Here is a 57236-nt window from a genome sequence, read left to right as displayed (position 1 = left end):
GCCCTGATCGCCTATTGGTTGGGCGGAAATATCGGCATGATGGCGGTTCTGGTCCCGCTGCTGATGGATATCTCTGGCACAGCGCCAAGACCGCGGCCGAGGCTTGGCTTCGGCTTCGCCAGCGGCCGGGCGTTTCGCGCCATGTCCCTGGTCGGGGCCGGGCTGCTGCTGGTGTTCTGGCAGGTCTTCCATGGCGGGACCGGTTCGGGCGAGGAAGTCCATATCCATGACATCGGCGCGCTGCTGAGCCTGCATGGGGACGGCGCCAACGGGCTGCGCTATCTGGTCGCGACCGGCCTGCCCGAGGCCCTGAGCGGCATGATGGACCGGCTTCTGCGCATCGACATGTGGATTCCGGGGCTGATCCTCTATTGCTACGGGCTGGTCCGGCTTCTGGTCAGGCTGATGCAGCAGGTCGATCTGGCCGAGCAGGTATAGGCCCAGCCCCCCGCCGCGATTGTGCCGACCGAAGGCCCTGATATGCTTGCCCGGCACATGTCGGGAGGCAATCTTGGAACCGGGCCTGATCATCTTCGATTGCGACGGCGTGATCGCCGACAGCGAGATCCTGTCGGCCGAGGTGCTGATCGATCAGTTGGCGGCTCTGGAGATCGGGCTGACGGCCGAGGATGTGCGGCGCGATTTCCTCGGCCGCAGCTTTCCGACCGTTGCAGCCACGATCCGCGAACGTTTCGGCCGCCCGCTGCCCGATGATTTCGAAGCCGCCTACCGCCGCCGCCTGCTGGATCGCTTTGAGCACGACCTGCGACCGACACCGGGCCTTGCCGCCATGCTGGACCGGCTGCAATGGCCCGCCTGCGTGGCCACCTCGTCCAGTCCCGAACGTGTCGGGCGAACGCTGGACCTGCTGGACCTGGCGCGCCGCTTCGGGCCGCATGTCTTCACCGCCAGCCAGGTGGCACGCGGCAAGCCTGCCCCCGACCTGTTCCTCTTCGCCGCCGCGCGGATGGGCGTGGCGCCCGCGCGCACGGTGGTGGTCGAGGACAGCCCGCCGGGCATCGCCGCGGCCGAGGCTGCCGGGATGGCGGTCCTGCATTACCGCGGCGGCGCCCATCTGAAAGGCACCGCCGCGCCCGCTTCGGTCCGCTCCTTTGACAACTGGGCCGAATTCCCGCAACTGTTGAAGGATATCCAGCAGGGAGCCGCCCTTTCGTGAGCGCAGGACGTTTCAGCCCCGAGACAACGCGGCTCGACGATGCGGCGCGGGCCGGCTGGCTCTATTACGTCGCCGGCAACACCCAGGACGAGATCGCCCGCAAGCTGGGCGTCAGCCGCCAGTCCGCACAGCGGCTGGTGGCGATGGCGGCCAGCGAGGGCCTGATCAAGGTCCGGGTCGATCATCCCATCGCCCGCTGCATGGATCTGGCCGGGGCGATGTCCGACCGCTACGGGCTGAGCATCTGCGAGGTGGTGCCCTCGGATCCGGATGCGCCGGATCTGCTGACGGGCATCGCCATCGCCGCGGCGGCCGAGTTGGAAAAGACCCTGAAAGCGCCCGAACAGCGGATCATCAGCCTCGGCACCGGCCGGGCGCTGAAGGCCACGGTGGAACAGCTGCCGCGGATGTCCTGCCCGCAGCATGTCGTCGTCTCGCGGCTGGGGAACATGATGCAGGACGGCTCGGCCACGCCCTATAACGCGACCATCCGTCTGGCCGAACGGATCAGCGCCCCGCATTACCCCTACCCCCTGCCGGTTCTGGCCCGCGACGCCGCCGAACTGCAGGCGATGCGCAACCAGGAGGCGGTGCGGAACACCATCCGGCTGTGTCAGCAGGCCGATCTGTCGCTGGTCGGTGCGGGCCAGATGGACCGTTCGGCGCCGCTTTATGTCGATGGTTTCGTCTCGGCCGCCGAGATGGACCAGCTGACCGCCGCCGGTGCCGTCGGCGAGATCACCAGTTGGGTCTATGACCGCAAGGGCCATGTGATCGACTGCCCCTTCAATGCGCGCGTCGCCTCGGCGCCACTGCCGCGGGCGGCCGAAAAGCCGGTCATCATGGTCGCCACCGGCGAAGCCAAGGTGCCCGCGATTCGTGCCGCTCTGATCGGCAAGCTGGTGAACGGCCTGGTCACCTCGGAAGCCACGGCAGAGCGCCTGCTGTCGGCATAGCCGCCCGGGCTGCGGAAATATCCATTCAGAACCGATGCTTGTGACAGCAACCCGTTGCCCCGCGAGGCATGGGCGTCGTCGGTGATTGACAGACTCAGTTTAATTTGTGAGTATTTGCCCATCGGCTTGGCAATTGCTCTTGCCGTCAAGGGAGGAAACCATGAACACGACATTCCGCGCCCTGATGGGCGCCACTGCGCTATGCGCATCGGCCGGGCTTGCGGCCGCGCAGGACACCACGCTGACAGTCGCCACCGTGAACAATGGCGACATGATCGTCATGCAGGGCCTGACCGCTGATTTCGAAGCCAATAATCCTGGCATCAAGGTCGACTGGGTGACGCTGGAGGAAAACATCCTGCGCGAACGCGTGACCACCGATATCGCCACCAAGGGCGGCCAGTATGATGTCCTGACCATCGGCACCTACGAGGTTCCGATCTGGGCCAAGCAGCAATGGCTGGTGCCGCTGAACGACCTGCCGGCCGAATACCAGGCCGATGACCTGCTGCCGGCCGTGCGCGAGGCGCTGTCGGTCGATGGCACGCTTTATGCCGCCCCCTTCTACGGGGAATCGGCGATGGTGATGTACCGCACCGATCTGGCCGAGGCCGCGGGCGTGACCATTCCCGACAGCCCGACCTGGACCGATATCATGGCCGCAGCCGAGGCGATGACCGACAGGGATGCCGAGATCTCGGGCATCTGCCTGCGCGGCAAACCCGGCTGGGGCGAGAACATGGCCTTCCTCACCGCCATGGCCAACAGCTATGGCGCGCGCTGGTTCAACCCGGACTGGGCACCGCAATTCGACAGCGAGGAATGGAAGGCCACGCTGACCGACTATCTGACCATGATGAACGAATACGGCCCGCCGGGTGCCTCCTCGAACGGCTTCAACGAGAACCTGTCGCTGTTCCAGCAGGGCAAGTGCGGTATCTGGATCGACGCCACCGTCGCCGCCAGCTTTGTGACCGATCCCGAGAACTCGACCGTCGCCGACAAGGTCGGCTTTGCCCAGTTCCCGAACAAGGAGGGCGTCGACAACCACGGCAACTGGCTGTGGGCATGGAGCCTTGCGATCCCGACTTCGTCGGATGCACCGGAGGCAGCGAAAGCCTTCATCGCCTGGGCCACGGGGCCGGATTACGCGGCGCTGGTCGCGGCCGGCAAGGGCTGGCGCGCGGCCCCTCCGGGCACGCGGACCTCGCTTTACGAGAATGCCGACTATCAGGCAGCGGCGCCCTTCGCGGCGATGACCCTGACCTCGATGAACGCCGCAAATACCCAGAAGGCCTCGGTGCAGGACATTCCCTATACCGGCGGGCAGTTCGTCGGCATTCCGGAATTCCAGGGCATCGGGACCGCCGTGGGGCAGCAGTTCTCGGCGGCCCTCGCCGGGCAGATGTCGGCCGATGATGCGCTGGCCGGCGCCCAGGCCAATACCACGCGCGAGATGACGCGGGCAGGCTACATCAAGTAACTCCTCCCTCCCTGCCGATGCCTGGCCCGGGACACAGGATCCGGACCAGGCCCCGCCCGCACAGCCTTGCGCTGCGCCATCAGGAGGAAACCCGCCATGGCCACCCGCCAGACCGCAAGCCTTGCCCGCCTCATGCGTGCGCCCGCGATCGTCCTGCTGCTGATCTGGATGCTCGTGCCGCTGGGGATGACGCTTTACTATTCGTTCCTGAACTACAACCTGCTGAACCCGACCAACACAAGCTGGGCCGGCTGGTTCAACTACCAGTATTTCTACACCGACCCGGCCTTCTGGGAATCGATCTGGAACACGCTGGTCCTGACGCTGGGCGTGCTGTTCATCACCGTGGCCGGCGGCATCCTGATCGCCATGCTGATCGACAAGCCGATCTTCGGGCAGGGCATCGTGCGGATCCTGGTGATCTCGCCCTTCTTCGTGATGCCTCCGGTGGCGGCGCTGATCTGGAAGAACATGATCATGCATCCCAGCTATGGCGTCTTTGCCGATATCGCCAAGTTCTTCGGCGCGGCGCCGATCGACTGGTTCGCGCAGTTCCCGCTGTTCTCGATCATTGTCATCGTCGCCTGGCAATGGCTGCCCTTCGCGACGCTGATCCTGCTGACCTCGCTGCAATCGCTGGATGGCGAGCAGATGGAGGCCGCGGAAATGGACGGCGCGCCCGCGCTCAGCCGGTTCATCTACCTGACGCTGCCGCATATGGCCCGCGCGATCACCGTGGTGATCCTGATCCAGACCATCTTCCTGCTGGGTGTTTATGCAGAGATCCTGGTGACGACCAATGGCGGGCCGGGCTTTGCCTCGACCAACCTGACCTACCTGATCTACCGCGCCGCACGTCTGAATTTCGACATCGGCGGGGCAGCCGCAGGCGGGATCATCGCCGTGGTGCTGGCCAATATCGTCGCCATCTTCCTGATGCGCGCCGTCGGCAAGAACCTGGACTGAGGAGGAAAACATGGCACGCGCCGTATCCCGCAACCAGAAGATCGGCTGGACCATCGCCGCCTGGATCGTGGCCCTGGTGATCTTCTTCCCGATCCTCTACGCGATCATCACCAGCCTGAAGACCGAGCAGGAGGCCATCGCGGGCTTCAACCTGATCCCGTCCTTCACCTTCGAAAGCTATCAGGCCGTCCAGTCGCAGAATGACTACTTCAAGCCGTTCATGAATTCGGTGATCCTGTCGGTCGGCTCGACCATCCTCGCGCTGATCGTGGCGATCCCGGCGGCCTGGGCGATGGCCTTCTCGCCCACGAAGCGCACCAAGGACATCCTGATGTGGATGCTAAGCACCAAGATGATGCCCGCCGTGGCCGTGCTGGTGCCGATCTACCTGATCTTCCTGCGCACCGGGCTGATGGATACCCGCATCGGGCTGACCATCCTGCTGATGCTGATCAACCTGCCGATCGTGGTCTGGATGCTCTATACCTATTTCCGCGAGATCCCAGGCGAGATCCTCGAGGCCGCGCGGATGGACGGGGCCACGCTGCGCGACGAGATCGTGCATATCCTGACGCCGATGGCCGTGCCGGGCATCGCCTCGACGCTGCTGCTGAACGTCATCCTGGCCTGGAACGAGGCCTTCTGGACGATCCAGCTGACCACCACCAATGCCGCGCCGCTCTCGGCCTTCATCGCCTCGTTTTCCAGCCCGCAGGGCCTGTTCTGGGCCAAGCTGTCGGCGGCCTCGACCATGGCCATCGCGCCGATCCTGATCCTGGGCTGGTTCAGCCAGAAACAACTTGTCCGCGGCCTGACCTTCGGCGCCGTGAAGTAATCGGAGGACATCATGGGACAGATTACCCTTGAAGGCGTGGCCAAGCGTTTCGGCGAGGTCGAAGTCATCCCGCCTCTGGACCTGACCATCGAGGACGGCGAATTCGTCGTCTTCGTGGGCCCGTCGGGCTGCGGTAAATCCACCCTGCTGCGGTTGATTGCGGGATTGGAGGATGTCAGCGACGGGCGCATCCTCATCGACGGAACCGACGCCACCGACGCCTCGCCGGCCAGGCGCGGACTGGCGATGGTGTTCCAGTCCTATGCGCTTTATCCGCACATGTCGGTGCGCAAGAACATCGCCTTTCCGATGAAGATGGCGGGCCTGCCGCAGGATGAGCAGAGCCGCCGCATCGAGGCCGCAGCCAAGGCGCTGAACCTGACCGATTACCTCGACCGCCGCCCCGGCCAGTTGTCGGGCGGCCAGCGTCAGCGGGTGGCCATCGGCCGCGCCATCGTGCGCGAGCCCTCGGCCTTTCTGTTCGACGAACCGCTCTCGAACCTGGACGCGGCACTGCGCGTGGGCATGCGGCTTGAGATCAGCGAGCTGCACAACCGGCTGAAGACGACGATGATCTATGTCACCCACGATCAGGTCGAGGCGATGACCATGGCCGACAAGATCGTGGTCCTGCAGGCCGGCCGGATCGAGCAGGTCGGCTCGCCGCTGGACCTCTATAACCGGCCCCGGAACGCCTTTGTCGCCGGCTTCATCGGCAGCCCGCGGATGAACCTGTTCTCGGGCGCCGTCGCGGCCGAATACGGCGCCGAAACCGTGGGGGTGCGGCCCGAACATATCTCGGTCTCGGCCGAGGGCGGCAAGTGGAAGGGCCGGATCGGCGTCTCGGAACATCTCGGCTCGGACACCTTCCTCTATGTCGAGGAGACTGGCCTCGCCGAGACGATCACCGTGCGCTCGGACGGCGAGGTGAGCCTGCGCCACGGCGATACCGTCTGGCTGACCCCAAATGAGGACAAGATCCACAGGTTCGACAGGAACGGGGACCGGATCGCATGAAACGGCTTGAGGGCAAGCGCGCGCTGATCACCGGCGCGGCGCGCGGGATCGGTCTGGAATTCGCCCGCGCCTATCTGGCAGAGGGCGCGCAGGTGGCGATCTGCGACATCAATCTCGAGGCCGCGCAGGCCGCGGCCGGCGGGCTGGGCAAGGGCGCCGTCGCGGTGCGGCTGGACGTGACCGATCAGTCGTCGATCGACCGCTGCGTGGCCGAGGTCGAGGCGGGTTTCGGCGGCATCGACATCCTGATCAACAATGCCGCCCTGTTCACGGCCGCCCCCATCGCCGAGATCACCCGCGCCGACTACGAACGCATCTTCGCGGTCAATGTCTCGGGCGCACTGTTCATGATGCAGGCGGTCGCGCGCGGCATGATCGCGCGCGGCAGCGGCGGCCGGATCATCAACATGGCCAGTCAGGCCGGCCGGCGCGGAGAGCCGCTGGTGGCGGTCTATTGCGCCTCGAAGGCCGCGGTCATCAGCCTGACGCAATCGGCCGGGCTGAACCTGATCGGCCATGGCATCAACGTGAACGCCATCGCACCGGGCGTGGTCGATGGCGAGCATTGGGACGGGGTCGACGCCTTCTTCGCCAAATACGAGGGCAAGGCACCGGGCCAGAAGAAGCGCGAGGTCGGCGCCGCCGTACCTTACGGTCGCATGGGAACGGCCGCGGACCTGACCGGGATGGCGATTTTCCTGGCCTCGGACGAGGCCGATTACATCGTCGCCCAGACCTACAATGTCGATGGCGGCCAGTGGATGAGCTGACCTCCGGCCTGTCCGTTCCCGCCGACACCACCGCGCGTCATCGCCACGCGCATCGCATCAGCATGACGAAAGGTTCCACCATGGCTATCGCCCTGTCCCTCGCGACCCTGTCCGGCCTGCCCGAACCGGTCAGCCGGCCCGGCTATGACCGCGCCGGGCTGCGTCCCGGCATCCTTCATGTCGGCGTGGGCAATTTTCATCGCGCCCATATGGCCTGGTATCTGGACCGGCTGTTCGAGTCGGGCGAGGGGCAAGACTGGGCGCTGGTCGGCGCCGGGGTCCGGGCCGGTGATGCGGCGATGCGCGACAGGCTGTCGGCGCAGGACTGGCTGACCACGGTGGTCGAACTGGACCCGAAGGGCCTGTCGGCCCGCATCACCGGCGCGATGATCGATTTCGTCGGGGTCGATCCGCAGGCGGTGATTTCCGCCATGGCCGATCCGGCGATCCGGATCGTCTCGCTGACCATCACCGAGGGCGGCTATTACGTCGATGCCAAGACCGACGGGTTCGATGCCGCGCATCCCGACATGCTGCATGACGCCGCCAACCCGGATGCCCCGCAGAGCGTCTTCGGCATGATCCTTGCCGCCCTGCGTCGCCGCCGCGCCACGGGTCAGGCGCCCTTCACCGTGCTGTCCTGCGACAACCTGCCCGAGAATGGCCATGTCTGCGCCCGCACCGTCACCGGACTGGCGCAGCTATCCGACCCGGCCCTGGCCGACTGGCTGCGCGAGAATGTGGCATTCCCGAATTCGATGGTCGACTGCATCACGCCGGCCACCTCGGACCGCGAGCGCGCGCTGATCCGCGACCGCTTCGGGATCGAGGACGCGGCCCCGGTGGTCTGCGAGCCGTTCCGGCAATGGGTGCTTGAGGACAATTTCCCGCAGGGCCGTCCGCCGCTGGAACGGGTCGGCGCGGAATTCGTGGCCGATGTCGGTCGGCACGAGTTGATGAAGCTGCGCATCCTCAATGGCGGCCATGCGGCCATCGCCTATCCCTCAGCGCTGCTGGGTCACCACTTCGTCCACGACGCCATGGCCGATCCGCAGATCGAGGCATGGCTGCGCGCGCTGGAGACGCGCGAGATCATCCCGACCCTGCAACCCATCCCCGGCGTCGATTACGGCGACTATCTGGAACTGATCGTCAGCCGCTTCGCCAATCCCGAAATCGGCGACACGATCCAGCGGCTGTGCCTCGACGGCTCGAACCGGCAGCCGAAATTCATCCTGCCGACGCTGGCCGACGCGCTTGGCGACGACCGCGCCATCGACGGGCTGGCACAAGAGGTCGCCTTCTGGTGCCGCTATTGCGAACGCACCGACGAGGCCGGCCGCGAGATCGCGCCGAATGACGACAACAGCGACGGTTTGCGCGCCTATGCGCTGGCCTCGCGCGACGATCCGCTGGCCTTTCTGGGCAACCGCACCGCCTTCGGCGCGCTGGCCGACAACCCGCGCTTTCAGCAGGCTTTCGCCGGCAAGCTGCGGCTGATCCACGAACAGGGTGTCCGCGCGGCCATCGCGGCCTATCTGTCGGCGCCCGCCGCCTGAGGCGGGGCCTGAAGCGCGCGCATCGCGCCGGCGCCGATCTCGAAGCTGCGCAGGCGCGCCTGATGGTCGTGGATCTGCCCGGTCAGGATCACCTCGTCGGGCCGGTGCGCCGCGATCAGCGCCGCAAGCTGGTCCCGAACCTGACCGGCATCGCCGACCGCGCTGATCCTCAGCGACCGGTCCACCAGGCCCCGCATCTGCGGCCCGATCTCGGCGTCCAGATCGCGGGTCGGCCGGGGCAGCTTGCCGGGCTGGCCGCTGCGCAGTCTTGCAAAGGCCAGCTGCATGGTGGTGCGCAGGTAATGCGCCTCTGCGGCATCATCCGCCGCAAAGACGTTGATCGCCAGCATCACCCGCGGCTCGCTGCCCCGGGGCGAGGGGCGGAACAGGTCGCGATAGACCGCCAGGGCCTGCTCCAGATCGTCCGGCGCGAAGTGACTGGCAAAGGCATAGGGCAGGCCCAGATGCGCGGCCAGTTGCGCCCCGAAAAGACTGCTGCCCAGAATCCAGACGGGAACATGGGTTCCCTCGCCGGGCAGCGCCCGCACCGCGGCACCGTCCCGCCCAGGCCCGAAATAGTTCAGCAACTCGACCACATCCTGCGGGAAACTGTCGGCCATCGGATCGCGCCGCAAGGCGCGGATCACCGCCGCATCGCCACCCGGCGCACGCCCCAGCCCCAGATCGATCCGGTCGGGAAAGACGGTCGCCAGCGTGCCGAAGGCCTCGGCCACGGTCAGCGGCGCGTGGTTCGGCAGCATGATCCCGCCTGCGCCCACCCGCATCCGGTCGGTCGCCTGCGCCACCAGCCCGATCAGCACCGCCGTCGCGGAACTGGCGATGCCGGGCATGTTGTGATGTTCGGCCATCCAGTAACGATGATAGCCCCAGCCCTCGGCCTGCCGCGCGAGGTCCAGCGTGTTGCGGATGGCATCCGCCGCCTCAAAGCCCTCAGGCACCGGCGCCAGATCGAGAAGGGAATATGGAATGCTCATCCCGCTCAGATAGGCTGGCTGTGCAGGAATGCAATCGCCTGCCTTGCAGAATCTGCAACCTGCCCGGTCCCGGTCAAAGAACCCTGCGTCGTCAGGAACCAAAAAGGGGGCGCGAGCGCCCCCCCAACGACCTCGGAAAGCCGCCTCAGTCCATCTTGCGCAGATAGGTCCAGGTCGGCACCCGCGCCCCGCGCGCCACCGACCAGCTTTCCGCATCGCCCAGATAGACGAAGCCGCAATTGGTCAGCACCCGGGCCGAACCGGGATTGTCCTGAAACGCCTCGGCAAACAGCGTTCGCGAGCGATGCGGATTGGCCGCAACCAGCGCCTCGACCGCCTCGGTCGCAAATCCGGTATTCCAGAACCCCGCACCGATCCAGAAGCCCAGCTCGGACTGATCGCCCTCCATCCGGGTCAGCGAGACAACGCCCAGAAGCTCGGCCAGCCGATGGCCCGAGCCGTCGATGGCCCAGACATCCTCGAGCCGTTTCGCCGACAGGGCGCGGGCGACGAAATCCTCGGCCGCGCCGGGCGGCAGCGGATGCGGGATCGCGCGGGTTCCCTCGGCCACGCGGCGATCCGAGGTATAATGCGCGATCATTCCCGCGTCCGACGGGCGCAGAGGGCGCAGCAGGAAACGCTCGGTCTCGATGACGGGCTGGTTCAGGACCGCGTCGGCCAGTTTCAGATCATCCAACCGCGTTCCCTCCCGCATCGGTGCAGACATCACCATTTTCCCTCCCCCTGGAAAACAGATCCTTAAAACGAACCGGGGGACCGGCTTCCGCCGATCCCCCTAACATCGGAATGTTAATATTGGGTTACTCGGCGGCTTCGAGGCTCGCAGGCAGGACCGAAATGAAGGTACGGCCCTTGAGCCCCTTTCGGAAACTCACATGACCGTCAGTCAGCGCGAACAGGGTATGATCCTTGCCCATGCCGACATTGTCGCCCGGCCACCATTTGGTGCCGCGCTGGCGCACGATGATGTTGCCGGCGATCGCTTCCTGACCGCCATAGAGTTTCACGCCAAGACGGCGACCGGCCGAGTCGCGGCCGTTGCGGGACGAACCGCCTGCTTTCTTATGTGCCATGGGTCAGTCTCCTTACGCTTCGGCGTTGGCTTTGCTGCGGGCACCGAGGGCGGCTTTCACGCCGGTCTTGTCCGCGCCGTTTTCCAGAACCTCGGTCACCCGCAGCAGGGTCAGCTGCTGGCGATGGCCACGGGTGCGCTGCGAGCTGTGCTTGCGGCGGCGCTTGACATAGGTCACCACCTTGTCGGCCTTGATCTGGTCGATCACCTCGGCCTGCACGCAGGCCCCATCGACCAGCGGCGCACCAAGGGTCGAGCCGACCATCAGGATATCGTTGAACTGGACTTTCTCGCCAGCGGCGGCGCTCAGTTTCTCGACGCGCAGGACGTCGCCCGCCTGCACCTTGTATTGCTTGCCGCCCGTTTTCAGAACCGCGAACATCGCTTCGTTTCCTTCGTCTTCCGCGCCCTGCGGCCCCGGCATTGCCGGCGTTTCGGGGTTGCCCCGCCTTCGGACTGCGCCCCGTTGTCGGACGGGGTTCGTTGAAAATAACACACCGGCCAAGGGCAATTGCCCGGCCGGTCGCGTGGATATGGCGGATTCGGGCGCACAAGTCAAGGCAAGCGCCTAGGATGCGGCCTTCTCTTCAAGCAGCAGCCACTCTTCCTCGGCCGCAGCAAGCGCGACCTGCCGTTCGGCCAGTGCATCGGTTGCCTTCTGGAACTTTGCCGGCGCGGCCTGGTACAGATCCGGCTGGGCCAGAAACTCGGACAATCTCGCGATCTCGGCCTCCAGCCGCTCGATGATGGCAGGCAGCTCGACCAGACGGTGCTTTTCGGTGAAGCTGAGTCCGGTCTTTGCCGGCTTCGTCTTCTCACCCACCGGTTCCGGGCTTCTGACGGATGGCGCGGGGGGCGTCGCGGCACGCGCCACGGGGGCGTCCTCGCCCCGTTGCGCGCGATAATCGCTCCAGCCGCCGGCATAGACCACGGCACGGCCGTCACCCTCCATCGCCACGGTGGTATCGGCAACCCGGTCGATGAAATCGCGGTCATGGCTGACCAGCAGCACGGTGCCGTCATAGTCGCCGAGGATATCCTGCAGCAGATCCAGCGTTTCCACGTCCAGATCGTTGGTCGGTTCGTCCAGCACCAAGAGGTTCGAGGGCCGCGCCATCAGCCGCGCCAACAGCAGCCGCGCCTTCTCGCCCCCCGACAGGCTGCGCACGGGGGCGCGGGCCTGTGCCTCGTCGAACAGGAAGTCCTTCAGGTAGCCGACGACATGCCGGGGCTGGCCGCGCACCATCACCTGATCGGCCCGGCCCGAGACCCGCATCGCCGGATCGGCGGTCAGCGAATCCCACAGCGACAGATCGGGGTTCAGCGTCGCGCGGGCCTGATCGAAGACCGCCAGTTCAAGGTTCTTGCCCAGCGTGACCTGACCCTGATCGGGCGCGATCTCGCCGGTCAGCAGGCGGATCAGGGTGGTCTTGCCGACGCCGTTCGGGCCGACAAAGGCCACCCGGTCGCCGCGCATGATCCGCAGATCGAAGGGCCTCAGGATGGCGCGGTTGCCGAAGGTCTTGGTGATACCCTTGGCCTCGATCACCTTGCGGCCCGATTGCGGCCCGGTCTCCAGCGCCAGCGCCGCCGTGCCCTGCCGGCGGATCTGGGCGGCGCGTTCGGCCCGCAATGCGGCCAGCGCCCGAACCCGGCCCTGATTGCGCTTGCGCCGCGCGCTGATCCCCTCGACCGCCCACCGCGCCTCGGCCTTGATCTTGCGGTCCAGCTTGTGGCGGGCCTCGTCCTCGGCCGCCCAGGTGGCTTCGCGCCAGTCCTCGAAGCCCGCGAAGCCCCGTTCCTGGCGCCGCACCTCGCCACGGTCGATCCACAGCGTCGCGCGGGTCAGGTTGCGCAGGAAGGCGCGGTCATGGCTGATCAGCACATAGGCGGCGCGGGTCTGCTTCAGGTGATCCTCAAGCCAGCCGATCGCCTCGATATCCAGATGGTTCGTGGGCTCGTCCAGCAGCATCAGTTCGGAGGCCTGCGCCAGCAGCCGGGCCAGTGCCGCGCGCCGCCGCTCGCCGCCCGAAGCGGTGGAAACCGGCCGGTCGGGGTCGAATTTCAACCCCTCGGCCGCCATCTCGACGCGGTAGCCCTGCCCCTCGTCCAGCCCCGCGCGGGCAAATTCGCCCAATGTGACGAAACCGGAAAGATCGGGATCCTGCTCCATATAGCCGACATGGGTGCCGGCGCTGCGCACGACCTCGCCCCGGTCAGGCTCGACCAGCCCGGCCATCACCTTCATCAGCGTGGACTTGCCCGACCCGTTGCGGCCGACCAGCGCCACCCGGTCGCCCGGCTGGAGGTTCAGCGAGAGGTCCTCGAAAACCGGATTGCCGCCGAAGGTCAGCGAGATGCCGGTCAGTTGCAGAAGCGGTGCGCGTGCCATGGCCGCGCCCTAGCGCGGCGCGGCGGGGCGGTCAATCGGCCGTGATCTCCGATTTATTCCCTCTGATATTGACCTGAGGGAACGGCACTGCCAGAAATGGCCGGAATTCTTATCAAAGGAGTCAACCATGCGTGCCCTCATTCTTGCGTCGCTGATGAGCGCGACGGCCCTGCCGGTTCTGGCCCAGGAGGTGAATGTCTATTCGCACCGTCAGCCCGAACTGCTGAAGCCGCTGACCGATGCCTTCACGGCCCAGACCGGCATCACCGTCAACACCGCCTTCGTCGACAAGGGCATGGTCGAGCGGTTGCAGGCCGAAGGCGATCGCAGCCCCGCCGATTTGGTGATGACGGTCGATGTCGCGCGCCTGGGCGAGCTGAAGAATGCCGGCGTCACCCAGACGGTCGAGGCCGAGTCGCTCAACGTCGTGCCCGAGACGCTGCGCGATGCCGACCGCAACTGGTTCGGCCTGACCACCCGCGCGCGGATCGTCTATGCCAGCAAGGAGCGCGTGGCCGATGGCGAGGTGACGACCTATGAGGATCTGGCCGATCCGAAATGGAAGGGCCGCATCTGCACCCGGTCCTTCACCAATGATTACAACGTCGCCCTGACCGCCGCCTATCTGGCCCATCACGGCGCAGACGCGACCAAGGCATGGCTGGAAGGCCTGAAGGCCAATCTGGCGCGGAAACCCGAGGGCGGCGACCGCGATCAGGTCAAGGCGATCTGGGCCGGCCAGTGCGACATCAGCCTTGGCAATACCTATTACATGGGCGCGATGCTGAAGGATGACGAGCAGAAGCAATGGGCCGAATCGGTCCGCATCGTCTTCCCGACCTTCGAAGGCGGCGGCACGCATGTGAACGTCTCGGGCGTGGCGATGACCGCATCGGCGCCGAACAAGGAAGCCGCGCAGCAGCTGATGGATTTCCTGGTCAGCGACGAGGCCCAGAAGATCTATGCCGAGACCAACAGCGAATTCCCGGTCTCGGATCATGTCGAGCGGTCCGAACTGGTCGCAAGCTGGGGTGCGTTCACGCCCGACAGCGTCTCGCTGAGTGAGATCTCGAAACTGCGCCCCGAGGCGCTGACGCTGATCGAGCAAGTGAACTTCGACGGCTGAGCCTTGCCGCAGGGACGCGGGCGCGGACGGCCCGCAATCCCCAGCGGATCGGCATTCGCAAGGAAAGGGCGCAGCCTTCGGGCTTGCGCCCTTTTTCATGGCCGCCCAGAAAGGCCGCAGGGAACCAGGAGACCGCCGTGAAACGCAAGATCATCATCGACACCGATCCGGGTCAGGACGACGCCGTGGCGATCTTGCTGGCGCTGGCCAGCCCGGAACTGGAAGTGCTGGGCGTGACCGCAGTGGCGGGCAACGTGCCGCTGGCGCTGACGCAGCTGAATGCCCGCAAGATACTGGAACTGGCCGGACGGGTGGACGTGCCGGTCTTTGCCGGCAGCGATGCGCCTCTGGCGCGCAGGCTGGTCACCGCCGAGCATGTGCATGGCAAGACCGGGCTGGACGGGATCGACCTGCCCGCCCCGGCGATGCCGTTGCAGGACCGGCACGCGGTGGATTTCATCATCGACCGCCTGCGCCGCGAACCGGCGGGCAGCGTCACCCTGGTCCCGATCGGGCCACTGACCAACATTGCCAGCGCCTTCCAGCGCGCCCCCGACATCGTCGCGCGGGTCGAACGGATCGTGCTGATGGGCGGGGCCTATTTCGAGGTCGGCAACATCACACCTGCATCCGAGTTCAATATCCATGTCGACCCCGAGGCCGCAAAGATCGTTTTCGATGCGGGCGCACCGCTGGTGGTGCTGCCGCTGGATGCCACCCATCAGGCGCTGACCTCGCGCGACTGGGTCGAGGCGATGCGGCGCCTGCCCGGTCGCTGTGGATCCGCCATCGCCAGCTGGACCGATTTCTTCGAACGCTTCGACAAGGAGAAATATGGCAGCCTCGGCGCACCATTGCACGATCCCTGCACCATCGCCTGGCTGATCCGCCCCGACCTGTTCGACGGCCGCGAGATCAATGTCGAGATCGAAACCCGTGGCGAGTTCACCACCGGCATGACCGTGGCCGACTGGTGGCGGGTCAGTGGCCGGCCGGCCAATGCCCTGTTCATCCGGAACCTGCAGCGCGACGGCCTGTTTGCCCTGCTGAGCGAGCGTCTGGCCCGGCTGCCCTGATCAGTTCCCGCCGCCCCCGGTCGTGCCATCCCCCAACCGGTCGTCAAGCCGCCGCACCAGGTCGGAGGTGATGTCGATCGCATCCAGCGAAACGAAGACCGTACGCAGATCCAGCACCGCAACCGCGCCGCGTTCCTGCATCATCTCGCCCATGATCGGCAGGGCCGCCTGATAAAAGGCCGTCCGGTCGGCATCCGCGGCCGTGTTCAGATCCTGCACCGCCTGCGCCCTTTCGCGCCGGATCGTGGTGGCGCGGCTGTCGAACGCCTCGGCCAGCTTGCGGAATTCGGCCGGGTCCAGCGTCGCGCGCTGCTCGGTCAGCTTGGCCTCCTCGGCCGAAAGCTGTTCGGCCAGGGTTTCGTTCTCCTCGGCGATCTTCCTGCCCTTTTCCTCAAGCGCGCTCTGCGCGCGCCGGCCCCAGGCGGATTCGAGGAACAACCGTTCCTGATCGACGGTCAGAAGCGGCGCCTCGGCCATGCGCGGTGCATCCGCCCCGGTCTCGATGGTGCGATTGGGTATTGCCCCGTCAGCAGGCGCCGCATCGGCCCCCGCTTCGGGTTCGACCACCGGCTGTTCGAGGTCCGGCAGCGCGGGGGGCGGTTCGGTCGTTTGCGACAGGGCGGAAACAGGCGCGGCCAGCAGCACAAGCAGCACGCCCCGCGCCAGTATCCGCCGCATCAGAACCTCGTCGAGATCGTCAGGTCGAAGTTCTGTTCCTCGTCATAGTCTTCCTTCAGCACCGCCTTCGAGAAGTTGAACCGCAGCGGGCCGATCGGGGTCGTCCAGAAGATCGATGCGCCGATGGCCGCACGCACATGCATGCCGTCATCCACCGGGCCGCTGTCGCCCTGGATATCGTCCAGCCCCCAGATCGAGCCGGCATCGGCGAAGAGGCCGCCGCTGATCCCGTATTCCTCGGGCAACCCGAGGGGGAACTGCGTCTCTGCCCGCAGCGCCCAGTAGTAGTTGCCGCCAAGCGCGTCCTCGTTCGGAGCGGTCAGGTCGCGCGGGCCAATGCCGTTGGGCTCGAAGCCGCGAACCTTGGTGCCGGCACGGAAGCGCCCGAGCAGCCAGGTTTCATAATCGTCATAGCCGACCACGGCACCGCCCTCGAGCTCGGCCCGGAAGACCACGTTTTCGCGCCAGGCGTTGCTTTCGATCCCGGCCAGCGCCGTGGTGGTGACGCTTTTCACATCCCCGCCGAGCCCGGCGAAATCCTGCGAGAACTGCAGCTTGTAACTGGTCAGAGGATCCAGACCGGTGATCCGCGTATCCCAGCGGTAGGAATAGCCCAAGGCCGAGGTCGTCCGCTCGCCCTCCTCGCGCTGCAGGATGACAGAACTGTCCGAGGGAACGTCGCTCAGCTTGTCCTGGCTCAGCAGATAGCGCAGTTCCAGACGGCCATTCGCCGAGATCGGAAACTCGACCGAGGGCGCGATCCCGACGCTGCGGGTGTCGTAATCCGAATTCCACTGCTCGGTGGCGCTGTACCAGGTGTTGAAGCGGAAACGCAGGTCACGGCCAAGGAAGTAAGGCTCGATGAAATTGACCGAGGCCTGCTGGTCGCCATCGGCGGTGGACAGCGTTATCCCGAGCGTCTGGCCGCGACCAAGGAAGTTCGTCTCGTTCAGCGAGGCGTTCACGCCGACCCCGGTGCCGACCCCGTACGAGGCGCCGAAGGACAGCGAACCGGTCGGCTGTTCCTCGACGTTCACATCGACGATGACCTGTTCCTGGCTGCTGCCCTGCCGGCTTTGGACCTGAGCATCCGCGAAATATCCCAGAGCGCGGATGCGTTCGGCGGCGTTGCGGATCTCGCGCGGGTTGAACGGGTCGCCCTCGACGGTGGTGAACTGGCGCCGGATCACCTCGTCAAGCGTGGTGGTATTACCTTCGATATCGATCCGCTCGACGAAGATGCGCGGGCCGCGCGCCAGCACGAAGGTCAGATCCAGCGTCTGGTTCGAGGCGTTGCGGGTGATGCGCGGCTCGATATTGACGAAGTTCAGCCCCTCCTGGATCGCCACGGTCTCCATCCGGCGGATGGTGTTGTCGATGACGGCGGGGTTGTAGACTTCGCCCCGGCGCACGCGGTTCTGGGCCGCGAAGGGCGCGGCATCGACGCCGGCGATCTCGGATACCGTGTTGACGCTGGCGAACCGATAGCGCGGACCTTCCTGAATATTGAAGGTGATGTAGAAGGCATCCCGTTCGCGGGCGATCTCGGGCGCGACCGCCTGAACCTTGAAATCCGCGTACCCGCGCGAGCGGTAGAAATCGGTCAGCAGCTGTTCATCCAGCGGAATCCGCTCTGCCGCGAAGGTGTCGGCGCGGATGAAGGTGCGCAGAAGGCCGGCCTGTTTCGTCTCCAGCACCTGCCGAAGGCGGTAATCGCTGAAGGCACGGTTGCCGGTAAAGCTGATGCGCTCGATCTCGGTCACGTCGCCTTCGCGGATCTCGAAGACCAGATCGACCCGGTTCTCGCTGCGACGGATGATCTTGGGATCGACGCGAGCGGCCAGACGGCCCTGGCTTGCATAAACCTCGGCGATGGTGCGGGCATCCTCAAGCGCCTGCGCGGGCTGATAGGTGCGGCGCGACTGGCTTTTGGCGATCTGCGCCAGTTCCTCGTCCTTGATCCTGCGGTTGCCCTCGAAACTGACCTGATTGATGGTCGGGAATTCGCTGACCCGGATGACCAGAAGTCCGCCGCGCGGCTCGATCTCGACCGTCTCGAAGAGGCCGGAATTCTGCAGGCGCTGCACCGCGTCGTTCAACTCGCCGGCCGAGACATCCTGCCCGCGCGCAATATCCGCGTAAGAGAGGATGGTCGCGGCTTCGACCCGCTGCGCGCCCTCGATCCGCACGTCGTTGAACACATATGCCGCCGCCACTTGCGGAAGCAACAGCCCCGCCGGGACCGAGATCGTCAGTGCCGTCATCAGCGCGACGGCGCTACTGCCCAGTTTCCGTGTCATCGCTGCCCCTCTTTTCAAGCCTGCCCGGCGCCCTGCCGGCGCCTTCTTTTGGGGTAAGGTTGTGCCTCAAACCGGACTGACTGTCAAAAGCGCATCGCGGCTCAGGGGCAGAAAAGATCGTTGGTGAGTCCGAAAATCATCAGCGACAGCACGGCGGCCATGCCGATCCCGGTCAGCAGGTTCAGGACCCGGTCCGACGGCGGATGGCCGGTGATGGCCTCCCAAGTGTAGAACATCAGATGCCCGCCATCCAGCACCGGGATCGGCAGCAGGTTCAGAAAGCCGATCGCCGCCGACAGCACCGCGATCCACCACAGGAAGCTGGCGCCGCCGGCGCTGGCGGCCTGCCCGGTGCTTTCGGCGATCGAGATCGCGCCGCCCAGATTGCAGGCCCCGATCTGGCCGGTGATCATCGCCCACAGCCCCGACAGCGACGAGGCGATGATGCTCCAGGTCTGGGTGATGCCCAGCCACAGCGCCTCGACGGGACCGGCGCGACGGGTGGCCGGCGTGAAGAAGCTGTCGCCTCCGGTCACGCCGATCAGCCAGCGCTTCTCATAGCCCCCTTCGGCTGCGGGCAGGTCCTGCTCCTTCGGGACCAGCGTATAGCTGGCCACCCCCACCCCCGGCCGCCAGACTTCCAGCAGCAGCGGCTGACCCTCTGCCGCCTCGACCATCTCGCGCATCTGGGTAAAGCGGGTGATGGGCTGGCCGTCGATGCCGGTCACCACGTCGCCGGCCCTCAGCCCGGCATCGGCGGCCGCGCTGCGAGGGGCCACGCCGCTGATGCGGGGCGGCATCGGATCGGGGCCGAGAACCGTGATTTCGGCATCATCCCGCAGCACCCGCCAGTCCTGCTGCGGGGCGATCGGCAGTTCCTGCGTGGCGCGGCCAAGATCGCCCCAGGTCCTGACCGGGTGATCCCCGATCCCCAGAATCTGGTCGCCCGGCCGCAATTCGTTGACGATCCCCGGCGGCGCGGGCGCGATCTCACCGACCGTGACCTGGCTGGTCGGCAGACCCTGAACCAGCGCGAAGCCGCCGAAGATCAGGACCGACAGGATGAAGTTGAAGACCGGCCCGGCCAGCAGCGTCGAGAACCGCGCCCAGAGCGGCGCCCCGGTCAGGGTCTGCCGCCGCAGCGCCGGATCGACCGGCTTTCCGGGCCCCGCGCTGGCCGCGTTGTCATCACCCAGAAAGCGGACATAGCCGCCCAGCGGAATCGCCGCGACCTGCCACAGGGTGCCGCGCCGGTCCCGGCGCGCGGCGAGGCGCGGCCCGAAGCCGACCGAGAAGACCTCGGCCCGGATCCCCGACCAGCGGCCGACGATGTAGTGGCCGAATTCATGCACGGTGACGATCACCGCCAGCGCCACGACAAAGGCCGCCAGCGTCCACAGGGTGCCACCGAATTGCGGGATCAGTTCGCTCATGCTGCGGCCTCCTGTCTTGCGGCCCGGTCCCAGTGCAGAACCGTCTCGAGATCCGCGGGATCGTCGCCGAACCCGGCCTGCCCCGACAGCGCGGCCAGCGTCGCCTCGACCTGCGGGGCCATGCGCGTGAACCCGATCCGCCCGGCGATGAAGTCGTCAAGCGCCTGTTCCTTGGCGGCGTTGAAGACCGCGCCGGCCATGCCCCCCGCCGCCATCACCTCGCGCGCCAGCCGCAGCGCCGGCCAGCGGGTCTCGTCGGGCGCGCGGAAGGTCAGGCTGCCAAGGGCCGCCAGATCCAGCGGCGCCACCGGCAGCGGCGCGCGGTCCGGCCAGTTCAGCGCATAGCCGATGGCATGGCGCATGTCGGGCGCACCCAGATGCGCGATACTGCCGCCATCGACATGGCTGACCATGGCGTGGATGATCGATTCCGGATGCACCAATACCTTGATCTGATCTGCCCCGAGGCCGAAAAATTCCTTTGCCTCTATGACTTCCATCGCCTTGTTGAACATCGACGCACTGTCGATGGTGATCCGCTGGCCCATCGCCCAGTTGGGATGCGTCGAGGCCTCGGCCACCGTCGCTGCCGCCAGCCGCTCCAGCGGCCAGTCGCGGAAGGCGCCGCCCGAGGCGGTGATGGTCACATCCTTGACACTGTCCAGATGGTCGCCGTCAAGCGCCTGAAAAATGGCTGAATGTTCGGAATCCACCGGCAGAACCCTGGCGCCGCTGCGCCGCGCCGCCGCATGGATCAGCGAGCCGGCGCAGACCAGCGATTCCTTGTTGGCCAGCGCCAGGATGCCGCCCTGCGCCAGCGCCGTCAGCCCGGGCACCAGCCCCGCCGCACCGACGATCGCCGACAGGACCCAATCGGCGGGCCGCGCCGCGGCCTCGGCCAGGGCCTGCGCGCCTGCCGCCGCCTCGACGCCGCTGCCCTTCAGCGCCTCGCGCAGATCGCCAATCCGGTCCTCATGGGCGGTCACGGCGATCTCGGCGCGCAATTCGCGCGCCATGGCGGCAAGCCCGGCGATATTGCATCCGCCGGTCAGCGCGACGACATCATAGGCGTCCGCGCCGCCGGCACGCCGGATCAGATCGACACCATTGGCGCCGACCGACCCGGTCGCTCCGAAGATCGAGATGCGTCGCATGTCTCAGTTCACCACCGGCAGGCTGGTCAGGAATCCGATGAACATGGTGGCCAGAACCGCGCCGGTCACTGCGTCAAAACGATCCATGAAGCCGCCATGGCCGGGAATCAGGTTCGAGCTGTCCTTGACCCCTGCCCGCCGCTTCAGCCAGCTTTCGGCGATGTCTCCCATCTGGCCGGCGAAACAGACCAGCGGCGAGACCCAGATCAGCGTCGCGTCGCCATGCCCCGACAGCCACAGCAGCGCCCCGAGGATCGCCGCGCCGATCCAGCCGGCCACGGTGCCCGACCAGGTCTTCTTGGGGCTGAGCGCGGGCCAGAATTTCGGCCCGCCCAGAATGCGGCCGAAGAAATAGCCCGCCGTATCCGAGACGATCACGATGCCCATCAGCCACAGCACGAAGGGCAGGCCATATGCCTCGCGGAAATCGACCAAGCCGTAGGCGACCAGCAGGATCGCCATGCCGAAGAGCGCATAGCTCCAGCGGTCGCGGGCCGCGGCGCCGGGCAGCCCGGCCAGGATCGGCAGGAACAGCAGCAGCCAGGCCAGCGGATGATAGACGGTCAGCGCCGCGAATTGCGACAGCCCGGCGATGATCGCCAGCGCGACCGGGCGCCAGCGCCCGAACGCGGTCACATGCATCTCGGGATGGCGCCAGCCGGTCATGCTGGCCAGTTCCCAGAAGGTGATCGCCGAGATCAGCGCCATCCCCAGCCGCAGCCAGATCCCGGTCGCCAGCGCCAGCAGCAGGCCGATGCCCAGCAGCACCACGGTCGAGGCGATGCGGCGTGACAGATCCCCCCATTTCCCCGAGGGCAGGGTCGGCTTCGGAGCGATCGGCGGCTCGGCCTTCATAGGCCCCCGAAACGGCGCTCGCGCAGACCGAAACGATCGAGGATCCCGGCCAGATGGTCCGGGGTGAAGTCCGGCCACAGGGTCGGCGTGAACTCGTATTCCGAATAGGCCGCCTGCCAGGGCAGGAAATTCGAGACGCGGGTTTCGCCCGAGGTGCGGATGACCAGATCCGGATCGGGATGGCCGGCGGTGTCGAGGCAGGCCGCCAGGTCATCCTCGGTCGGCTGGACGACCTCGCCCCGCGCGACCTTCTGCGCCAGCCGCGCAGCCGCACGGGCCAGTTCGTCCCGGCCGCCGTAATTGATCGCCACGGTCAGGTTCAGCCGGGTATTTCCGGCCGTGCGCGCCTCGATCGAGGCCATCAGCGCCTGCAGCTTGGGATCCAGCCGCTCGCGTCCGCCGATGAAGCGCAATCTGACGCCCTCGGCCGACATGCCTTCGGCCTCGCGCTCGATATAGCGGCGGAAGATCTTCATCAGGCCCAGAACTTCCTCGGTCGAGCGCTTCCAGTTCTCGGTCGAGAAGGCATAGACGGTGAGCCAGTTCACCCCCAGGTCGGGGCAGGCGCGGACGATCTGCTTGACCCGTTCGGCGCCGCGGCGGTGGCCGACCAGACGCGGCCAGCCACGCTCGGTCGCCCAGCGGCCATTGCCATCCATGATGATCGCGACATGGCGGGGCCGCTGATCGGCGCCGCCCGTCGTCAGGGCCTGTGCGGTTTCGGCGGCCATGTTCCCCTCAGACCTGCATGATCTCGGCCTGCTTGGCCTCAAGCGCCTGGTCCACGGCGCCGATCATCTTGTCGGTCAGTTCCTGGACGGCGGTCTCCCAGAACTTCTGGTCATCCTCGGGCATGCCGTTGGCCTTGCCCTTCTTGACCTGGTCCATGCCGTCGCGGCGCACGTTGCGGATCGCCACGCGGGCGCTTTCGGCATATTGCGCCGCGACCTTGGTCAGTTCCCTGCGGCGTTCCTCGTTCAGTTCGGGGATCGGCAGCATGATGATGGTGCCGTTGGTCTGCGGGTTGATGCCAAGGCCGCTTTCGCGGATCGCCTTCTCGGCCTTGCCGACCATCGCCTTGTCCCAGATGTTGATGGTGACCATGCGCGGCTCGGGGACGTTGACGGTGCCAAGCTGGTTGATCGGGGTCATCTGGCCATAGGCCTCGACCTGCACCGGCTCGACCATCGAGGCCGAGGCGCGGCCGGTGCGCAGGCTGCCGAATTCGTGACGCAACGCCTCCATCGCGCCCTTCATGCGGCGCTCGAGATCGTCGATGTCTATTTCGATGTCCTCTGCCATGTCGGACTGCCTCTGCATTGAATTTTCCTCGCTTGTAACCGCATTACCGGACCTTGGCAAAGGCTTTGCCGGTCATCCGGGCAGGCCGTTGCCCCCGGCCCCCGACGGCCCCCGAAACAACCTGCCTGCCCCGAAAAACGCGGCACACGGGGCCGCCGGTTCCCGTCCCTGATGGAAATCCGGGCGTATCAGCGCCTTTCGGCCAGCGTCGCGATCTGCTTTTCGATCCCCTCCAGCCGGGCCAGAACCTCGTCCCGATAGGCGCCGGTGCTCTCGTTCTCCTCGGCGTGATGGGCGTCCTGCATCGAGTTCACGATCAGACCGACGACGAGGTTCATTACCGCGAAGGTGGTCACCAGAATGAAGGGCACAAAGAACATCCAGGCGTCGGGATAGACCTCCATCACGGGACGGACGATCCCCATCGACCAGCTTTCCAGGGTCATGATCTGGAACAGCGAATAGGCCGCATGCCCGAGGGTGCCGAACCATTCCGGGAAAGCCTGTCCGAACATCTTCGTCGCGATCACTGCCGCGATGTAGAAGATGATCCCCATCAGCAGGAACACGCTGGCCATGCCCGGCAGGGCGGCCAGAAAACCCTCGACCACGCGCCTGAGCCGCGGCGTGACCGAGACGATTCGCAACAGCCGCAGAATCCGCAGGGCCCGCAGCACCGACAGGCCCTTGCCTGCCGGCACGACGGCGATGCCGACTACCAGGAAATCGAAGACGTTCCAGCCGTCGCGGAAGAAGTTCAGGCCGCGCGCGAACAGCTTGGCTGCGATCTCGACCACGAAGATCGTCAGGCACAGCCCGTCAAGAAACAGGATCAGCGGCCCCACCCGCGCCATCACCGAGGCCGAGGTTTCCAGCCCGAGGATCACCGCATTGAACAGGATGACCCCGGTGATGACATGCTGAACGGTCCGACCGTGGAGGAAACGATCGACCCGGAGACGCAGGTTTTCCATGGCAGCCTGTCAGCTATGAACGCGGGTATAGGTGCCCCGCCCTTCAAGGATGGTGCGGAACCCGCCCGGCTCGTCCAGCGAGAAGACGATGATCGGCAGGCGGTTGTCGCGCGCGAGCGCGATGGCCGAGGCATCCATCACCCCCAGATGCTTCTGCAGCACCTCGTCATAGCTGACCTCGCCGTAGCGCTTGGCGTCGGCATGCTTCTTGGGATCCTTGTCATAGACCCCATCGACCTTGGTGCCCTTGAAGATCGCCTCGCAGTTCATCTCGTTGGCACGCAGGGTCGCGGCGGTGTCGGTGGTGAAATAGGGGTTGCCGGTGCCGGCGGCGAAGATGCAGATCCGCTTCTTTTCCAGATGCCGGATGGCGCGGCGGCGGATATAGGGCTCGCAGACCTCATCCATGCGGATGGCGCTGATGACCCGGCAATGCAGGCCCTTGGTCTCCAGCGCCGATTGCATCGCCAGCGCGTTCATCACCGTGGCCAGCATGCCCATGTAATCCGCGGTGGTCCGCTCCATCCCCTGGGCGCTGCCCTGCAGGCCGCGGAAGATATTGCCGCCGCCGATCACCATGCAGACCTCGACCCCCATCTGGGCGACCGATTCGACCTCGTCGGCGATGCGGGCAACGGTCGGCGGATGCAGGCCATAGCCCTGATCGCCCATCAGCGCCTCACCGGAAATCTTCAGCATCACGCGCTGATATTGCGTGGGCACGGCGGCCTTCTGATCGGTCATGTCCTGTCCTTCCCCGGGGCGGCCGGTCGCTTTCATCGCGGCGCAAAATGTCGCAAAAGGCCGTCAGGTTCAACCTGCCGGAACTGCAAATGCCTGACCCCGACCTGACCGGCATCGACCCGTCGCGCCACCTGCTGCTTGCCGGACCCACGGCCAGCGGCAAATCGGCGCTGGCCCTGGCGGTCGCGCGCCGGCAGGGCGGGCTGATCGTCAATGCCGACGCCCTGCAGATCTGGTCCTGCTGGCAGGTGCTGACCGCGCGCCCCTCGGTGGCGGACGAGGCGGCCGCCCCGCATGCGCTTTACGGCCATGTCGGGCCTGAGCGCAGCTATTCCGTCGGCGACTGGCTGCGCGAGGTCGAGGGATTGCTGGACCGGCGGCTGATCATCGTCGGCGGCACCGGCCTCTATCTGACGGCGTTGACGCAAGGACTGGCCCTCGTTCCCCCGGTTCCGGCCGAAATTCGCGCCGAGGGCAATGCCCGGCTGGCGCTTGCGGACGGGCTGGCGGGCATGGCGGCCGAACTGGATCCGGCAACGGCGGCCCGAATCGACCTGCGCAATCCGGCCCGGGTCCAGCGCGCATGGGAGGTGCTGCGCGCCACCGGGCGCGGCCTGTCCGACTGGCAGGCCGAAACCCCGCCCCCCTTGATCGGCCCGGAGGATGCGCAACGCATCCTGATCAGCGCCGATCGCGACTGGCTGGCCGATCGGATCGCGCAGCGCTTTCACGCGATGATGGACGCGGGCGCCCTGGCCGAGGCACGCGCGATGCTGCCCTACTGGGATCCCGGCCGGCAATGGGCCCGCGCCATCGGCGCCCCGGAACTGGTCGCCCATCTTCACGGCGAGACCGACCTTGCCGGCGCGACCGAGAAGGCCATCATCGCCACCCGGCAATATGCGAAGGCGCAGCGGCACTGGTTTCGCGGCCGGATGCGCGATTGGAAAAACTGGCGAATCAGCGATAAAAATACACGCATAGATTGAATCTCTGTGCTATACATAGCGTCAGGTTGAGAATTTGGCGTTTATAGGCGATAATCCGCCTGTTAGTGCCAGTAGGCAGGTGCCGCCATGTCAGTATTCGACAACAGAGATTTTTCCAAAGCGTTTCCATTCGGTTCCAGCCGATTTCGACAAGCTGTCTCAACCCTGCCCCCGGGCGCGCGCGATGGAATCATGGCCAGCGCACATCTGGGCGAGGTCGATGGCGCCGAGACTGATGCGCGGAAATCCGCCGCGCCCCCTGACCCCGCCACCACACCGCTGAAGCTGCATGCCAGCCTGCGCATAGGCCGCGCCACCACGGGGCAGGACCGGCTGCGCCTGCTGTCACTGGCCGATTTCACCGGCCGATGCCGCACCTCGGCCACGTCGCCGCGGACCCGTCCGGATCATCTTCTCGTCTGGGTGACGAAGGGACAGATCCGGCTGGAATTTCCGCGACATCGGCATTGCCTTTCGGCGGGCGAGTTGCGTTTCATCCCCGCCGGCACGGCCTTTGCCATGCTGTCCGCACCGGGCGCCGAGGGTCATGTCGCGCTGATCCCGCGCGCGGCGGCGGCGGCGGCACATCCGCCCCTGCCCGACAACGACCTGTCCGCGCAGATCGGCGAGGATGGCGCGCAATTGCTGGCAACCCTCAGCGAACTGGCAAGCGAAGCCTGCCCTCCCGATCCGGCGACGCGGCAATGCCTGATGAACCTTCTGGCGCTGCGCCTGAGCCGGCTGGCCCCGAAACCTGCGGCCGCGCAGACCGATGCGCCGCCTTCCGAAGCGCGAAGCCTGGTCGAACAGTTCCTGTCCCTGGCCGCGACGCGGCTGGGCACATGCGCCGCGATTGCCGAACTGGCCGAGGAGTTGCAGACCAACGCCGCCACCCTTGACCGCGCCTGCATCGCGACAAGGGGGCGTCGCGCGATCGAGTTGCTTCACGAGCTTCGGCTGCAGCGTGCCGTCGATCTGTTGCGCAACAGCCGTCACGGCGCCGCCCAAATCGCCGACGAACTGGGCTATTCAAGCCATGCCCATTTCACCCGCGCCTTCGTCGCGGCGACGGGGCGCAGCCCCGAGGCCTTCCGCGCTCAGCCCCGCTGATCCTCGGCGCCGCCGGCTGGCCTGCCGCGAAAACCGGTGGCGACGACGAATTTCTCGGAGGAATCGCTGCGGCTGGCCGGCGGCTTGACATTCGCAACCCGCTCGAAGTTCCGCTTCAGCATCGCCTGCATCTCGTTTTCCGCCCCACCGGCCAGTACCTTGGCGACGAAAGTTCCACCCGGCTCAAGCACATCGAAGGCCAGTGCCGCCGCCGCGTCGACCAGCGCGACGATACGCAGATGGTCAGTGCCCTTATGCCCGGACGAGGCCGCCGCCATGTCCGACATTACCACATCGGCAGGGCCGCCCAGCCAGTCCTTGACCTTTTCATCGGCACCTTCCGAAAGGAAATCCAGCAGGTGGATCTCGGCCCCCGCGATCGGGTCTACCTCCTGCAGATCGACGCCGACCACCCGGCCGACCGCCTTGCCGGATTTCTCGCCAAGCGCGTTCACACGCGCGACGGCGACCTGGCACCAGCCGCCCGGCGCGCAACCCAGATCGACCACCCGCGCCCCCGGAACCAGAAAGCGGTACTTGTCGTCCAGTTCAAGAATCTTGAAGGCGGCACGGCCGCGATAGCCCTCGCGCTTGGCCCGCGCCACATAGGGATCGTTCAACTGCCGTTCCAGCCACAGCTTGCTGGACAGCTTGCGCCCCTTCGCGGTCTTGACCCGCACCCGCAGATCGCGCTGTCCGCGCCCGCTGGATTTGCCCGCGCGGCTGCCCGGATCCTTGCTCATCTCATGCCACTCCGTTCACGCCGTCCGGTGTCAGCACCCCATCGCGCACCATCTGGGCATAAAGCAAGCCCTCGCGCAGACCGCGATCGGCGACCGAAAGCCGGTTGGTCGGCCAGACCCGCATCAGCGTCTGCAGGATCGCCACCCCCGACATGATCAGGGCATGGCGCTCGCGCCCGATGCGCGGATCGGTGCGGCGGCCCTCGGGGCCAAGCTGCAGATAGGAATGGATCACTCGGTCGATCTGGTCCGTGGTCATTTCCAGCCCGTCCACCTTGGTCCGGTCATAGCGGCGCAGGCCCAGATGACTGGCGGCGACGGTCGTCACCGTTCCCGAGGTGCCGATGATCTGGAACCCCTCGTCGGGCGAGCCATCCGCATAGGGCGCAAAGTCGGCCAGCATCTCCTCGAAATACCAACTCATCAGCGCGAACCGGCCCTCGTCGTCCTCGACATCGGCGAACTGGTCGCGCAGCGTCGCCACGCCCAGCGGCACGCTGATCCAGTCCACCACCCGCGCGCCACCGGGCCGGGGATTGGCAAAGCCGTCCGAAAGCCGCATGATCGCGCGCGCACGTTCGCGCGGATCGACATCCTCGAGATCGATCCAGACCAGTTCGGTCGAACCGCCGCCGATATCCACGACCAGCAGGGTCTCGGTCGCGTGGCTGACCAGCGGCGCGCAGGAAATGACGGCCAGCCGCGCCTCTTCCTCGGCATTGATGACCTCGACGGGCAACCCGGTCTCGCGCCGGATGGTGCGCAGGAAGTCGCGGCTGTTGCGCGCGCGACGGCAGGCCTCGGTGGCGACCAGCCGCATGTTGCCGACGCGGTGATGCTCAAGCTTGCGCCGGCAGACCTGCAATGCGTGGACCGTGCGCGCCATCGAGCTGCGGGACAGCCTGCCCGAAGCTTCCAGCCCCATCCCAAGCTGCACCGGCTTGGAAAAGCTGTCGACGACCTGAAACTGATTGCCGCGCGGCCGCGCAATCAGCATCCGGCACGAATTGGTGCCGAGATCGAGGGCGGCATAGAGCGCCCCCTCCTCGGACTGGCGGGTGACCGGCGGCTCGACCGTGCTATTCGGGAACGCGTCCGCACCCGCAGGACGCCTGGGCGCCATAAGACACGCCCTCCGATGACAAGTTGGCCCAAACGTAACGCGCCTGAGGCGCCCGTTCAAGGGGCGGGCAAACGGGTTCTTGCCCGAGGAACAGCGCATTCGCAGCGCCGCGCCCGTCGCGAGAGGTCGCAAATCCCCCTCGCCATGGTCGCAACTGGATCGCGCGAATTCGCCATCGGTGGCATTAAGACGGCAGGAAAAGGACGGCGGTGCATGGCGGAACTGACACTGGTCTTCTGGCGCGATATCCCGGCACAGGTGATGCAGGGCAAGGGCCGCACGGCCCTGCGCGTGGCCCTGTCAGAACGGTTCGAGCAATCCGTCGACCGGGCGGCGATGAAGGCCGGTCTGGCCGGCACCGACGACTATCTGGCCGAATGGCGCCGCGAGACGGTCGAGGCTCCCGACGCCCCCGCGCTGGCCGCCCGAATCGAGGCGGAATACGATACCGACCGGCTTCGCGGACTGATCGCGAATGGCGGCTATGACCCAAAGTGAAAGGCAGGCTCAGATGGCGCTGATGCAATTCCGTTCCCCGCCGCGCAACCATGCGCCGCTGGCGGCCTTCCTTCAGGGCGCCTCGATCGAGGTGATGCCGCGCACGGCCGCCGGGGTGTCGGATTTCCGCCAGCATCTGCCCGCCGGCACCCTGGTCTTCGTCGCCCATATCGACGGCACCTCGCCGGCCGAGATGCAGGCCACCGTCGCCCGGCTGGCACGCGAAGGCCTGCGCCCGGTGCCGCATGTTCCGGCCCGCCTCGTCCCCGACCGCGCCGCGCTGGCAGACTGGGTTTCGGCCTATCGTGATGGCGGGGCCGAGGGCGCGCTTCTGCTGGGCGGCGGCCTTTCGGCGCCAAGGGGCGAGTTCCGCGATTCGATGCAGCTTCTGGAAACCGGCCTTTTCGGCGATTTCCGCCAGTTGTTCATCGCCGGCCATCCCGAAGGCAACCGCGACATCGATCCCGATGGCGGCGAGGCCGAGGTCATGCGCGCCCTGCGCTGGAAGGCGGATTTCGCCGCCCGTACCGACGCGCGGATGCAGATCGTGACGCAATTCGCCTTCGAGGCGCAGCCGGTCATCGACTGGGCCAACCGGCTGCGCGCCTCGGGCATCGACATGCCGATCCGCATCGGCGTGGCCGGTCCCGCCAAGCTGCAGACGATGCTGAAATTCGCCATCATGTGCGGCGTCGGCCCCAGCCTGCGCGTGTTGCAGCGACGCGCCCGCGACGTGACCAAGCTGCTGGTGCCCTATGAGCCGAAGGAATTCGTCACCGCACTTGCGCACGCGAAAGCCGCCGATCCCGATTTTCCCATCGCCGCCGCGCATATCTTCCCGCTGGGCGGCATCCCGGCCTCGACCGGCTGGCTGGCCGGCAACCGCGCCGAGTGAAGGACCGCCCATGACCCGCACCGTTCTGGAATCCGCCTCCAAGACCGTCACCATCGGCTTCGACGAGCCCTTCTGCGTCATCGGCGAGCGGATCAACCCCACCGGCCGCAAGAAGCTGGCCGCCGAACTGGAGGCGGGCGATTTCTCGACCGTGCAGAAGGATGCGCTTGAGCAGGTGGCCTGCGGGGCGGCGGTTCTGGATGTGAATGCGGGCGTCGTCTACAACTCGAACCCTGATCCCAACGTGACCGAGCCGCCGTTGATGCGGCAGATGATCGAACTGGTGCAGGGGCTGGTGGAGGTGCCGCTCTGCATCGACAGTTCGGTCCCCGGCGCCCTGCAGGCCGGGCTTGAGGCGGCGAAGGGCCGCCCGCTGGTCAACAGCGTCACCGGCGAGGACGAGCGGCTGGACCTGGTACTGCCGCTGGTGGCCAAATACAACGTGCCGGTGGTGGCGATCAGCAATGACGACACCGGCATCAGCGAAGACCCGGACGTGCGTTTCGAGGTCGCGCGCAGGATCGTGCAGCGCGCCGCCGATTTCGGCATTCCCGCGCATGACATCGTGGTCGATCCACTGGTGATGCCGGTGGGCGCGATGGCCACGGCCGGCCGGCAGGTCTTTGCACTGGTGCGGCGGCTGCGCGACGAATTGGGCGTGAACACCACCTGCGGCGCCAGCAATATCAGCTTTGGCCTGCCGCACCGGCACGGCATCAATGCCGCCTTCCTGCCCATGGCCATCGGCGCCGGCATGACCAGCGCCATCATGAACCCGGTCAGGCTGGTCGAGATGGAGGCGATCCGCGCCGCCAACATGCTGATGGATCACGATGCCAATGGCGGCGACTGGATCCGCTTCTCGCGGGTGATCGAGGCGGTCGAACAGGGTCAGAGCTTTGCCGAAGCCAGCAAGACGGCGATGGCCTCGGCCGCAGGCGGCGGACGTCGCGGCGGCCGCCGCGCCCGCGGCTGATCGGGTTCGGACGCCCCCCCCCGGACCGGTAACCGGCCCTTGCCTCGGTCGTCAGGTCAAGGTGCTGCGGCGTCGCGGGTTGTCACGGCGCCTCCGCCGCAGACCGTCGGCGTCAGCGTCTCGATCGCGTCCCATTGCGACAGGAACACCTGTCCGCTCAGGTGATCGAGGAAACGGCTGCGGCCGAGCCGATCCATCACCGGCCCCTTCACTTCCGACAGATGCAGCGTCACGCCCATCTCGCCCAGCCGTTCGTTCAGCGCCTCCAGCGTCTCCAGCGCCGACAGATCGACCGCGTTCACGGCTGGGAACATCAGCACCACGTGACGGATCGCCTTGTCGTCCGAAACCCGGTCCAGGACCTTGTCTTCAAGAAAACGGGCATTGGCGAAATACAGGCTTTCATCCAGCCGCATGGTCAGCAATTCGGGATGGGTCCGCACCTCGTGGCGGCGGATATTGCGGAAATGCTGGGTGCCGGGAACCAGCCCGACCTCGGCGATATGCGGCCGCGAGGTGTGATAGAGGTGCAGCAGCACCGACAGGATCACCCCCGCCGACACGCCGGTTTCCACGCCAAGCAGCAGGGTCAGCAGGATCGTGCCCGCAACGGCGGCGAAATCGGCGCGGCTATAGGCCCATGCGCGGCGCAGGATGCCGAAATCGACCAGTGACAGCACCGCCACGATGATCGTCGCCGCCAGTGTCGCCTGGGGCAGGTAATAGACCAGCGGCGTCAGGGCCAGGGCGGCGATGGCCAGCCCGATGGCGGTGAAGGCGCCTGCCGCCGGCGTCTCGGCCCCGGCATCGAAATTCACCACCGACCGCGCGAAGCCGCCGGTCACCGGATAGCCGCCGGTCAGGCCCGCGCCGATATTCGCCATGCCAAGGCCGATCAGTTCCTGATCCGGGTCGATCCGCTGGCGGCGCCTGGCCGCCAAGGTCTGGGCGACGCTGATCGATTCGACGAAGCCGATGATCGAGATCAGGATCGCCGGCATGGCCAGCGCGCGGACCAGATCGAAGGACAGGTCGGGCTTGGTCAGCGGCGGCAGGCTTTGCGGGACGCGACCGACAATACTGACGCCGCGCGCCTCAAGCCCGAAGCCCCAGACGGCCAGCGTCGTGACCACCACTGCCGCCACAGGCCCAGCGCGTGTGGCGATGGTCGCCAGCCCCTCGCCGAGCCCGGCCCTGATCAGGGCCGGTTTCAGCCCCTTGCGCGCCCAGAACAGGAGAGCCGTCGCCGCGACGCCGATCGCCAGCGTGATCGGGTTCACCTGCCCCAGATTGGCGAGCAATGATCCCAGCATCTCGGGCAGGGTGTCGCCTCCGGCCCTGACGCCCAGGATATGCTTCAACTGGCTGGTCGCGATCAGGATGCCCGAGGCGGTGATGAAACCCGCGATCACCGGATGCGACAGGAAATTCGCGATGAAGCCCAGCCGGAAGATGCCCAGCACCAGCAGGAACAGCCCCGACAGCAGCGCCAGCGTCAGCGCGGCGGCGGCATAGCCCGCCGTGCCCTGCTGCGCCACCTCGCCGACCGCGGCGGCCGTCATCAGCGAGATCACCGCCACCGGCCCCACCGCCAAGGCCCGTGAGGTGCCGAAGATCGCATAAAGGATGATCGGCAGGATCGAGGCATAGATCCCCGCCTCGGGCGGCAACCCGGCCAGCATCGCATAGGCCAGCGATTGCGGGATCAGCATGATCGTCACGATCACCGCGGCCAGCAGGTCATTCTGCAACGCCGCGCGGTTGTACCGCCGACCCCAGTCGAGAATCGGCACCAGACGGGCCAGCCGGGGGGTCACCTTAATGGCCTCACGTCAGCGGACACCATGTCCCGCGCCCTAAAGCCCGTTGACCGGTACTTTCAGCATCGCCCGGCCATCCTTGTCCTTCGGCACCTCGCCCGCGCGCATGTTCACCTGCAAGGCGGGGATGATCAGCCTGGGCATTTCCAACTGCGCATCGCGTTCGGTGCGGAACCGGATGAATTCCTCGCGGGTCCTGCCCTGACCGACATGGATGTTGTGGGCCTTTTCCTCGCCCACCGTGGTTTCCCACTGGATGTCGCGGCCGTTGGGGCCGTAATCGTGGCACATGAACAGCCGCATCGCATCGGGCAGCGCCAGCACCTTCTGGATGCTGTCGTAAAGCGTGCCGGCATCGCCGCCCGGAAAATCGGCCCGGGCCGAGCCGCCATCGGGCATGAACAGCGTGTCGCCGACAAACGCGGCGTCACCCACCACATGGGTCATGCAGGCCGGCGTGTGACCGGGGGTGTGGATCGCCAAGGCCTGCATCTGGCCGATCGTGTAGGTATCGCCATCCTTGAACAGCGCATCGAATTGCGAGCCGTCGCGCTGGAACTCGGTGCCTTCGTTGAAAATCTTGCCGAAGGTATCTTGCACGATCAGGATGTTCTCGCCGATGCCGATCCTGCCGCCAAGGCGCTGCTGGATATAGGGCGCGGCGGACAGGTGGTCGGCATGGACATGGGTCTCGATGATCCATTCCAGCTTCAGCCCGCGCCGCTCGATCTCGTCGATCAGGGCGTCGGCATGTTCATAGGTGATCCGCCCGGCGGCATAGTCGATATCCATGACCGAATCGACGATGGCACAGGCGTCCGAGCCCGGATCCCTGACGATATAGCTGATGGTATTGGTGGCCGGGTCGAAATGCGCGCTGACCTCGGGCTTTACATCCATCCTGACGGGATAGTCGGTCATTCTGTCCTCCTTGACGGGGCGTCGGACCCCTCTTCGCACCATGCGGCGGCGACGTCGTGGTCCCTGCGGCCAGCCCCGGCTGAAACTTACATATTCACACGATTATATATGTCAAGGGCAATCCGGGCACGGCCGCAGGGCGAACCGCAACGCAAGGATATGACATGGTCACAACAGCGCAATGATAGCACGCGCGGCCCGGCTCCGTCGCGCTTGACCGGGGCGCAGCGGCACGGCAAGCAGGCCCCATGATCGACCTGCGCCCGGTAGCCCACCCGATTGGACGGATCGTCGCCGCTCTGGGCGTCGCCATGGTGCTGCCGATGGCGGTCGATCTTTGGCATGGCGACCCGCATTGGGCGGTGTTTCTGGAATGCGGCCTGCTGACCTTGGTGATCGGCCTGCTGACGGCGGTCGCGACCGGAGGCGATCACGGGCCGCTGAACATCCAGCAGGCCTTCCTGATCACCTCGGGGTTGTGGCTGGTGCTGCCCATCTTCGGCGCCCTGCCCTTCATCCTGGGCGCCCCAAATGCCAGCATCACCGATGCCTATTTCGAGGCCATGTCGGGCGTGACCACGACCGGCACGACCGCCTTTCCGGTGCTGGACGGCCTGCCCCGGGGCACGCATCTGTGGCGCGCGATCCTGCAATGGTCGGGGGGCCTCGGCATCGTCGTGGTGGCGATGGTCTTCATGCCGGTGATGAAGGTCGGCGGCATGCAGTTCTTCCGCTCTGAAGGTTTTGACACGCTGGGCAAGGTGCTGCCGCGCGCGGGCGAGATCGCGGCCGAGATGACCCGGATATATCTGATGCTGACCGCCGCCTGCACCGTGACCTATATCATGCTGGGGATGAACGGCTTCGATGCCGTGGTCCATGCCCTGACGACCAGTTCGACCGGCGGTTTCTCGAATTACGACGCCAGTTTCGGGGCCTATCTGGGCGGCCCCGAATGGGCGGCCTCGGTCTTCATGGTTCTGGCCTCGATCCCCTTCATCCGCATGGTTCAGGCGCTGCGCGGGAATTTCGTGCCGCTGTGGCGTGATACCCAGGTCCGGGCCTATCTGCGCTGGATCTTCTATTCCTGCGCGATCATCGTCATCTACCGGCTGCTCTACATGCATCAGGATGCCGACCCGCTGGTGGTGGTGCGCGAGACCGTCTTCAACACCGTCTCGACCTTCTCGGGCACGGGCTTTGCCTCGACCGACATGCTGGCCTGGGGGCACCTGCCCTTCGCCGTGCTGATCGTCGTCGGGCTGATCGGCGGCTGCACCGGCTCGACCGGCTGTTCGGTGAAGGTGTTCCGCTATCTGGTGCTGTTCCAGGCGGTGCGCGCGCAGGTGCGGCGGATGCACCTGCCGCACCGGGTCTATCCGCTGCGCTACGAGGGTCGGCCGCTGGAAAAGGATGTCATCGATTCGGTGATGGCCTTCTTTACCCTGTTCGTGCTGACCTTCGGGCTGCTGATCGTCGGGCTGTCGCTGACCGGGCTGCATCCCAAGACGGCGCTGACCGCCGCCTGGACCGCCATCGCCAATATCGGCCCGGCCTGGGGCCCCGAGATCACCGCCAACGGCTCGATCGCCGAGTTTCCCACCGCAGCGAAATGGATGATGACCTTCGGCATGTATCTGGGCCGACTGGAACTGGTCTCGGTGCTGGTTCTGCTACTGCCGCGCTTCTGGCGATCCTGACGAGACCCGACGCCGCGGCCCCGGCCTGAGACTGCAGGCCGGAAACCGAATGAAAAGCCGCAACGCCTGCGCACCTCGGCCACTGGCGCGGGACCGCGCCGGGGCGTCACGCCTCGTGAACATAGGTGCCGGGCGCCTTGTCCAGCGGCTTGTGGCGCCGGCTGCCAAGGGTCTTCGGCGCCGGGACCAGCTCTCCCGACCGCTCGGAGGCCCAGACGCGCCAGCGGTCCCACCACGATCCCTCGACCGGCTGCGCCTGCTTCAGCCAGGCATCGGCCGAAGCCACCATGTCCGGATTGGTGAAGTACTTCGCCCTCTTGTTCGTCGGCGGATTGATCAGGCTCTGGATATGGCCGCTGTTGCTGAGGATAAACTCCTTCTCGCCGCCAAAGCTGATGGCCGAGCTGTAGACCCCTTTCCACGGCGTGATGTGATCGGTCACCCCGGCGATGAACATGGTATCGCACTCAACCCGTGAGAGGTCGATCGGTGTGCCCAGAACCGTCATCTCGCCCGGCTTCACCAGCCGGTTATCGAGGAACATGTCCAGCACCTCGGCATGGAAGGCAGCTGGCAACCGGGTGGAATCGTTGCTCCAGTAAAGGATGTCGAAGACCGGCGGCGCATTCCCCATCAGATAGTTGTTGACCCAGTAGTTCCAGACCAGATCGTTGGGTCTCAGCCAGGCGAATACGCGGTTCATCTCGACGCCGTCCAGCACCCCCGCCGCCTGCGATCTCAGCTTGGCCGCCGCCGCCGTCTCCTCGGTCGAGAACAGGCTCAGCGTGCCTTCCGTGGTCTGGCCCAGCACCGCCACCATCATCGTCATCGCCGCGATGCGGTCATCGCCCTTGGCAGCCAGATGGCCCGCGAGGCCGGCCGCCGTCATCGCGCCCGAACAGGCGGCGTGAATGACCACCTCGGGCGAGCCGGTGATGTCGCGCAGGGCGTCCATCGCCTCCAGCACGGCCGCGACATAGGTATCCATGTTCCAGTCGGCATGTTCCGCGGTCGGGTTGCGCCAGCTGACGGCAAAGACCTGAATACCGCTGTTCGTCAGATATTCGATCATGCTTTTCCCGGGCGACAGGTCGAACACATAGAACTTGTTCACTTCGGGCGGCACGATCAGATGCGGCGTCTCGTGGACCTTCGCGGTCGTGGGCGTGTACTGGATCAGTTCGAGGACGGGATTGCGGAACACCACCGCCCCCTCGGATTTGGCAAGGTTCCCGCCGACCTCGAAGGCGCTCTTGTCGACCTGGGACGGCAGGCCGCCGTTCTTCTGCATGTCGCCGATCAGGTTCTTCATCCCGTCGACGAGGTTCCACCCTTTCGTCTCCCAGGTCTTTCTCATCACCGCGGGATTACCCAGCAGCGTGTTCGTCGGCGCCCAGGCATCGGTCAGCAGGGAAACCGCAAAACGCGCCCGGTCCTTGCTGCGCTCATCCAGCGCCGAGCGGTCCACCAGCCCCTGCAGCGAATTCGCCCAGGCGAAATGCCCTTGCATGATCATCCGGTAGAACGGGTTGTCCTGCCAGCTTTCGTCGCTGAACCGCTTGTCACCCTTGACGGGCGCAAGGTCCGAGGTGCCCGCAAGCACCGCGATCAGGTCGCGGATCAGTGCCCCCTCCTGCTCGACCAGAAGCTGCGGATTTTCCGTCACCTGCCGGCCCAGGGCCTGATAGCTGGCAAACACATCCTGCGGCTGCAGCCCGATGAAGGGGTTGGGGCCAAGAATGCTCTCGGTCGCCTGTTCGGCCAGGTCCCTCGCTTCATCCGACGCTTCGCCCTCGGGGGGATTCTTCTTGGTCACCATTTCTTCCTCCTGACTGTTCACGACCCTCCGCACGGGTCAGACGAAGGCGCCCTTGCCGGGAAAGCGCCGACCGATAATGCAAATAAGCATCTTGACCGTGCCCTCATACGGATCGAGCGTCGCCATGTCGGACAAACGCTGCGTAACGTGGCAACCCGGCGTGACGTCGTTGCCGCCCGGCGCATCGCGCGCGAGGCGACGGGCATCACGTCGCCTGCCGAATTTGCTCGCCGCCCCCCTCCGTTGGCGCGATGCAGGCGCCCCCGTCTTCGCGCATGACTACAGGCAGCTTGTGACGGGGCGACCTTCAGATCAAGAAAATCCCGCCCGGCCCATTCGATGCGCGCCACCGATCGTCGGCCGGATTGGACGAAGCCGCTGTCGCGGAAATTGGTGCGGTGCACACACCGACGCCAATCGCGCCCCGTCGCAGGCGTGATTGGCATCCCCGGCGCCCGGCGGGTAGAATGGAGATCAAGGAGACGCGCAATGCCAGGACGACTGATCGCTCTGCTGCTGTGCCTGTTGCTGCCCCTGCAGGCCGTGGCCGAGGAACGGCCCCGCGCCGGCCTTCTGTGGAACCGCAGCGGGTTGCCCGCGACCTTTCCGCTGCAGGTCAAGACCCTGCCCGGCAAGGATTACGTCGTTTTCCTGACCCGACCCGAGACCGGCCAGCCGGTAATGGCGGGCTATATCCGGGGTGGCCAGTTCTTCCGCCTGCTGGTTCCGCCCGGCACATGGCAGTTGAACTTCGCCCATGGCCGCACATGGCAGGGCGAGGAGGCATTGTTCGGTGACGAGACAGGATGGACCGCGACCGAAGAGCCGCTGGAGTTCCGCATCATCGGCACCTCGCGCCGCCGCGGCCATCTGATCACGCTGATCGAACGGAACGGCACCATGAAGATCGTCGACGCGATCCCGCAGCAATGGTGCCAGACCGCATGGTGGTCAAGCGAGTTGCGCGACTTCCCCGAAGAGCCGCCCAGCCCCGACCCCGAGACCCTCAGACGCCTGTTCGGGGTTGCGCCGAAGACCGGGCTCGATGCCTCGCCCCGCTTGCGCTATCTGGATCTGGAACTGCAGAACTATACCCGTCTCTGCACCTGACTAGAGCGAGAACGAGGTGCCGCAGCCGCAGCTGGAACTGGCATTCGGGTTGTCGATGGTGAAGCGCGCGCCGATCAGTTCGTCGGCGAAATCGATCACCGCCCCGGCCAGAAACGGCAGCGAGACCGGATCCACGACGACACGCTGACCGCCCCCTTCCAGCACCAGATCGTCCGCTTCGGCCCGGTCCAGCCGGATCTCGTACTGAAACCCCGAACAGCCACCGCCGGCAACGGCCACGCGCAGCGGGCGGACCTCGCCGCCATCATTGATCTCGGCCAGCCGGGCAAAGGCGCGTTCGGTCACTTTCGGAGGCAGGTTCATGGGGCGTTCCCGTTTTCGTCCGCAGGCTCAGAATATAGGCTCGGGCGGCGTCCCCCGCAAGGAAGGTCCCATCCCGTGAGCATCGCGCCCTTTGCCTGCCAGCCCGATGACAGCCGCGGCCGGCTGTTTCCCGAGCAGCTGTCGACCTTCCGCTCTCCGTGGCAGCGCGACCGTGACCGGATCATCCATTCCAGCGCCTTCCGGCGGCTGAAGCACAAGACCCAGGTCTTTGTCGAACATGACGGCGAGGAATATCGCGGCGACTATTTCCGCACCCGCCTGACCCATACGATCGAGGTGGCGCAGGTCGCCCGCACCATTGCCGGCGCCCTGGGGCTGAACACCGACCTGGCTGAGACGGTGGCGCTGGCCCATGACCTCGGCCACCCGCCCTTCGGCCACACCGGAGAGGATGCGCTGGCGGCGCTGATGGCACCCTATGGCGGGTTCGATCACAATGCGCAGGCGCTGCGCATCGTCACCCGGCTGGAACGGCATTACGCCGATTTCGACGGGCTGAACCTGACCTGGGAGGCGCTGGAGGGCATCGCCAAGCATAACGGGCCGGTGCTTGGCGAGTTGCCCTATGCGCTGGCCGAGGTGAACGCCGCCTGGGATCTGGAACTGACGACCAATGCCAGCGCCGAGGCGCAGGTCGCCGCGGTGGCCGATGACGTCGCCTATAACCACCATGACCTGCATGACGGGCTGCGCGCCGAGTTGTTCACCGAGGCCGAGCTGGCGGAACTGCCGGTCATCGGCCCGGCCTTCGCCGAGGTGGACAGGCTCTATCCCGGCCTCGACCGGATGCGGCGGCGGCACGAGGCGCTGCGCCGGGTCTTCGGGGTTATGGTCGAGGATGTGATCGCCGTCGCCCAGAACCGCCTTGCGGGATTGCAGCCGCAATCGGCGCAGGAGATCCGCGACATGGAGGGGCCGATCATCCGCTTTTCCAAGCCGCTCTACCAGAACATCAAGGCGATCAAGTCCTTCCTGTTCACGCGCATGTACCGCGCGCCCTCGGTGGTCGATGAGCGGTTGCGGGTGACCGAGATCCTCAACGAGATGTTCCCGCTGTTCCTGAATGATCCCGCGAAGATGCCCGGCGGCTGGCGCAGCGCCGCCGAGGCGGCCGCGGATGAGACCCACCGCGCCCGCGTGGTGCTGGATTATGTGGCCGGGATGACCGACCGTTTCGCCATTTCGGAACACCAGCGGCTACTGGCACTCTGACGCACCACTGCCGGGACAGCGCGGCCCGCTACTGCATCATCTCCTTGGTCGCGGCCAGCTTCAGCTCGGGATGGTCGCGTTCGATCCGGTCGATGTCCCATTGCAGCCGGGTCAGATAGACCAGATCTCCGTCATGGTCCTGCGCCAGATGGCCCTTGTTGGCATCGGCGAAGGCCTCGACCTTGTCCTTTGACCCCGTGACCCAGCGGGCGCTGGTGAATTGCGTGGCCTCGAAACGGACCGGGATGCCGTATTCCAGTTCGATCCGGCTGGCCAGCACCTCGAACTGCAGGGCACCGACGACGCCGACGATGAAGCCCGAGCCGATCATCGGCTTGAAGACCTTGGCGGCCCCCTCCTCGGCGAATTGCATCAGCGCCTTTTCCAGATGCTTGGCCTTCATCGGATCGGTCGCGCGGACCGATTGCAGCAGTTCCGGCGCGAAGGAGGGGATGCCGGTAAAGCGCAGCGCCTCGCCCTCGGTCAGTGCGTCGCCGATACGCAACTGGCCGTGATTCGGGATGCCGATGATATCGCCGGCCCAGGCCTCTTCGGCCAGTTCGCGGTCGGCCGCCAGAAACAGCACCGGGTTGCTGACCGCCATCGGCTTTTTCGACCGCACATGTGTCAGTTTCATGCCGCGCTCGAAATGCCCCGAGGCCAGGCGCACGAAGGCCACCCGGTCGCGGTGCTTGGGGTCCATGTTCGCCTGCACCTTGAAGACGAAGCCGGTGACCGCCTCCTCCTCGGGCGCGATCTCGCGCTCGGCACTGTTCTGCGGCTGCGGCGCCGGGCCGTAATGGCTGATCCCGTTCATCAGTTCCTGCACACCGAAACTGTTGATGGCGCTGCCGAACCAGATCGGGGTCATATGGCCTTCGAGGAAAGACTGGCGGTCGAAGGCGGGCAGCAGTTCGCGCGCCATCTCGACCTCTTCGCGCAGCTTGCCCAGCAGCGCGCCGGGGACATGTTCGGCCAGCTTCGGATCGTCCAGCCCCGAGATGCGGATCGATTCGGCCACCTTGTTGCGATCGGCGCGGTCCATCAGTTCCAGCCGGTCGTTCAGCAGGTCATAGCAGCCGATGAACTCGCGCCCCATGCCGATGGGCCAGCTTGCCGGGGCCACGTCGATGGCGAGGTTTTCCTGAATCTCGTCGATGATCTCGAAGGTATCGCGGCTTTCGCGGTCCATCTTGTTGCAGAAGGTCAGGATCGGCAGATCGCGCAGCCGGCAGACCTCGAACAGCTTGCGGGTCTGGGATTCGACCCCCTTGGCGCCGTCGATCACCATGATCGCGGCATCCACCGCCGTCAGCGTGCGATAGGTATCCTCGGAAAAATCGCTGTGGCCGGGCGTATCGACCAGATTGAATCGGTGCCCGTCATAATCGAAGGACATGGCCGAGGCCGAGACGGAAATCCCCCGCTCCTGCTCCATCTTCATGAAGTCCGAGCGCGTGCGCCGCGCCTCGCCCTTGGCGCGGACCTGCCCGGCCATCTGAATGGCGCCGCCATAGAGCAGGAACTTCTCGGTCAGCGTGGTCTTGCCGGCGTCGGGATGCGAGATGATCGCAAATGTCCGACGGCGGGCGATTTCGGGCGGAAGATCGGGGCGGTTGTTCATGCCCGGCGCTTTAGCGCGCCTGTGTGGTTCGCGCAATTCCTCGCCGAACGAGGCGTCTTGCGCTGCTGCCGGCAATTCGGGCAGTGATAAGAGAAAATTTTGAAATTTGCCTGACGCGAGAAAACGATTATACTTGTCCAAAGGCCAGAGTTGATTTCTGGCGGAATTTGAGGATCATCAGTTGCGGAGTACCCAGCAACTGCTGGTTCTGCTAACATATGCGGATCCGCCCTTGGACCATCGCACCGAATGCGAACGAGATCTGATGCCATTGGATGCAACCTATGATCAGCTGATGCGAGTTCTGTCCTCGCGCGGTCTCGAATGGCTGCGGCAGCATGTGATGGACCTGCCCGATCCCTTGCCTGCGGATCATCCCGCCCTTGGCGCGCTGGCCCTGGGGGCGCGGATCGCGCCGGTCCTGTCGGGCCTGCGCGGCTGCCCCTCGCCGCTGGAGGATATCGTCACCCGAAGGCTGGCGCGGCCGCATGTCCGGCAGGCCGCCGGCGCGCTGCTGGATGGCGACGACCGGACCGATCAGGCGGTACTGGTCGGTGCCGGCCACCTGATCGCGGGTGACGATCCGGTCTGGCAACTGGCCTGCCTCGCGCTGGCCGGCGATCCGCGGATCGACCTTCTGGACCGGCTTGCCGCGACCGGCAAGCCTGATGCGGCCACGACCGCCGAAGCCGAGGCGATCATCTGCGATCCGATCCCCGAAGAAATGCTGAACGAAGAGCGGACCGATCGCTTCATGCGGACGCTCATGCAGCTTTATTGCCATGGCGCGCACCGCCCGCAATTCTCGCATCCCCGGATCTACGGCGACGCCTTCGCCAAGCTGCTGCGCATCGCCGACTGGGCGCGCAACAACGGTCAGGTCACCTCGATGGCGCAGGCCGCCTATTGCCTGCGCCTGATCGACCCCGATCACGACATCACGTCGCTTTTGGCCGAGATCATCTCGAATCAGCGCCCGGACGGCTCGTTCCCCCGCAAGGCCGGCTATTCGACACAGGATCAGGATCTGGACAGCGGCGTCTGGCCGACGCTGATGGCCCTTGCGGCGCTGAACCTCGCGGCCTGGCGGCGCTGGCGTGGCCCGCACCCGCAGGTGGCGCCGGCCCGCCCCTTCACCGCCTGCCGCGACTTTTTCACCACGACCCTGACCGAACGCTTTGCCGTCTGGGCGACCCAGGGGCCGAAGGACCAGCGTCTTATGCTTGCCGCCTGCATGAGCCGCGCGACTGGAGAGAACTGGTTTCTGCGCGCCGGCCTGCGGCGCGCCGAGCCCGGGCGCGAGGTCCTGCTGACCCTGGCCCGGCAGGCCTTCACCGACCCCTACACCGCGCACCATGCCCGCAACACGCTGAACGTGGACCGGCACTGGCCGCATGATCTGGAAAGCGGCGAACACGGCCCCGCGTTACGATGGCTGCGCGGCGCGGCCGTCACCATCCAGCGAAGGCAGCCCCCCGACCCGAGGAATATCGACCTCGCCTGCCCGGAGGGCTTCAACCGGTATTGCCGCGAAGCTTTGGGCTGTCCGCCCGGCACCGCCTCGATAGCCCTGCGCCTGGCCGCCTGCCGGCATGCGCGCCGGGCTCTGGTCGCGCTGGAACGGCAGGACCGGCTGTCGCCTGAGGAAGCCCTGGAACATCTGGACCGCCTCTGCCTGATGGCGCAGCTGTTCGAGGGCGATGCGGCGCAGACCGCCGCGGCCTGAGGATCAGAACAGACCCACTATCTGCCCGTCCTCATCGAGGCCGATGGTTTCTGCCGCCGGGTTCCGCGGCAGGCCCGGCATGGTCATGATTTCGCCGCAGATCGCGACCACGAAACCCGCCCCGACATTCAGCCGCACCTCGCGGACCGGCACGATATGGCCCTCGGGCGCCCCGCGCAGGGTCGGATCGGTCGAAAAGCTGTACTGGGTCTTGGCGATGCAGACCGGCAATCGCCCGTGGCCCGCCGCCTCCCATGTCTCAAGCTGCTGGCGCAGGCCCGGTGCCGCCTCGGCGTGCGAGGCGCGATAGATGCGGGTGCAGATCGTCTCGATCTTCTGCCAGAGTGGCATCGAATCGGGATAGAGCGTGTGGAAATCCGCCCCTCCGCCCTCGGCCAGCGCCACCACCTCCTGCGCCAGTTCCTCGGCCCCGGCGCCACCTTCCGCCCAGTGCCGCGCGGTGATCGCCTTGACCCCGTGCTCGGCGCAATAGGCCCGCAACGCCTCGACCTCGGCCTCGGTGTCGCCGGAAAAATGGTTCAGCGCCACCACCACCGGCAGGCCGAAGCCCAGCAGGTTCTCGATATGGCGGCCCAGATTGGCGCAGCCGCGCCGGACGCCGGCGACATCCTCGGCGCCCAGATCGGCCTTCGCGACGCCGCCATTCATCTTCAGCGCCCGGATCGTCGCCACCAGAACCGCCACCGAGGGCTGCAGCCCGGCCATGCGGCATTTGATGTCCAGAAACTTCTCGGCCCCCAGATCCGCGCCGAAACCGGCCTCGGTCACCACATAGTCCGACATGCGCAGCGCCGCATTGGTGGCGATGATGCTGTTGCAGCCATGGGCGATGTTGCCGAAGGGCCCGCCATGGACCAGCGCCGGGTTGTTTTCCAGCGTCTGCACGAGATTCGGCTGAAGCGCGTCCCGCAACAGGGCGGTCATGGCGCCATCGGCCCGAAGATCGCGCGCGGTCACCGGCCGGCGATCGGCGGTATAGCCGATCACGATCCGCCCGAGCCGCGCCTGAAGATCGGCCAGATCGGTCGCCAGGCAAAGGATCGCCATCACTTCGGAGGCAACGGTGATGTCGAAGCCCGTCTGGCGCACATGGCCGTTGGCAACCCCGCCCAGCCCGGTCACGACATCGCGCAGCGCCCGGTCGTTCATGTCCATGACCCGCCGCCAGGTGATCCGCCTGGTATCGAGCCCAAGCGCATTGCCCCAGTAGATATGGTTGTCGATCATCGCCGACAGCAGGTTATGGGCCGAGGTGACGGCGTGAAAATCGCCGGTGAAGTGAAGGTTCATCTCCTCCATCGGCACGATCTGCGCCCGCCCGCCACCAGCCGCCCCGCCCTTCATGCCGAAATTCGGGCCAAGGCTCGCCTCACGGATGCATACCGTCGCGCGTTTGCCGATGCGGTTCAGCGCGTCGCCCAGTCCGACCGTGGTGGTGGTCTTGCCCTCGCCCGCCGGGGTCGGGTTGATCGCGGTGACCAGCACCAGACGCCCCATCGGGCGCCCCTGCAGCCCGGCAAGCGCGGCATGGGAAATCTTGGCCTTGTCATGGCCATAGGGCAGGATTTCGGCCGGGGTCAGCCCCAGCCGCGCGGCGATATCCGCGATCGGCAGTTTTCGCGCCTGCCGGGCGATCTGAAGGTCGGTATCCATGCCCCGATCAAATCTCTGCGCGGCCGCCGTGACAAGGGCCGCCGCGCAGAATTCGGCCTATCGGACGACCATCACCGACACCGGCGAATGCCGCACGACCGAGTTCGCGTGGCTGCTGATCAGGATGCTGCGCAATTCGTCCGGCCGATGGCTGGCCATTACGATGACATCCGCGCCCAGATCGGCGGCACATTTCAGGATCGTTTCCGAAATATGACCGTGCCCGACATGGGTGGCGACCCTTGCACCGGGTTCGAGATTGTCGGCGACAAAGCCGTCCAACTGGGACTTCATGTCCGCAAGCGCCTTCTTCTCGAACCCCTTGGGCAGGAAGGTGGCCACCATCGAACTGCCGATATCCGGCACGATTCCCAGAAGATGCAGCGTCCCGCCCTCGCCGGCCAGCCGGCGCGCCTCGGGCAGCGCCCGCCTCCAGCTGGCCTCATGCTGCAGGTCGATGGGGAAAAGGACGTTCTCATGCATGGCTCAGCCCCTTCTGTTCGCGCCGGGCCGGGCCTTCGCCGGTATCGGCCCGCCGTCGCTGCATCCAGACCACCAGCGCCAGCAGCAGCAGCGCGGGGATATACATCCAGTATTTCGACGGCGCCGGGGCCGGCGCGCGGACCAGCAGGATCTTCTGATCCCAGTCCAGACCGGCCGCCTGCGCCGGGCTGTCGAAGGCCACGTTGTCGATCACGACCTCCTCGCCATTCTGCGCCGTCTCGAGGCCCAGGGCCATCAGGCGGTCGGCACCGGTTGCCCCTTCGGGAACCGACAGCAGGGCCGAGAACTCGATCGGGTCGCCGACATCGTTCAGCCCGGCGACACGCAGCCGCAGCGGGTCGCCGGGACGCGACTGCTCCAACGCCTGTGCCAACTGGGTCGGCGGCAACTCATTATAGGGCGGATAGATCATGTCCATGAAGAAGCCCGGCCGGAAGATCGTGAAGGCGACCAGCAGCAGCAGCACCGTCTCCCAGATCCTGTTGCGGACGATGAACCAGCCCTGTGTCGCCGCCGCGAACAGCAGCATGGCGACCGTCGCGGTGATGAAGACGAATATCCCCTGCCCCCATCCGACATTGATCAGCAGAAGATCGGTGTTGAAGATGAACAGGAAGGGCAGCGCCGCCGTCCGCAGGCTGTAGAAGAAGGCCACGACGCCGGTGCGGATCGGATCGCCGCCCGACACTGCCGCCGCCGCAAACGAGGCCAGGCCCACGGGTGGCGTCACATCCGCCATGATGCCGAAATAGAAGACGAACAGATGCACCGCGATCAGCGGCACGATCAGCCCGTTCTGCTGTCCCAGCGTGACGATCACCGGCGCCAGCAGGGCCGAGACGACGATATAGTTCGCCGTGGTCGGCAGCCCCATGCCAAGGATCAGCGACAGGATCGCCGTCAGCACCAGGATCGCCATCAGGTTGCCGCGCGACAGCACCTCAACCACATCGGCAAGGGCCGAGCCCACGCCGGTCTGGCTGACCGCACCGACGATGATCCCGGCGGTCGCGGTGGCGATGCCGATACCGATCATGTTGCGCGCCCCCGAGATCAGCCCGTCCACCAGATCATTCAGCCCGAGGCGCAGAGCCGTGGCCATCTCGCGCCGCTCACCGTCAAGATCGGTGCCGCGCAGCATGATCATGACCGGCCGCTGGGTCAGCAGGATGAAGATCATGAAGGCCGTCGCCCAGAAGGCCGAGAGGCCCGGCGACAGGCGGTCGACCATCAGCGCCCAGACGAGGACCACGACCGGCAGGATATATTGCAGGCCGGCCCGCACCGTCGGCCCCGGCAGCGGCAGCGCCGTCACCGGCGCGTTCGGATCCTCCATATGCAAGGGCGGCTGCTTGGCCGCCACGGCCATCAGCGCGACGTAAACCGCCGTCAGCAAGGCGAAGACGACATATCCCGCCGCCGCCCCGAAGGTCGGACGGATCCAGCCCATGCCGTAATAGACGATCAGCGACAGGGCGCAGATCGCGGCGATGATGAAGGCGGTGCCGATCAGGCGCTTCATCAGCGGCCCCGGCTCATAGGCGCGCGGCAGGCCCTGCATGTTCGCCTTCATCGCCTCCAGATGGACGATATAGACCAGCGCGATATAGCTGATCGTGGCCGGCACGAAGGCATGTTTGACCACGTCGAAATAGGGAATGCCGACATATTCGACCATCAGGAAGGCGGCGGCACCCATCACCGGCGGCATGATCTGGCCGTTGACGGAAGAAGCAACCTCGACCGCGCCGGCCTTTTCACTGCTGAAGCCCACCTTCTTCATCAACGGGATGGTGAAGGTGCCGGTGGTGACGACATTGGCGATGGACGAGCCCGAGATCAGGCCGGTCATGGCCGAACTGACGACGGCGGCCTTGGCCGGCCCGCCGCGCATATGGCCCATCAGGCTGAACGCCACCTGGATGAAGTAGTTGCCGGCCCCGGCCTTGTCCAAAAGCGCCCCGAACAGCACGAACAGGAAGACGAAGCTGGTCGAGACACCAAGCGCGATGCCGAACACGCCTTCGGTAGTGATCCACTGGTGGTTCACCACCTCGGACAGGGTGTTGCCCTTGTGGGCAATGATCCCCGGCATGTAGGGACCAAGGAAGGTATAGGCCAGAAATACGGTAGCCACGATCATCAGCGCCGGACCAAGGCTGCGGCGCGTGGCCTCCAGCAACAGCAGAAGCCCGATGACCGACACCACGAAGTCCTGCATGATCGGCGCACCGACCCGGGTGCCGATGGAGTCGTAGAAGAAGTAGATGTAAAGCGAGGAGGCTGCGGCAACCAGCGCCAGCGCCCATTCCCATGGCGGCACCCAGTTTTTCGGGCTGCCCAGAAGGATGGCGACGATCAGCGCAAGGCCGATGATGGGAACCCACCAGACCGGCACCCCGGTCTTTGCCCCGACCATGAACAGAACCGTCATCAGCGCCGGGATTCCGAGCCCCAGTGCCAGCTGCACCTTCGTGCGTTCGGCGGGATAGGCCATGAAGGCCAGGAACAGGGCGAAGGCCAGATGGATCGCCCGCGTCTCGGTATCGTTCAGGACACCGAAGCCGACCATGAAGGGGATGGGAGAGGCGATCCAGAGCTGGAACAGCGACCAGCACAGGGCCGTGGCCAGAATGATCTTGCCGACCGCGCCGGGCGGCGTCCGCGCCCCGGTATCTGACGAGGCAACCAGATCGTCCAGTTCCGATTGCGACAGCCCGCCATGCCCCGCGCCTTCCATCTCGACGGCGCTGGCCTCGAACTGATCCTTGGTTGGCGGTGTCTTGTCCTCTTCGCTCATCGCGTTTCCCCCTGTTGATGGGTCTTGTCGTTATTGCTTATGAAGAGCGAAGGGCGGCCCGACAGGGCCGCCCTCTTGAATGTTTCGGATTATTCGATCCAGCCTTGTTCCTTGTAGTATTTCTCGGCCCCCGGATGCAGCGGCGCGCTGTTGCCCTGGGTCACCATCTCCTCGGGCGTCAGGTTGGCGAAGGCCGGGTGCAGGCCCTTGAAGCGGTCGAAATTGTCGAAGACAGCCTTCACCACCTCGTAGACCATGTCCTCGGGCACATCGGCCGAGGTCACGAAGGTCGCCTTGACGCCGAAGGTGTTGGTATCGGCGTCGGTCCCGGCATACATGCCGCCGGGGATGACCGCCTTGGCGTAATAGGGGTTCGCCTCGACCAGCGCGTCGATCTCGGGGCCTTCCACCGGCACCAGATTGGCCTCGACGGTCGAGGTCGCTTCCTGGATCGAGCCGTTCGGATGGCCGACGGTATAGACGATGGCGTCCACCTTGTTGTCGCCAAGTGCGGCGGACTGTTCGGCCGGCTTCAGCTGCGAGGCCAGCGAAAAGTCGTCCATGCTCCAGCCCTTGGCGTCCAGCACCACCTCCATGGTGGCCAGCTGGCCCGAGCCGGGGTTGCCGACATTCACCCGCTTGCCCTTGAGGTCGTCGAAGCCGGCGATACTGGCATCCTTGCGCGCAACGACCGTGAACGGCTCGGGATGAACCGAGAAGACCGCGCGCAGGTTGTCGAACTTCTTGTCGCCCGCGAATTCATCCGAGCTGCCGTTATAGGCATGGAACTGGATGTCGGACTGAGCCACGCCCATGGTCATGTCGCCCGACTTGATGGCGTTGACATTGGCGACCGAACCGCCGGTCGAAGGCGCGGTGCACTTGATGCCGGTCGTCGCGGTATCCCGGTTCACCAGCCGGCAGATCGACTGCCCGACAACGTAATACACGCCGGTCTGGCCGCCCGTGCCGATGGTGATGAACCGCTCTTCCTGCGCTGCCACAGCCGTGGCCGTTACGGCAAAGGCCGCGCCAAGAAGAAGTGAGCCGAAAGTCTTCATGAAGTTTCTCCCGTTTTCCCAGTGTCTTGGACTGACTTCATCCCGCAATTCATATGCAGGTTGCCCTCACGGTAACGCTCTCACCGTGTTTGGCAATCCCTAATCAGGTCAATTCGCAGATTTGCCTAGCCCGGCAAAACCTGCGCTCCCTCGCAGATGCCGCCGGACGCCAGCGCGGCCGTTTGGTACGGAACCCGGTCGGATCAGGGCGCATCGCCCAGCACCTCGGCCAGCGCGCCCTGCAACCTGTCGATCATCATCTCGGTCTCGTCGTCCGAGATGATGAAGGGCGGCGCCAGCAGGACGTGATCCCCCTGCCTGCCGTCGATGGTGCCCGACATGGGATAACAGATCAGACCGCGCGCGAATGCCGCCTTTTTCAGCGCCGCCGCGATCTTGCGAGCGGGATCGAAGGGCGCCTTCGTCGCTCGGTCCTCGACGATCTCGATGCCGCGGAACAGGCCGCGGCCACGGATATCGCCGACATGCGGATGCTGGCCGAACCGCGCCTCCAGCGCGCGCTGCAGCGCCTCGCCCTTGACGCGGACCTGCGGCAGCAATCCGCGATCCAGAATCGCGCGAACCACCGCCAGCCCCGCCGCGGTGGCGACGGGATGGCCGATATAGGTGTGGCCGTGCTGGAAAAACCCGCTGCCCGAGGCGATGGCGTCATAGACCGCGCGGCTGCACAGCATCGCGCCTATCGGTTGATATCCGGCCCCCAGCCCTTTGGCGATACACAGAATATCAGGCGCGATGCCGTCCTGCTCGCAGGCGAACAGCGTGCCCGTCCGGCCCATGCCGCACATCACCTCGTCAAGGATCAGCAGGATGCCGTATTCGTCACAGATTTCGCGGATGCGGCGGAAATATCCGGGCGCCGGCGGCACGGCGCCCGACGTCGCGCCGACCACCGGCTCGGCGATGAAGGCCATCACCGTTTCGGGGCCGACACGTTCGATTTCCGCGCGCAGCGCCTCGGCCGCACGGATGCCGTATTCCTCGGGGCTCTCACCCTCGGCCCTCTCGCGATAGTCGTAACAGGGCGCGATATGGCTGACATCCAGCAGCAACGGGCCGAATTGCTGCCGCCGCCATTCGTTGCCGCCCGCCGAAAGTGCCCCGATGGTATTGCCGTGATAGCTCTGCCGCCGGGCGATCAGGCGGGCACGCTGCGGCTGTCCCTTCTCGACCCAGTATTGCCGCGCCAGCTTGATCGCCGCCTCGGTCGCCTCGGACCCGCCCGAGACGAAATAGACCCGGTCAAGATCGCCCGGCGCATGCTGGATCAGCAGGTCGGCCAGCGCCTCGGCGGGCTCGGAGGTCAGAAAGCCGGTATGGGCAAAGGCCAGCCGGTCCAACTGGTCCTTGATCGCCTGCGTGACCTGAGCATCGCCATGACCGAGGCAGCTGACCGCCGCCCCGCCCGAGCCGTCGAGATAGCGATTGCCTTGCGAATCGATCAGCCAGACCCCCTCGCCGCCGACGGCGACGGGCACTTGGCTATGGCAATGGCGGGGAAAGACATGCGACATGGCGAGAATCCTGAATATCCGGTCAAGAAAGCATGTCGCCATGAGTCACAAGTTTAAACCCCTCGATGACAGGGACTGGCCCGAAAGCATTACATCGTTGCGCGACGGCTTCGCCGGGCGGCTGAACGTCTATCGGGTGATGGCGCATCATCCCGACCTGCTGGCCGCCTGGGCACCGCTGCGCCAGCATGTGGTCCGCGGCCGGGCCATGACCGACCAGCAGAGCGAGGTGGTGATCCTGCGGACCGGCCATAACCTCCGGGCACCCTATGAATGGGCGCATCACGTCAGCCGCGCCCGCGCCGTGGGCATGGAGGACGCGCGCATCGCCACCCTGGCGGCTGCGCTGGAGAGCATGGCCGAGGATGACCGGGTCCTTGCCCGCGCCGTCGATGAACTGATGACCGGTGCGCGGTTGCAGCCCGGCACGCGGCAGGCGGTCATCAGTCTGGTCGGCGATCACGGCCTGTTCGATCTGATGGCGACGGTCGGGTTCTATTCCGTGCTGGGCTTCATCGTGAACAGCTTCGATGTGCCCTTGGATGCGGAGGTCGCGGCCGAGCTTCAGGCCCGCCCCGCACCGTGAGCCAGTTCCCGCGACAGGGCTTGGCGCAGCGCCGGCAGCAATTCGGCCTCGAACCACGGGTTGCGCCGCAGCCAGGCGGTATTGCGCCATGACGGATGCGGCAATGGCCAGACGGCCGGGGCGTGATCGCGCCAGTTGCGCACGACCTCGGTGACGTTCCCGGCGCCAAGATGCCAGCGCATCGCATGCCCGCCGACCAGCAGGATCAGCCTCGGCTTGAGTATGGCCATCACCGGGGCACGCCAGACCTGCGCGCAGATCGGCGGCGGCGGCAGGTCGGCGCCCTTGGCGTCATAGCCCGGAAAGCAGAAGGCCATCGGCACGATGGCGATACGGTCGCGGTCATAGAAGGTGGCCTCGTCCACGCCCATCCAGTCGCGCAACCGGTCGCCCGAACGATCGGTGAAGGGGCGCCCGCTTTCATGCACCCGCATCCCCGGAGCCTGCCCGACGATCAGCACCCGCGCACCTCGCCGGAACCAGACCACGGGGCGCGGGGCATGGCCGGTGGCGGTGGCGGCAAAGCGCCCGGCACAGAGGCGGCAGGCACCGATCTGGTCGGAAAGTTCGGACATGGCTCACATCTAGTGAAAATGCGCCACGAAAGAAGAGTGACAGGCGCCCCTTTTTTCGGGCATCACGAGGCGAACTGGACTTCAACCGGGGCCAGGCCTATGGTCCGGCACCCCTGGCCGGGGGCCGGGACTGGGCGTGACGAATGTAAGCGGGAAGCCATGCTGGAATTCGATAATGTCTCGAAATCCTACTGGACCGGGACGCAGCGCAAGGTGATCCTCGACCGGGCCTCGTTCCGGGTCGAACTTGGCAATTCGCTTGGCATCCTGGCCCCGAACGGCACCGGCAAGACGACGCTGATCAACATGATGTGCGGGCTTGAAAAGCCTGATGAGGGCAGGATCCGTCGCGAATGCCGGATATCCTTTCCGCTTGGCTTCATGGGCGGGCTGGTCAACCGGCATTCGGCCAACGAAAACGCACGCTATATCGCCCGCATCTACGGGCTTGACCCCGATTACGTCGCCGCCTTCGCCCGCTGGCTGACCGATATCGGCGAATATTTCGACATGCCCGTCGGCACCTATTCCAGCGGCATGCGGCAACGCTATTCCTTCGCCCTGCTGCTGGCACTGGAATTCGACATCTACCTGATCGACGAGGGCATGCCGCAGACCACCGATGTCGAATTCAACCGCAAGGCCGGCTCGGTCCTGTTCGACCGATTGCGCAGCTCGACCGTCGTGATCGTGTCGCACCAGCCCCAGACGATCGAGAGATTCTGCCGCAGCGCCGCCATTCTGCGCGACGGAAAATTGTATATGTTCGAGACACTTGACGAGGCCAAGCAATATTATGACTACACCGCCTAGAGCCCGTCGCTTTCACCTCTCACCCACCGAATCGGTGCGCCCAGACCAGGGTGCCACCGCGGATCGGCCGGCGGCCGCGGGCCGCGCCTCGGGCGTCCGGATCGAATTGCACAAGAAGGCCGACCTGCCGCCGCGCTTCGGACAGGGTCCGATCAGCCCGCCCGAGGCCGCCAGCGGGGCGCAGCCGCCGGAAACCGAGCGCGACCGCCTGATGCGGACCGACCCGACCGATGACGGTTTCGGCCCCGCGGATGGTGCGGCGCCCCCGGCCGCCGGAAACCCGCCGGACAGCGCGAAGCCGGCCGCGAAAGACGCCGAGGAGATCGAGGCCAAGCTGGAGGCGATCCGCAAGGAAAAGCTGACCGAACGCCAGTTGCGCATCGCCCGACGGATCGCGATCCTGCATCAGATCGACGTGCAGTCCGACGAAGAGGCGGTGCTGCGCCTGCGCGAACGCGGCATCGACCCGTCGCACCGCGCGGCGCTGAGCCAGATCCTGTCCAGCGCGGGCAGTCAGGCCCAGGCCGCCCCCGCGCGCAACGCCCCTGCCCTCGTGCCCGAGGCGCGCGGCACCGAGGTCGGCCCGGCGCAACCTCCGCTGCCCTCGCGCGAGGCGCTGACCGAGGAACGCCGCGCGGCCGAGATCTATCGCATCCAGCAGGACATCGCCCGCCGCCGCCGGCGCCGGCTGATGATGCTGGGCATGCGGCTCATGTTCTTCGTCCTCGCCCCGACGATCCTGGCCGGGTGGTACTATTTCCGCGTTGCGACGCCCCTTTACGCCACCTATTCGCAGTTTCTGATCCAGGCTGCCGAGGGCGGCGACGGCGGCGGGCTGGGTGGCCTTCTGGGCGGGTCGCAGCTTGCCACCAACCCCGATTCGGTCGCGGTTCAAAGCTATCTCACCTCGCGCGATGCGATGCTGAGGCTGGATACCGACAAGGGCTTCAAGCAGGCCTTCCAGGACCCGGCCATCGACCCGATCAAGCGGCTTCCCCCCGGCGCCAGCAATGAGGCCGCCTACAAGGTCTATCTCGATTCGGTGAAGATCGGCTATGATCCGACCGAGGGCGTCATCAACATGGAGGTGATCGCCCCCGGCCCGGAACTCAGCCAGGAATTCTCGCTGGCGCTGATCGCCTATGCAGAACAGCAGGTCGACGACATGACCGCCCGCCTGCGTGACGACCAGATGGCCGGCGCGACCGAGAATTACAGCGATGCCGAGGAAAAGGTCCTGGCCGCACAGCGCCGCGTCCAGCAGTTGCAGCAGGATCTGGGGGTGCTGGATCCGGTGGCCGAGGGCACGGTGGTGATGAACCAGATCGCCGCGCTGGAGGGACAACTGAACACCAAGGAGCTTGAGCTTGGTCAGTTGCTGGCCAATCCGCGTCCGCAGCAAAGCCGGGTCGAGGCGCTTCGCGGTGACATTACCCGCCTGCAGGAGATGATCGCCCGCACCCGGCTGGAACTGACCGAAGGCAATGAGACGCGCAGTTCTCTGGCCGCCATCACGGGCGAGTTGCGGATCGCCGAAAGCGACCTTCTGACCCGGCAGGAACTGCTGGCCGGGGCGGCGGCACAGATGGAAACCGCGCGGATCGAAGCCAACAAGCAGGTGCGCTATCTGTCGCTGTCGGTGGCGCCGGTGCCGCCCGATCAGGCCACCTACCCCAAGGCATTCCAGAATACCCTGGTGGCTTTCCTCATCTTTTCGGGTATCTATCTGATGCTGTCCCTGACAGCCTCGATCTTGCGCGAACAGGTATCCACATGACCCAGCCCCGACATATCCGCATCGGCGATCTGACCTGCGGCAACGACCTGCCCCTGACCGTGATCGCCGGACCGTGTCAGCTCGAAACCCTGGATCACGCCCTGATGATCGCCGAGGCCATGGCCGAGGCCTGCGCCAGGGCGGGTGCCGGCTATGTCTTCAAGGCCAGCTATGACAAGGCCAACCGCACCTCGCTGAAGGGGCGGCGCGGCATCGGCATCGAGGACGGGCTTGACATGCTGGCCAAGGTTCGTGAACGGCTGGGTTGCCCGGTGCTGACCGACGTGCATGACGCCGGACAGGCGGTACTGGCGGCGCAAACCGTCGACGTGATCCAGATCCCCGCCTTCCTCTGCCGCCAGACCGACCTGCTGCTGGCCGCCGGCGGAACCGGCGCGGTCGTGAATGTGAAGAAGGGCCAGTTTCTTGCCCCCTGGGACATGCCGAACGTCGCCGACAAGGTTGCCTCGACCGGCAACGACCGGATCCTGCTGACCGAACGCGGGGTCAGCTTCGGTTATAACACGCTGGTCGCCGACATGCGCGCGTTGCCGATCATGGCGCGAACCGGCTATCCGGTGATCATGGACGCGACCCATTCGGTGCAGCAGCCGGGCGGTCAGGGCGGCTCATCCGGGGGGCAGCGGGAATTCGCACCGGTGATGGCCCGCGCCGCCGTCTCGCTCGGCGTGGCCGGGGTGTTCATCGAGACCCATCAGGATCCCGACAACGCCCCCTCGGACGGCCCGAACATGATTCCGCTGCAGCAGATGCCGGCCCTGATCGACAGCCTGATGCGCTTTGACGCGCTTGCGAAGGACGACCCGATCGCGGTCTGAACGGCCCCCGGCGTGGCGGCTCAGGCCGCCAAGCCGGCGGCATGACCCGACGCCCAGGCCCACTGGAAATTGTAACCGCCCAGCCAGCCGGTCACATCGACGCATTCGCCGATGAAATGCAGCCCCGGCATCCGTCGCGCCTGCATCGTTCTGGCATCCAGATCGCGGGTATCAACGCCACCCAGGGTTACCTCGGCGGTCCGGTAGCCCTCGGTCCCGACCGGCCGTGTCTGCCAGCGATTGACACGCCGCCCGATGACCTCCAGCACCCGGTTCGGCTGATCCGCCAGCCGCGCCTCGGCCAGCCCCATCTCGACCGCAACAGCCTGCGCCAGACGTTCGGGCAGCATCCGGGCCAGGGCCGTGGCAACGGACATCCGCCCGGCCTGCCCGCGCTGCGCCTTCAGGGTCGCGGTCACATCCTCGCCCGGAACAAGGTCGAGCTCCAGCACCTCGCCGGGCAGCCAATAGCTTGAAATCTGCAGGATGACCGGCCCGCTGAGGCCCCGATGCGTGAACAGCAGCGCATCGCGAAATAAGCCGCCCCGATGGCTGATCTGCACCTCCAGCGACACCCCGGCCAGCGGGCGGTACCGCATCAGATCCTGCTCGGCAAAGGTCAGTGGAACCAGACCGGGACGCGGTTCGGTACAGCCGAACCCGAACGCGCGCGCGACATCGTAACCATAAGCGGTGGCCCCCATTTTCGGGATCGATTTACCGCCGGTCGCAACGACCACGCGCGCCGCCGTCAGTCGGCCCTGCCCGGTTTCAACCTCGAAACGGTCGCCGGCGTGACGAATGGCCCCAGGGACGCAGTTCAGGCGCAACTCGGCCCCGCGCATCCGCTGCAGCAGCATGTCGATGATCTGTGTGGAACGACCATCGCAGAACAATTGTCCCTGCGTCTTCTCGTGCCACGCGATCCCGGCCCGATCGACAAGGTCAACGAAATCGGCTGGCCGAAACCGCGCCAGCGCACTGGCCGGAAAACGAGGGTTTCCGGACAGGAACCGGTCCGGTGCCGTGGCAAGATTGGTGAAGTTGCACCGTCCGCCACCCGAGATGCGGATTTTCTCGCCGGGCCGGTCCGCATGGTCCAGCACCAGCACGCGCCGTCCCGGCGCCAGTGCCGAGCCCGCACAGAAAAGACCGGCTGCACCGGCGCCAAGAATGACCAGATCGACATGCTCCATGCGGCGGCCATAGCCGCAGACGGTGACCACGGCAAGTTTCTGCGTTTTTTCGACTTGAACCCCCACGGCGTCTTGGATATTCACCCCGGCACGGTTGGGGCGTGGCCAAGTGGTAAGGCAACGGTTTTTGGTACCGTGTACCGTAGGTTCGAATCCTACCGCCCCAGCCAGTCATCCGGAAAATCCCGTGCGTTCAGACGCCTTCCCGGTTTCGGGAAATGGTGACACGATGTCACCATCGTGACATGGGCAAGGCGTTGTTGCAGAACGCCGGTTTGAGCCGAGCTTGCGCCTTTCCCCCGCGATCTTAGGCGACGCGTTCGATCTCCGCTTGGCCGAGAGCGTTGAAGCGGTTCATGAGGGCAATGCGGATGTGGATT

51 protein-coding genes, 1 tRNA gene and 1 pseudogene (1 of these 53 running past the window's edge) are annotated in these 57236 nt (G+C 66.1%); 25 read left to right on the top strand and 28 right to left on the bottom strand.

The window, feature by feature from the left end:
* From KNW02_RS12900 to KNW02_RS12860, 9 genes are all read left to right on the top strand, one after another.
* A protein-coding gene (locus KNW02_RS12900; protein ID WP_216033688.1) for a hypothetical protein crosses the window boundary here: on the top strand, nt 1-438 show its 3' portion. Its footprint begins 81 nt before the window's first position; 438 of the gene's 519 nt are visible here — the last part of the coding sequence; its start codon lies off the left edge, out of view; its stop codon occupies nt 436-438.
* 73 nt (nt 439-511) lie between these two features.
* A complete protein-coding gene (locus tag KNW02_RS12895; protein WP_252733821.1) occupies nt 512-1177 on the top strand; it encodes an HAD family hydrolase in 666 nt (221 codons plus the stop codon).
* Nucleotides 1174-2133 (top strand): sugar-binding transcriptional regulator, encoded by a 960-nt coding sequence (locus tag KNW02_RS12890; RefSeq protein ID WP_216033687.1) that lies wholly within the window; start codon nt 1174-1176, stop codon nt 2131-2133. Before KNW02_RS12895 ends, KNW02_RS12890 begins: the two co-directional genes overlap by 4 nt.
* Nucleotides 2134-2293: 160 nt before the next feature.
* The gene (locus KNW02_RS12885) at nt 2294-3616 is read left to right on the top strand and encodes an ABC transporter substrate-binding protein (RefSeq protein WP_216033686.1); all 1323 of its coding nucleotides are present in this window, start codon (nt 2294-2296) and stop codon (nt 3614-3616) included.
* Between the two features lie 96 nt (nt 3617-3712).
* Complete coding sequence (locus tag KNW02_RS12880) at nt 3713-4582, top strand: carbohydrate ABC transporter permease (RefSeq protein ID WP_216033685.1); 870 nt, start codon at nt 3713-3715, stop codon at nt 4580-4582.
* Between the two features lie 10 nt (nt 4583-4592).
* Nucleotides 4593-5417: a carbohydrate ABC transporter permease gene (locus KNW02_RS12875; RefSeq protein WP_216033684.1), complete on the top strand. Its 825-nt coding sequence runs from the start codon at nt 4593-4595 to the stop codon at nt 5415-5417.
* Between the two features lie 12 nt (nt 5418-5429).
* The gene (locus tag KNW02_RS12870; RefSeq protein WP_216033683.1) at nt 5430-6434 is read left to right on the top strand and encodes an ABC transporter ATP-binding protein; all 1005 of its coding nucleotides are present in this window, start codon (nt 5430-5432) and stop codon (nt 6432-6434) included.
* Nucleotides 6431-7204: an L-iditol 2-dehydrogenase gene (locus KNW02_RS12865; RefSeq protein ID WP_216033682.1), complete on the top strand. Its 774-nt coding sequence runs from the start codon at nt 6431-6433 to the stop codon at nt 7202-7204. Before KNW02_RS12870 ends, KNW02_RS12865 begins: the two co-directional genes overlap by 4 nt.
* An 80-nt stretch (nt 7205-7284) precedes the next feature.
* Nucleotides 7285-8763, top strand: coding sequence for a mannitol dehydrogenase family protein (locus KNW02_RS12860; RefSeq protein ID WP_216033681.1), 1479 nt, complete (start codon nt 7285-7287; stop codon nt 8761-8763).
* Here the strand turns inward: KNW02_RS12860 and KNW02_RS12855 are convergent.
* The 5 genes and pseudogenes from KNW02_RS12855 to KNW02_RS12835 form a co-directional block, all read right to left on the bottom strand.
* On the bottom strand, nt 8739-9752 hold the full coding sequence (locus tag KNW02_RS12855; protein WP_216033691.1) for an LLM class flavin-dependent oxidoreductase: 1014 nt from the start codon (nt 9750-9752) through the stop codon (nt 8739-8741). The genes KNW02_RS12860 and KNW02_RS12855 overlap by 25 nt on opposite strands.
* 151 nt (nt 9753-9903) lie before the next feature.
* Complete coding sequence (locus tag KNW02_RS12850; protein WP_252733817.1) at nt 9904-10455, bottom strand: GNAT family N-acetyltransferase; 552 nt, start codon at nt 10453-10455, stop codon at nt 9904-9906.
* A gap of 124 nt (nt 10456-10579) precedes the next feature.
* Nucleotides 10580-10852, bottom strand: coding sequence for a 50S ribosomal protein L27 (gene rpmA, locus KNW02_RS12845; RefSeq protein ID WP_216033680.1), 273 nt, complete (start codon nt 10850-10852; stop codon nt 10580-10582).
* 27 nt (nt 10853-10879) lie between these two features.
* A pseudogene (gene rplU / locus KNW02_RS12840) lies at nt 10880-11233 on the bottom strand (50S ribosomal protein L21); the annotation flags it as partial.
* Nucleotides 11234-11419: 186 nt separating this feature from the next.
* Nucleotides 11420-13243, bottom strand: coding sequence for an ABC-F family ATP-binding cassette domain-containing protein (locus tag KNW02_RS12835; protein ID WP_216033678.1), 1824 nt, complete (start codon nt 13241-13243; stop codon nt 11420-11422).
* 127 nt (nt 13244-13370) lie between these two features.
* On the opposite strand from KNW02_RS12835, the gene KNW02_RS12830 reads away from it, so the two are divergent.
* Nucleotides 13371-14369: a Fe(3+) ABC transporter substrate-binding protein gene (locus tag KNW02_RS12830; protein ID WP_216033677.1), complete on the top strand. Its 999-nt coding sequence runs from the start codon at nt 13371-13373 to the stop codon at nt 14367-14369.
* Between the two features lie 137 nt (nt 14370-14506).
* Nucleotides 14507-15445 carry a nucleoside hydrolase gene (locus tag KNW02_RS12825; RefSeq protein WP_216033676.1) on the top strand — a complete coding sequence of 313 codons (939 nt, stop codon included), beginning with the start codon at nt 14507-14509 and terminating at the stop codon, nt 15443-15445.
* Here the strand turns inward: KNW02_RS12825 and KNW02_RS12820 are convergent, their stop codons facing one another.
* The 9 genes from KNW02_RS12820 to pyrH form a co-directional block, all read right to left on the bottom strand.
* Nucleotides 15446-16123, bottom strand: a complete 678-nt coding sequence (locus tag KNW02_RS12820; protein ID WP_216033675.1) for an OmpH/Skp family outer membrane protein — start codon at nt 16121-16123, stop codon at nt 15446-15448.
* On the bottom strand, nt 16123-18423 hold the full coding sequence (bamA, locus tag KNW02_RS12815) for an outer membrane protein assembly factor BamA (protein WP_216033674.1): 2301 nt from the start codon (nt 18421-18423) through the stop codon (nt 16123-16125). The genes KNW02_RS12820 and bamA overlap by 1 nt, the downstream gene beginning before the upstream one ends.
* Before the next feature lie 101 nt (nt 18424-18524).
* Complete coding sequence (gene rseP / locus KNW02_RS12810) at nt 18525-19856, bottom strand: RIP metalloprotease RseP (protein WP_216033673.1); 1332 nt, start codon at nt 19854-19856, stop codon at nt 18525-18527.
* Nucleotides 19853-21010, bottom strand: a complete 1158-nt coding sequence (gene dxr / locus KNW02_RS12805; RefSeq protein ID WP_216033672.1) for a 1-deoxy-D-xylulose-5-phosphate reductoisomerase — start codon at nt 21008-21010, stop codon at nt 19853-19855. The genes rseP and dxr overlap by 4 nt, the downstream gene beginning before the upstream one ends.
* Nucleotides 21011-21013: 3 nt before the next feature.
* Entirely contained in the window at nt 21014-21865 is an 852-nt protein-coding gene (locus KNW02_RS12800; RefSeq protein WP_216033671.1) for a phosphatidate cytidylyltransferase, read from the bottom strand.
* Entirely contained in the window at nt 21862-22596 is a 735-nt protein-coding gene (uppS, locus tag KNW02_RS12795; RefSeq protein ID WP_216033670.1) for a polyprenyl diphosphate synthase, read from the bottom strand. The genes KNW02_RS12800 and uppS overlap by 4 nt, the downstream gene beginning before the upstream one ends.
* Nucleotides 22597-22603: 7 nt before the next feature.
* The gene (gene frr / locus KNW02_RS12790; protein ID WP_216033669.1) at nt 22604-23167 is read right to left on the bottom strand and encodes a ribosome recycling factor; all 564 of its coding nucleotides are present in this window, start codon (nt 23165-23167) and stop codon (nt 22604-22606) included.
* 188 nt (nt 23168-23355) lie between these two features.
* Nucleotides 23356-24141 (bottom strand): ion transporter, encoded by a 786-nt coding sequence (locus KNW02_RS12785; RefSeq protein WP_216033668.1) that lies wholly within the window; start codon nt 24139-24141, stop codon nt 23356-23358.
* A 9-nt stretch (nt 24142-24150) separates the two neighbouring features.
* Nucleotides 24151-24885, bottom strand: coding sequence for a UMP kinase (gene pyrH, locus KNW02_RS12780; RefSeq protein ID WP_216033667.1), 735 nt, complete (start codon nt 24883-24885; stop codon nt 24151-24153).
* Between the two features lie 89 nt (nt 24886-24974).
* Between pyrH and miaA the strand changes: the two genes are divergently transcribed.
* Both miaA and KNW02_RS12770 read left to right on the top strand, forming a co-directional pair.
* Nucleotides 24975-25874, top strand: a complete 900-nt coding sequence (gene miaA / locus KNW02_RS12775; protein WP_216033666.1) for a tRNA (adenosine(37)-N6)-dimethylallyltransferase MiaA — start codon at nt 24975-24977, stop codon at nt 25872-25874.
* 192 nt (nt 25875-26066) lie between these two features.
* Complete coding sequence (locus KNW02_RS12770; RefSeq protein WP_216033665.1) at nt 26067-26984, top strand: helix-turn-helix domain-containing protein; 918 nt, start codon at nt 26067-26069, stop codon at nt 26982-26984.
* Here the strand turns inward: KNW02_RS12770 and KNW02_RS12765 are convergent.
* Both KNW02_RS12765 and KNW02_RS12760 read right to left on the bottom strand, forming a co-directional pair.
* On the bottom strand, nt 26972-27727 hold the full coding sequence (locus tag KNW02_RS12765) for an RlmE family RNA methyltransferase (RefSeq protein ID WP_216033664.1): 756 nt from the start codon (nt 27725-27727) through the stop codon (nt 26972-26974). The two genes, KNW02_RS12770 and KNW02_RS12765, sit on opposite strands and share 13 nt — an antisense overlap.
* Nucleotide 27728: 1 nt before the next feature.
* Nucleotides 27729-28850 (bottom strand): Ppx/GppA phosphatase family protein, encoded by a 1122-nt coding sequence (locus tag KNW02_RS12760; RefSeq protein WP_216033663.1) that lies wholly within the window; start codon nt 28848-28850, stop codon nt 27729-27731.
* A gap of 213 nt (nt 28851-29063) precedes the next feature.
* Between KNW02_RS12760 and KNW02_RS12755 the strand changes: the two genes are divergently transcribed.
* Genes KNW02_RS12755 through KNW02_RS12745 form a run of 3 tightly spaced genes read left to right on the top strand, consistent with a single transcriptional unit; the run spans nt 29064 to nt 31219 of the window.
* Nucleotides 29064-29348, top strand: coding sequence for a virulence factor (locus KNW02_RS12755; RefSeq protein WP_216033662.1), 285 nt, complete (start codon nt 29064-29066; stop codon nt 29346-29348).
* A gap of 13 nt (nt 29349-29361) precedes the next feature.
* Nucleotides 29362-30243, top strand: coding sequence for a methylenetetrahydrofolate reductase (locus tag KNW02_RS12750; RefSeq protein ID WP_216033661.1), 882 nt, complete (start codon nt 29362-29364; stop codon nt 30241-30243).
* A gap of 10 nt (nt 30244-30253) precedes the next feature.
* Entirely contained in the window at nt 30254-31219 is a 966-nt protein-coding gene (locus KNW02_RS12745; RefSeq protein ID WP_216033660.1) for a methyltetrahydrofolate cobalamin methyltransferase, read from the top strand.
* 56 nt (nt 31220-31275) lie between these two features.
* Here KNW02_RS12745 and KNW02_RS12740 read toward each other — a convergent pair whose 3' ends face one another.
* Nucleotides 31276-33036 (bottom strand): SulP family inorganic anion transporter, encoded by a 1761-nt coding sequence (locus KNW02_RS12740; RefSeq protein WP_216033659.1) that lies wholly within the window; start codon nt 33034-33036, stop codon nt 31276-31278.
* Nucleotides 33037-33075: 39 nt separating this feature from the next.
* Nucleotides 33076-33960: an MBL fold metallo-hydrolase gene (locus KNW02_RS12735; protein WP_216033658.1), complete on the bottom strand. Its 885-nt coding sequence runs from the start codon at nt 33958-33960 to the stop codon at nt 33076-33078.
* A 248-nt stretch (nt 33961-34208) separates the two neighbouring features.
* On the opposite strand from KNW02_RS12735, the gene KNW02_RS12730 reads away from it, so the two are divergent.
* Nucleotides 34209-35660: a TrkH family potassium uptake protein gene (locus KNW02_RS12730; protein WP_216033657.1), complete on the top strand. Its 1452-nt coding sequence runs from the start codon at nt 34209-34211 to the stop codon at nt 35658-35660.
* A 106-nt stretch (nt 35661-35766) separates the two neighbouring features.
* Here the strand turns inward: KNW02_RS12730 and KNW02_RS12725 are convergent, their stop codons facing one another.
* Nucleotides 35767-37479, bottom strand: coding sequence for a PHA/PHB synthase family protein (locus KNW02_RS12725; RefSeq protein WP_216033656.1), 1713 nt, complete (start codon nt 37477-37479; stop codon nt 35767-35769).
* A 489-nt stretch (nt 37480-37968) separates the two neighbouring features.
* Here KNW02_RS12725 and KNW02_RS12720 point away from each other — a divergent pair, with 489 nt between their 5' ends.
* Nucleotides 37969-38589: a hypothetical protein gene (locus tag KNW02_RS12720; RefSeq protein WP_216033655.1), complete on the top strand. Its 621-nt coding sequence runs from the start codon at nt 37969-37971 to the stop codon at nt 38587-38589.
* Here KNW02_RS12720 and KNW02_RS12715 read toward each other — a convergent pair whose 3' ends face one another.
* Complete coding sequence (locus KNW02_RS12715) at nt 38590-38913, bottom strand: HesB/IscA family protein (RefSeq protein WP_216033654.1); 324 nt, start codon at nt 38911-38913, stop codon at nt 38590-38592.
* 75 nt (nt 38914-38988) lie between these two features.
* On the opposite strand from KNW02_RS12715, the gene KNW02_RS12710 reads away from it, so the two are divergent.
* Nucleotides 38989-40146 (top strand): deoxyguanosinetriphosphate triphosphohydrolase, encoded by a 1158-nt coding sequence (locus KNW02_RS12710; RefSeq protein WP_216033653.1) that lies wholly within the window; start codon nt 38989-38991, stop codon nt 40144-40146.
* A 28-nt stretch (nt 40147-40174) separates the two neighbouring features.
* Here the strand turns inward: KNW02_RS12710 and KNW02_RS12705 are convergent, their stop codons facing one another.
* The gene (locus tag KNW02_RS12705; RefSeq protein WP_216033652.1) at nt 40175-41770 is read right to left on the bottom strand and encodes a peptide chain release factor 3; all 1596 of its coding nucleotides are present in this window, start codon (nt 41768-41770) and stop codon (nt 40175-40177) included.
* Between the two features lie 265 nt (nt 41771-42035).
* Between KNW02_RS12705 and KNW02_RS12700 the strand changes: the two genes are divergently transcribed.
* Entirely contained in the window at nt 42036-43496 is a 1461-nt protein-coding gene (locus KNW02_RS12700) for a hypothetical protein (protein ID WP_216033651.1), read from the top strand.
* Between the two features lie 3 nt (nt 43497-43499).
* Here the strand turns inward: KNW02_RS12700 and KNW02_RS12695 are convergent, their stop codons facing one another.
* From KNW02_RS12695 to KNW02_RS12675, 5 genes are all read right to left on the bottom strand, one after another.
* Nucleotides 43500-45170 carry a formate--tetrahydrofolate ligase gene (locus tag KNW02_RS12695; protein WP_216033650.1) on the bottom strand — a complete coding sequence of 557 codons (1671 nt, stop codon included), beginning with the start codon at nt 45168-45170 and terminating at the stop codon, nt 43500-43502.
* Between the two features lie 57 nt (nt 45171-45227).
* Nucleotides 45228-45653: a universal stress protein gene (locus KNW02_RS12690; RefSeq protein WP_216033649.1), complete on the bottom strand. Its 426-nt coding sequence runs from the start codon at nt 45651-45653 to the stop codon at nt 45228-45230.
* Entirely contained in the window at nt 45646-48474 is a 2829-nt protein-coding gene (locus KNW02_RS12685; protein WP_216033648.1) for a TRAP transporter permease, read from the bottom strand. Before KNW02_RS12685 ends, KNW02_RS12690 begins: the two co-directional genes overlap by 8 nt.
* A gap of 89 nt (nt 48475-48563) precedes the next feature.
* Nucleotides 48564-49535, bottom strand: coding sequence for a TAXI family TRAP transporter solute-binding subunit (locus KNW02_RS12680; protein WP_216033647.1), 972 nt, complete (start codon nt 49533-49535; stop codon nt 48564-48566).
* 203 nt (nt 49536-49738) lie between these two features.
* Nucleotides 49739-51070, bottom strand: coding sequence for an aspartate aminotransferase family protein (locus tag KNW02_RS12675; RefSeq protein WP_216033646.1), 1332 nt, complete (start codon nt 51068-51070; stop codon nt 49739-49741).
* 40 nt (nt 51071-51110) lie between these two features.
* Here KNW02_RS12675 and KNW02_RS12670 point away from each other — a divergent pair, with 40 nt between their 5' ends.
* Nucleotides 51111-51656, top strand: a complete 546-nt coding sequence (locus tag KNW02_RS12670; RefSeq protein ID WP_216033645.1) for a carboxymuconolactone decarboxylase family protein — start codon at nt 51111-51113, stop codon at nt 51654-51656.
* On the opposite strand, the gene KNW02_RS12665 is transcribed toward KNW02_RS12670, so the two are convergent.
* The gene (locus tag KNW02_RS12665) at nt 51635-52231 is read right to left on the bottom strand and encodes a uracil-DNA glycosylase family protein (protein ID WP_216033644.1); all 597 of its coding nucleotides are present in this window, start codon (nt 52229-52231) and stop codon (nt 51635-51637) included. The genes KNW02_RS12670 and KNW02_RS12665 overlap by 22 nt on opposite strands.
* A 159-nt stretch (nt 52232-52390) precedes the next feature.
* On the opposite strand from KNW02_RS12665, the gene KNW02_RS12660 reads away from it, so the two are divergent.
* Genes KNW02_RS12660 through kdsA form a run of 3 tightly spaced genes read left to right on the top strand, consistent with a single transcriptional unit; the run spans nt 52391 to nt 55660 of the window.
* Nucleotides 52391-53044, top strand: coding sequence for an ABC transporter ATP-binding protein (locus KNW02_RS12660; protein WP_216033643.1), 654 nt, complete (start codon nt 52391-52393; stop codon nt 53042-53044).
* Between the two features lie 34 nt (nt 53045-53078).
* Nucleotides 53079-54821 carry a KpsE/RkpR family capsule polysaccharide export protein gene (locus KNW02_RS12655; protein ID WP_348524726.1) on the top strand — a complete coding sequence of 581 codons (1743 nt, stop codon included), beginning with the start codon at nt 53079-53081 and terminating at the stop codon, nt 54819-54821.
* The gene (kdsA, locus tag KNW02_RS12650) at nt 54818-55660 is read left to right on the top strand and encodes a 3-deoxy-8-phosphooctulonate synthase (RefSeq protein WP_216033641.1); all 843 of its coding nucleotides are present in this window, start codon (nt 54818-54820) and stop codon (nt 55658-55660) included. Before KNW02_RS12655 ends, kdsA begins: the two co-directional genes overlap by 4 nt.
* A gap of 20 nt (nt 55661-55680) precedes the next feature.
* Here kdsA and KNW02_RS12645 read toward each other — a convergent pair whose 3' ends face one another.
* Nucleotides 55681-56856, bottom strand: coding sequence for a BaiN/RdsA family NAD(P)/FAD-dependent oxidoreductase (locus KNW02_RS12645; protein ID WP_216033689.1), 1176 nt, complete (start codon nt 56854-56856; stop codon nt 55681-55683).
* 95 nt (nt 56857-56951) lie between these two features.
* Here KNW02_RS12645 and KNW02_RS12640 point away from each other — a divergent pair.
* Nucleotides 56952-57026: transfer RNA gene (locus KNW02_RS12640), tRNA-Gln, on the top strand.
* Nucleotides 57027-57236: the final 210 nt, after the last annotated feature.

Origin of the sequence: Paracoccus marinaquae, assembly GCF_018860165.1 — a bacterium.
GTDB lineage: Bacteria > Pseudomonadota > Alphaproteobacteria > Rhodobacterales > Rhodobacteraceae > Paracoccus > Paracoccus marinaquae.
This window is presented reverse-complemented; position numbering and strand designations above follow the sequence as displayed.

What these genes read in the sequence shown, in the direction of transcription:
- rpmA (WP_216033680.1), bottom strand. Translation starts at nt 10,852, where the DNA reads ATGGCACATAAGAAAGCAGGCGGTTCGTCCCGCAACGGCCGCGACTCG.
- KNW02_RS12765 (WP_216033664.1), bottom strand. Translation starts at nt 27,727, where the DNA reads ATGAGCAAGGATCCGGGCAGCCGCGCGGGCAAATCCAGCGGGCGCGGA.
- KNW02_RS12830 (WP_216033677.1), top strand. Translation starts at nt 13,371, where the DNA reads ATGCGTGCCCTCATTCTTGCGTCGCTGATGAGCGCGACGGCCCTGCCG.
- uppS (WP_216033670.1), bottom strand. Translation starts at nt 22,596, where the DNA reads ATGGCCGCCGAAACCGCACAGGCCCTGACGACGGGCGGCGCCGATCAG.
- KNW02_RS12670 (WP_216033645.1), top strand. Translation starts at nt 51,111, where the DNA reads ATGAGTCACAAGTTTAAACCCCTCGATGACAGGGACTGGCCCGAAAGC.
- dxr (WP_216033672.1), bottom strand. Translation starts at nt 21,010, where the DNA reads ATGCGACGCATCTCGATCTTCGGAGCGACCGGGTCGGTCGGCGCCAAT.
- kdsA (WP_216033641.1), top strand. Translation starts at nt 54,818, where the DNA reads ATGACCCAGCCCCGACATATCCGCATCGGCGATCTGACCTGCGGCAAC.
- KNW02_RS12870 (WP_216033683.1), top strand. Translation starts at nt 5,430, where the DNA reads ATGGGACAGATTACCCTTGAAGGCGTGGCCAAGCGTTTCGGCGAGGTC.
- KNW02_RS12695 (WP_216033650.1), bottom strand. Translation starts at nt 45,170, where the DNA reads ATGGATACCGACCTTCAGATCGCCCGGCAGGCGCGAAAACTGCCGATC.
- KNW02_RS12875 (WP_216033684.1), top strand. Translation starts at nt 4,593, where the DNA reads ATGGCACGCGCCGTATCCCGCAACCAGAAGATCGGCTGGACCATCGCC.
- KNW02_RS12880 (WP_216033685.1), top strand. Translation starts at nt 3,713, where the DNA reads ATGGCCACCCGCCAGACCGCAAGCCTTGCCCGCCTCATGCGTGCGCCC.
- KNW02_RS12835 (WP_216033678.1), bottom strand. Translation starts at nt 13,243, where the DNA reads ATGGCACGCGCACCGCTTCTGCAACTGACCGGCATCTCGCTGACCTTC.
- frr (WP_216033669.1), bottom strand. Translation starts at nt 23,167, where the DNA reads ATGGCAGAGGACATCGAAATAGACATCGACGATCTCGAGCGCCGCATG.
- KNW02_RS12735 (WP_216033658.1), bottom strand. Translation starts at nt 33,960, where the DNA reads ATGACCGACTATCCCGTCAGGATGGATGTAAAGCCCGAGGTCAGCGCG.
- KNW02_RS12680 (WP_216033647.1), bottom strand. Translation starts at nt 49,535, where the DNA reads ATGAAGACTTTCGGCTCACTTCTTCTTGGCGCGGCCTTTGCCGTAACG.
- KNW02_RS12865 (WP_216033682.1), top strand. Translation starts at nt 6,431, where the DNA reads ATGAAACGGCTTGAGGGCAAGCGCGCGCTGATCACCGGCGCGGCGCGC.
- KNW02_RS12820 (WP_216033675.1), bottom strand. Translation starts at nt 16,123, where the DNA reads ATGCGGCGGATACTGGCGCGGGGCGTGCTGCTTGTGCTGCTGGCCGCG.
- pyrH (WP_216033667.1), bottom strand. Translation starts at nt 24,885, where the DNA reads ATGACCGATCAGAAGGCCGCCGTGCCCACGCAATATCAGCGCGTGATG.
- miaA (WP_216033666.1), top strand. Translation starts at nt 24,975, where the DNA reads ATGCCTGACCCCGACCTGACCGGCATCGACCCGTCGCGCCACCTGCTG.
- KNW02_RS12745 (WP_216033660.1), top strand. Translation starts at nt 30,254, where the DNA reads ATGACCCGCACCGTTCTGGAATCCGCCTCCAAGACCGTCACCATCGGC.
- KNW02_RS12785 (WP_216033668.1), bottom strand. Translation starts at nt 24,141, where the DNA reads ATGGAAAACCTGCGTCTCCGGGTCGATCGTTTCCTCCACGGTCGGACC.
- rseP (WP_216033673.1), bottom strand. Translation starts at nt 19,856, where the DNA reads ATGAGCGAACTGATCCCGCAATTCGGTGGCACCCTGTGGACGCTGGCG.
- KNW02_RS12755 (WP_216033662.1), top strand. Translation starts at nt 29,064, where the DNA reads ATGGCGGAACTGACACTGGTCTTCTGGCGCGATATCCCGGCACAGGTG.
- KNW02_RS12700 (WP_216033651.1), top strand. Translation starts at nt 42,036, where the DNA reads ATGCCATTGGATGCAACCTATGATCAGCTGATGCGAGTTCTGTCCTCG.
- KNW02_RS12705 (WP_216033652.1), bottom strand. Translation starts at nt 41,770, where the DNA reads ATGAACAACCGCCCCGATCTTCCGCCCGAAATCGCCCGCCGTCGGACA.
- KNW02_RS12770 (WP_216033665.1), top strand. Translation starts at nt 26,067, where the DNA reads ATGGCCAGCGCACATCTGGGCGAGGTCGATGGCGCCGAGACTGATGCG.
- KNW02_RS12720 (WP_216033655.1), top strand. Translation starts at nt 37,969, where the DNA reads ATGCCAGGACGACTGATCGCTCTGCTGCTGTGCCTGTTGCTGCCCCTG.
- KNW02_RS12665 (WP_216033644.1), bottom strand. Translation starts at nt 52,231, where the DNA reads ATGTCCGAACTTTCCGACCAGATCGGTGCCTGCCGCCTCTGTGCCGGG.
- KNW02_RS12685 (WP_216033648.1), bottom strand. Translation starts at nt 48,474, where the DNA reads ATGAGCGAAGAGGACAAGACACCGCCAACCAAGGATCAGTTCGAGGCC.
- bamA (WP_216033674.1), bottom strand. Translation starts at nt 18,423, where the DNA reads ATGACACGGAAACTGGGCAGTAGCGCCGTCGCGCTGATGACGGCACTG.
- KNW02_RS12660 (WP_216033643.1), top strand. Translation starts at nt 52,391, where the DNA reads ATGCTGGAATTCGATAATGTCTCGAAATCCTACTGGACCGGGACGCAG.
- KNW02_RS12750 (WP_216033661.1), top strand. Translation starts at nt 29,362, where the DNA reads ATGGCGCTGATGCAATTCCGTTCCCCGCCGCGCAACCATGCGCCGCTG.
- KNW02_RS12725 (WP_216033656.1), bottom strand. Translation starts at nt 37,479, where the DNA reads ATGGTGACCAAGAAGAATCCCCCCGAGGGCGAAGCGTCGGATGAAGCG.
- KNW02_RS12800 (WP_216033671.1), bottom strand. Translation starts at nt 21,865, where the DNA reads ATGAAGGCCGAGCCGCCGATCGCTCCGAAGCCGACCCTGCCCTCGGGG.
- KNW02_RS12675 (WP_216033646.1), bottom strand. Translation starts at nt 51,070, where the DNA reads ATGTCGCATGTCTTTCCCCGCCATTGCCATAGCCAAGTGCCCGTCGCC.
- KNW02_RS12885 (WP_216033686.1), top strand. Translation starts at nt 2,294, where the DNA reads ATGAACACGACATTCCGCGCCCTGATGGGCGCCACTGCGCTATGCGCA.
- KNW02_RS12690 (WP_216033649.1), bottom strand. Translation starts at nt 45,653, where the DNA reads ATGCATGAGAACGTCCTTTTCCCCATCGACCTGCAGCATGAGGCCAGC.
- KNW02_RS12730 (WP_216033657.1), top strand. Translation starts at nt 34,209, where the DNA reads ATGATCGACCTGCGCCCGGTAGCCCACCCGATTGGACGGATCGTCGCC.
- KNW02_RS12860 (WP_216033681.1), top strand. Translation starts at nt 7,285, where the DNA reads ATGGCTATCGCCCTGTCCCTCGCGACCCTGTCCGGCCTGCCCGAACCG.
- KNW02_RS12645 (WP_216033689.1), bottom strand. Translation starts at nt 56,856, where the DNA reads ATGGAGCATGTCGATCTGGTCATTCTTGGCGCCGGTGCAGCCGGTCTT.
- KNW02_RS12715 (WP_216033654.1), bottom strand. Translation starts at nt 38,913, where the DNA reads ATGAACCTGCCTCCGAAAGTGACCGAACGCGCCTTTGCCCGGCTGGCC.
- KNW02_RS12760 (WP_216033663.1), bottom strand. Translation starts at nt 28,850, where the DNA reads ATGGCGCCCAGGCGTCCTGCGGGTGCGGACGCGTTCCCGAATAGCACG.